This is a genomic window from Flavobacterium sp. UBA6135 (genome assembly GCF_002428305.1).
In the GTDB taxonomy this organism is placed as follows: Bacteria; Bacteroidota; Bacteroidia; order Flavobacteriales; family Flavobacteriaceae; genus Flavobacterium.
The window spans coordinates 229-57899 of sequence record NZ_DIVJ01000040.1; the positions used below are offsets into that span (position 1 = coordinate 229).

At 34.8% G+C, this 57671-nt stretch carries 57 protein-coding genes (1 of these 57 running past the window's edge); 28 read left to right on the forward strand and 29 right to left on the reverse strand.

Translation table 11 applies throughout. The features are described 5' to 3' along the window. Positions 1 to 219 (forward strand): OmpA family protein (locus B3L86_RS10300; protein ID WP_291118558.1); only part of this gene is annotated, 219 nt, incomplete at its 5' end. A gap of 354 nt (positions 220 to 573) precedes the next feature. On the opposite strand, the gene B3L86_RS10305 is transcribed toward B3L86_RS10300, so the two are convergent. Genes B3L86_RS10305 through B3L86_RS10315 form a run of 3 tightly spaced genes read right to left on the reverse strand, consistent with a single transcriptional unit; the run spans position 574 to position 5281 of the window. Continuing rightward, the gene (locus B3L86_RS10305; protein WP_291118561.1) at positions 574 to 1020 is read right to left on the reverse strand and encodes a DUF5004 domain-containing protein; all 447 of its coding nucleotides are present in this window, start codon (positions 1018 to 1020) and stop codon (positions 574 to 576) included. 10 nt (positions 1021 to 1030) lie between these two features. Then, on the reverse strand, positions 1031 to 2389 hold the full coding sequence (locus B3L86_RS10310) for a DUF5689 domain-containing protein (protein ID WP_291118564.1): 1359 nt from the start codon (positions 2387 to 2389) through the stop codon (positions 1031 to 1033). Positions 2390 to 2410: 21 nt separating this feature from the next. After that, positions 2411 to 5281: a carboxypeptidase-like regulatory domain-containing protein gene (locus B3L86_RS10315; RefSeq protein WP_291118567.1), complete on the reverse strand. Its 2871-nt coding sequence runs from the start codon at positions 5279 to 5281 to the stop codon at positions 2411 to 2413. Between the two features lie 137 nt (positions 5282 to 5418). Here B3L86_RS10315 and B3L86_RS10320 point away from each other — a divergent pair, with 137 nt between their 5' ends. From B3L86_RS10320 to B3L86_RS10335, 4 genes are all read left to right on the forward strand, one after another. Then, on the forward strand, positions 5419 to 6459 hold the full coding sequence (locus B3L86_RS10320; RefSeq protein WP_291118570.1) for an endonuclease/exonuclease/phosphatase family protein: 1041 nt from the start codon (positions 5419 to 5421) through the stop codon (positions 6457 to 6459). A gap of 62 nt (positions 6460 to 6521) precedes the next feature. Then, positions 6522 to 7058 carry a 3-hydroxyanthranilate 3,4-dioxygenase gene (locus tag B3L86_RS10325; protein WP_291118573.1) on the forward strand — a complete coding sequence of 179 codons (537 nt, stop codon included), beginning with the start codon at positions 6522 to 6524 and terminating at the stop codon, positions 7056 to 7058. Positions 7059 to 7335: 277 nt separating this feature from the next. Further along, positions 7336 to 8889: an aldehyde dehydrogenase family protein gene (locus B3L86_RS10330; protein WP_291118576.1), complete on the forward strand. Its 1554-nt coding sequence runs from the start codon at positions 7336 to 7338 to the stop codon at positions 8887 to 8889. 125 nt (positions 8890 to 9014) lie between these two features. Beyond that, positions 9015 to 9389 carry a carboxypeptidase-like regulatory domain-containing protein gene (locus B3L86_RS10335; RefSeq protein WP_291118578.1) on the forward strand — a complete coding sequence of 125 codons (375 nt, stop codon included), beginning with the start codon at positions 9015 to 9017 and terminating at the stop codon, positions 9387 to 9389. Positions 9390 to 9498: 109 nt separating this feature from the next. Here the strand turns inward: B3L86_RS10335 and B3L86_RS10340 are convergent, their stop codons facing one another. The 5 genes from B3L86_RS10340 to B3L86_RS10360 all read right to left on the reverse strand — a co-directional run bounded on the left by B3L86_RS10340 (position 9499) and on the right by B3L86_RS10360 (position 13531). Further along, positions 9499 to 10071 carry a PhnA domain-containing protein gene (locus tag B3L86_RS10340; RefSeq protein ID WP_291118581.1) on the reverse strand — a complete coding sequence of 191 codons (573 nt, stop codon included), beginning with the start codon at positions 10069 to 10071 and terminating at the stop codon, positions 9499 to 9501. A 4-nt stretch (positions 10072 to 10075) separates the two neighbouring features. Beyond that, a complete protein-coding gene (locus B3L86_RS10345) occupies positions 10076 to 10570 on the reverse strand; it encodes a DUF6646 family protein (RefSeq protein ID WP_291118584.1) in 495 nt (164 codons plus the stop codon). A 138-nt stretch (positions 10571 to 10708) separates the two neighbouring features. Then, the gene (locus tag B3L86_RS10350) at positions 10709 to 11440 is read right to left on the reverse strand and encodes a metallophosphoesterase family protein (protein ID WP_291118587.1); all 732 of its coding nucleotides are present in this window, start codon (positions 11438 to 11440) and stop codon (positions 10709 to 10711) included. Then, on the reverse strand, positions 11433 to 12584 hold the full coding sequence (locus tag B3L86_RS10355) for an ATP-binding protein (protein WP_291118589.1): 1152 nt from the start codon (positions 12582 to 12584) through the stop codon (positions 11433 to 11435). Before B3L86_RS10355 ends, B3L86_RS10350 begins: the two co-directional genes overlap by 8 nt. Before the next feature lie 80 nt (positions 12585 to 12664). Next, positions 12665 to 13531: an aldo/keto reductase gene (locus B3L86_RS10360; protein WP_291118592.1), complete on the reverse strand. Its 867-nt coding sequence runs from the start codon at positions 13529 to 13531 to the stop codon at positions 12665 to 12667. 99 nt (positions 13532 to 13630) lie between these two features. Between B3L86_RS10360 and B3L86_RS10365 the strand changes: the two genes are divergently transcribed. The 9 genes from B3L86_RS10365 to B3L86_RS10405 all read left to right on the forward strand — a co-directional run bounded on the left by B3L86_RS10365 (position 13631) and on the right by B3L86_RS10405 (position 23546). Then, positions 13631 to 14437 carry a DUF4382 domain-containing protein gene (locus tag B3L86_RS10365; RefSeq protein WP_291118595.1) on the forward strand — a complete coding sequence of 269 codons (807 nt, stop codon included), beginning with the start codon at positions 13631 to 13633 and terminating at the stop codon, positions 14435 to 14437. Positions 14438 to 14588: 151 nt separating this feature from the next. Further along, complete coding sequence (locus B3L86_RS10370; RefSeq protein WP_291118598.1) at positions 14589 to 15593, forward strand: AAA family ATPase; 1005 nt, start codon at positions 14589 to 14591, stop codon at positions 15591 to 15593. 85 nt (positions 15594 to 15678) lie between these two features. Then, a complete protein-coding gene (locus tag B3L86_RS10375) occupies positions 15679 to 16545 on the forward strand; it encodes a DUF58 domain-containing protein (RefSeq protein WP_291118601.1) in 867 nt (288 codons plus the stop codon). Positions 16546 to 16586: 41 nt separating this feature from the next. After that, entirely contained in the window at positions 16587 to 18200 is a 1614-nt protein-coding gene (locus tag B3L86_RS10380) for a hypothetical protein (protein WP_291118604.1), read from the forward strand. A gap of 2 nt (positions 18201 to 18202) precedes the next feature. Next, positions 18203 to 19204 carry a vWA domain-containing protein gene (locus B3L86_RS10385; RefSeq protein ID WP_291118607.1) on the forward strand — a complete coding sequence of 334 codons (1002 nt, stop codon included), beginning with the start codon at positions 18203 to 18205 and terminating at the stop codon, positions 19202 to 19204. A 7-nt stretch (positions 19205 to 19211) separates the two neighbouring features. Continuing rightward, a complete protein-coding gene (locus B3L86_RS10390) occupies positions 19212 to 20249 on the forward strand; it encodes a vWA domain-containing protein (protein WP_291118762.1) in 1038 nt (345 codons plus the stop codon). Then, complete coding sequence (locus tag B3L86_RS10395; RefSeq protein ID WP_291118610.1) at positions 20246 to 21004, forward strand: tetratricopeptide repeat protein; 759 nt, start codon at positions 20246 to 20248, stop codon at positions 21002 to 21004. The genes B3L86_RS10390 and B3L86_RS10395 overlap by 4 nt, the downstream gene beginning before the upstream one ends. Positions 21005 to 21026: 22 nt before the next feature. Beyond that, a complete protein-coding gene (locus tag B3L86_RS10400; protein WP_291118613.1) occupies positions 21027 to 22784 on the forward strand; it encodes a BatD family protein in 1758 nt (585 codons plus the stop codon). A 15-nt stretch (positions 22785 to 22799) separates the two neighbouring features. Continuing rightward, positions 22800 to 23546, forward strand: coding sequence for a tetratricopeptide repeat protein (locus B3L86_RS10405; RefSeq protein WP_291118615.1), 747 nt, complete (start codon positions 22800 to 22802; stop codon positions 23544 to 23546). Here the strand turns inward: B3L86_RS10405 and B3L86_RS10410 are convergent. After that, positions 23530 to 24048 (reverse strand): CvpA family protein, encoded by a 519-nt coding sequence (locus B3L86_RS10410; RefSeq protein ID WP_291118618.1) that lies wholly within the window; start codon positions 24046 to 24048, stop codon positions 23530 to 23532. The two genes, B3L86_RS10405 and B3L86_RS10410, sit on opposite strands and share 17 nt — an antisense overlap. Before the next feature lie 130 nt (positions 24049 to 24178). On the opposite strand from B3L86_RS10410, the gene B3L86_RS10415 reads away from it, so the two are divergent. The 3 genes from B3L86_RS10415 to B3L86_RS10425 all read left to right on the forward strand — a co-directional run bounded on the left by B3L86_RS10415 (position 24179) and on the right by B3L86_RS10425 (position 26139). Continuing rightward, the gene (locus tag B3L86_RS10415) at positions 24179 to 24535 is read left to right on the forward strand and encodes a hypothetical protein (protein WP_291118621.1); all 357 of its coding nucleotides are present in this window, start codon (positions 24179 to 24181) and stop codon (positions 24533 to 24535) included. Between the two features lie 114 nt (positions 24536 to 24649). Further along, positions 24650 to 25669: a phenylalanine--tRNA ligase subunit alpha gene (pheS, locus tag B3L86_RS10420; RefSeq protein WP_291118624.1), complete on the forward strand. Its 1020-nt coding sequence runs from the start codon at positions 24650 to 24652 to the stop codon at positions 25667 to 25669. Between the two features lie 62 nt (positions 25670 to 25731). Next, the gene (locus B3L86_RS10425; RefSeq protein WP_291118627.1) at positions 25732 to 26139 is read left to right on the forward strand and encodes a hypothetical protein; all 408 of its coding nucleotides are present in this window, start codon (positions 25732 to 25734) and stop codon (positions 26137 to 26139) included. 5 nt (positions 26140 to 26144) lie between these two features. On the opposite strand, the gene B3L86_RS10430 is transcribed toward B3L86_RS10425, so the two are convergent. From B3L86_RS10430 to B3L86_RS10455, 6 genes are read right to left on the reverse strand one after another with little or no spacing between them, the layout of a single operon-like run. After that, entirely contained in the window at positions 26145 to 26363 is a 219-nt protein-coding gene (locus tag B3L86_RS10430; protein ID WP_291118629.1) for a hypothetical protein, read from the reverse strand. Next, entirely contained in the window at positions 26364 to 27359 is a 996-nt protein-coding gene (locus B3L86_RS10435) for an NAD(P)H-dependent glycerol-3-phosphate dehydrogenase (RefSeq protein WP_291118632.1), read from the reverse strand. 26 nt (positions 27360 to 27385) lie between these two features. Further along, positions 27386 to 28186: an SDR family oxidoreductase gene (locus tag B3L86_RS10440; protein ID WP_291118635.1), complete on the reverse strand. Its 801-nt coding sequence runs from the start codon at positions 28184 to 28186 to the stop codon at positions 27386 to 27388. Further along, on the reverse strand, positions 28173 to 30557 hold the full coding sequence (locus B3L86_RS10445; RefSeq protein WP_291118638.1) for a M28 family peptidase: 2385 nt from the start codon (positions 30555 to 30557) through the stop codon (positions 28173 to 28175). Before B3L86_RS10445 ends, B3L86_RS10440 begins: the two co-directional genes overlap by 14 nt. 19 nt (positions 30558 to 30576) lie before the next feature. Further along, on the reverse strand, positions 30577 to 30924 hold the full coding sequence (locus B3L86_RS10450) for a hypothetical protein (RefSeq protein WP_291118641.1): 348 nt from the start codon (positions 30922 to 30924) through the stop codon (positions 30577 to 30579). 7 nt (positions 30925 to 30931) lie between these two features. Further along, positions 30932 to 32458, reverse strand: coding sequence for a bifunctional GNAT family N-acetyltransferase/carbon-nitrogen hydrolase family protein (locus tag B3L86_RS10455; protein ID WP_291118644.1), 1527 nt, complete (start codon positions 32456 to 32458; stop codon positions 30932 to 30934). Between the two features lie 194 nt (positions 32459 to 32652). Here B3L86_RS10455 and B3L86_RS10460 point away from each other — a divergent pair, with 194 nt between their 5' ends. From B3L86_RS10460 to B3L86_RS10475, 4 genes are all read left to right on the forward strand, one after another. After that, positions 32653 to 32982, forward strand: coding sequence for a single-stranded DNA-binding protein (locus B3L86_RS10460; RefSeq protein WP_188360961.1), 330 nt, complete (start codon positions 32653 to 32655; stop codon positions 32980 to 32982). 87 nt (positions 32983 to 33069) lie between these two features. Next, the gene (locus tag B3L86_RS10465) at positions 33070 to 33405 is read left to right on the forward strand and encodes a single-stranded DNA-binding protein (RefSeq protein ID WP_291118683.1); all 336 of its coding nucleotides are present in this window, start codon (positions 33070 to 33072) and stop codon (positions 33403 to 33405) included. Between the two features lie 18 nt (positions 33406 to 33423). Continuing rightward, a complete protein-coding gene (locus tag B3L86_RS10470) occupies positions 33424 to 33876 on the forward strand; it encodes an HRDC domain-containing protein (protein ID WP_188360962.1) in 453 nt (150 codons plus the stop codon). 72 nt (positions 33877 to 33948) lie between these two features. After that, entirely contained in the window at positions 33949 to 34425 is a 477-nt protein-coding gene (locus B3L86_RS10475; protein WP_291118688.1) for a CBS domain-containing protein, read from the forward strand. Here the strand turns inward: B3L86_RS10475 and B3L86_RS10480 are convergent. The 4 genes from B3L86_RS10480 to metG are packed head-to-tail and all read right to left on the reverse strand — an operon-like array spanning position 34419 to position 39551. After that, the gene (locus B3L86_RS10480) at positions 34419 to 35321 is read right to left on the reverse strand and encodes a histone deacetylase family protein (RefSeq protein ID WP_291118691.1); all 903 of its coding nucleotides are present in this window, start codon (positions 35319 to 35321) and stop codon (positions 34419 to 34421) included. The two genes, B3L86_RS10475 and B3L86_RS10480, sit on opposite strands and share 7 nt — an antisense overlap. Then, complete coding sequence (locus B3L86_RS10485) at positions 35321 to 36757, reverse strand: hypothetical protein (RefSeq protein WP_291118694.1); 1437 nt, start codon at positions 36755 to 36757, stop codon at positions 35321 to 35323. Before B3L86_RS10485 ends, B3L86_RS10480 begins: the two co-directional genes overlap by 1 nt. A 38-nt stretch (positions 36758 to 36795) precedes the next feature. Then, on the reverse strand, positions 36796 to 37491 hold the full coding sequence (locus B3L86_RS10490) for an HAD family hydrolase (RefSeq protein WP_291118697.1): 696 nt from the start codon (positions 37489 to 37491) through the stop codon (positions 36796 to 36798). Positions 37492 to 37493: 2 nt separating this feature from the next. Then, complete coding sequence (gene metG / locus B3L86_RS10495) at positions 37494 to 39551, reverse strand: methionine--tRNA ligase (protein WP_291118701.1); 2058 nt, start codon at positions 39549 to 39551, stop codon at positions 37494 to 37496. 288 nt (positions 39552 to 39839) lie between these two features. Here metG and B3L86_RS10500 point away from each other — a divergent pair, with 288 nt between their 5' ends. The 3 genes from B3L86_RS10500 (at position 39840) to B3L86_RS10510 (ending at position 41846) form a co-directional block, all read left to right on the forward strand. After that, positions 39840 to 40736: a S66 peptidase family protein gene (locus tag B3L86_RS10500; protein ID WP_414655132.1), complete on the forward strand. Its 897-nt coding sequence runs from the start codon at positions 39840 to 39842 to the stop codon at positions 40734 to 40736. Positions 40737 to 40762: 26 nt separating this feature from the next. Beyond that, positions 40763 to 41122: a YraN family protein gene (locus B3L86_RS10505; protein WP_291118708.1), complete on the forward strand. Its 360-nt coding sequence runs from the start codon at positions 40763 to 40765 to the stop codon at positions 41120 to 41122. A 64-nt stretch (positions 41123 to 41186) separates the two neighbouring features. Beyond that, positions 41187 to 41846 (forward strand): aspartate kinase, encoded by a 660-nt coding sequence (locus tag B3L86_RS10510; RefSeq protein ID WP_291118711.1) that lies wholly within the window; start codon positions 41187 to 41189, stop codon positions 41844 to 41846. Positions 41847 to 41931: 85 nt separating this feature from the next. Here the strand turns inward: B3L86_RS10510 and B3L86_RS10515 are convergent, their stop codons facing one another. From B3L86_RS10515 to B3L86_RS10525, 3 genes are all read right to left on the reverse strand, one after another. Continuing rightward, complete coding sequence (locus B3L86_RS10515) at positions 41932 to 43446, reverse strand: T9SS type A sorting domain-containing protein (protein WP_291118714.1); 1515 nt, start codon at positions 43444 to 43446, stop codon at positions 41932 to 41934. Positions 43447 to 43620: 174 nt separating this feature from the next. Then, a complete protein-coding gene (gene mfd, locus B3L86_RS10520) occupies positions 43621 to 46929 on the reverse strand; it encodes a transcription-repair coupling factor (protein WP_291118764.1) in 3309 nt (1102 codons plus the stop codon). Positions 46930 to 46975: 46 nt separating this feature from the next. After that, on the reverse strand, positions 46976 to 47572 hold the full coding sequence (locus tag B3L86_RS10525; RefSeq protein ID WP_291118716.1) for a hypothetical protein: 597 nt from the start codon (positions 47570 to 47572) through the stop codon (positions 46976 to 46978). 185 nt (positions 47573 to 47757) lie between these two features. Here B3L86_RS10525 and B3L86_RS10530 point away from each other — a divergent pair, with 185 nt between their 5' ends. Further along, positions 47758 to 48708, forward strand: coding sequence for an L-threonine 3-dehydrogenase (locus B3L86_RS10530; RefSeq protein WP_291118718.1), 951 nt, complete (start codon positions 47758 to 47760; stop codon positions 48706 to 48708). Positions 48709 to 48714: 6 nt separating this feature from the next. Here the strand turns inward: B3L86_RS10530 and B3L86_RS10535 are convergent, their stop codons facing one another. The 5 genes from B3L86_RS10535 to B3L86_RS10555 form a co-directional block, all read right to left on the reverse strand. Further along, positions 48715 to 49755 (reverse strand): endonuclease, encoded by a 1041-nt coding sequence (locus tag B3L86_RS10535; protein ID WP_291118721.1) that lies wholly within the window; start codon positions 49753 to 49755, stop codon positions 48715 to 48717. 213 nt (positions 49756 to 49968) lie between these two features. Next, positions 49969 to 50553, reverse strand: coding sequence for a hypothetical protein (locus B3L86_RS10540; RefSeq protein WP_291118724.1), 585 nt, complete (start codon positions 50551 to 50553; stop codon positions 49969 to 49971). Positions 50554 to 50571: 18 nt separating this feature from the next. Beyond that, on the reverse strand, positions 50572 to 51009 hold the full coding sequence (locus tag B3L86_RS10545) for a hypothetical protein (protein ID WP_291118727.1): 438 nt from the start codon (positions 51007 to 51009) through the stop codon (positions 50572 to 50574). A 69-nt stretch (positions 51010 to 51078) separates the two neighbouring features. Next, the gene (locus B3L86_RS10550) at positions 51079 to 51573 is read right to left on the reverse strand and encodes a nuclear transport factor 2 family protein (protein WP_291118729.1); all 495 of its coding nucleotides are present in this window, start codon (positions 51571 to 51573) and stop codon (positions 51079 to 51081) included. Positions 51574 to 51649: 76 nt separating this feature from the next. Then, positions 51650 to 52987: an ammonium transporter gene (locus tag B3L86_RS10555; protein ID WP_291118732.1), complete on the reverse strand. Its 1338-nt coding sequence runs from the start codon at positions 52985 to 52987 to the stop codon at positions 51650 to 51652. 315 nt (positions 52988 to 53302) lie between these two features. On the opposite strand from B3L86_RS10555, the gene B3L86_RS10560 reads away from it, so the two are divergent. Further along, the gene (locus tag B3L86_RS10560; RefSeq protein WP_291118735.1) at positions 53303 to 54046 is read left to right on the forward strand and encodes a hypothetical protein; all 744 of its coding nucleotides are present in this window, start codon (positions 53303 to 53305) and stop codon (positions 54044 to 54046) included. A 505-nt stretch (positions 54047 to 54551) separates the two neighbouring features. On the opposite strand, the gene uraH is transcribed toward B3L86_RS10560, so the two are convergent. Beyond that, the gene (gene uraH / locus B3L86_RS10565) at positions 54552 to 54959 is read right to left on the reverse strand and encodes a hydroxyisourate hydrolase (RefSeq protein ID WP_188360980.1); all 408 of its coding nucleotides are present in this window, start codon (positions 54957 to 54959) and stop codon (positions 54552 to 54554) included. A 279-nt stretch (positions 54960 to 55238) separates the two neighbouring features. Here uraH and B3L86_RS10570 point away from each other — a divergent pair, with 279 nt between their 5' ends. After that, positions 55239 to 56489, forward strand: coding sequence for a site-specific integrase (locus B3L86_RS10570; RefSeq protein ID WP_125019699.1), 1251 nt, complete (start codon positions 55239 to 55241; stop codon positions 56487 to 56489). A gap of 144 nt (positions 56490 to 56633) precedes the next feature. Next, positions 56634 to 57305 carry a hypothetical protein gene (locus B3L86_RS10575; protein ID WP_291118742.1) on the forward strand — a complete coding sequence of 224 codons (672 nt, stop codon included), beginning with the start codon at positions 56634 to 56636 and terminating at the stop codon, positions 57303 to 57305. 289 nt (positions 57306 to 57594) lie between these two features. On the opposite strand, the gene B3L86_RS10580 is transcribed toward B3L86_RS10575, so the two are convergent. Further along, positions 57595 to 57671, reverse strand: the end of a protein-coding gene (locus B3L86_RS10580) for a helix-turn-helix domain-containing protein (protein ID WP_125019697.1). 205 nt of this gene lie beyond the right edge of the window; 77 of the gene's 282 nt are visible here — the last part of the coding sequence; its start codon lies off the right edge, out of view; the stop codon is at positions 57595 to 57597.

The following is a 57671-nucleotide window of genomic DNA, read 5'->3' on the forward strand; positions in this document are numbered from 1 at the left end:
CATACTGACAACAGAGGAAGCGACAACTACAACATGAGTTTGTCGGAAAGAAGAGCTCAAGCAACTGCTCAATACATCATCTCTAAAGGTATTGCTAAAGACAGAATCTCCGCAAAAGGTTTAGGCGAATCTGAACCAAAGGTAGATTGTGGTGAGAATTGTACTGAAGAACAACACGCTGAAAACAGAAGAAGTGAATTCTTGATTGTAAAGAAATAAGTTTACACCAATTTAAATAATATTTTAAAACCCGGACTTTCGAAGGAGAGTTCGGGTTTTTTCTATGTAAAAAGGGTTGGTTTATAATATATTTTTCATGAAAAAAAAAGTATATAAAGCATTACAGAAGTATAATTTATTCCGCATAAACGCTTGTTCTTCTGTTTAGTAGTTTGAAATCTTTGAGGTTATATTGTAATTAAAATTAATTTGTAGAACAAAAGAGGAAATATAAGAGTATGAAATTTCATTATAATCAAAATCCTTAAACATATAATATAAATCAGATTAAAATTATTTTATAAGCATAAAAAAAGAGGCAATTAGCCTCTTCTTTGTAAATTTAAACTTAGGTTATTCGTCTTTCTTTAATTTGAGGAAAACCAATTCATTGGTGTCTTTATCAGTATAACTAATTTGAATTTCTGTATAAGTTAAAGTAACTATTGTTAAGTCAATAGTAGCATTTTGATTTTCTTCATTAAAATAACTTAAAATTATCAAATTGCTATTAACTTCATAAGTGCCTATTTGTTGTAAATTTTGACAAACTGCGTCGACCAATTGATATTCGTTCTTTTCATAAGAACCATTACTATTGAACAAATAATTGTTTTTTTCACAACCCTCACCATTAATATAGTTTTGATATACCAAAACATTCTGAGCGTTAATAGAACCTATTTGATTTAATACCCATTTACCCGATATATAATCTGGAGTAGTATAGGTAATTCCATCATCTGATTCACAGGAAAGTAGAGTAGAGATGGTAAAAAGTATTAAAAATATTTTTTTCATATAAATTAGATTATTGCCCTAAAAATTCTACGTTATCTACTTGATATGTTGTTGTTATCCCTGTACTTGAACCCTGATAGCGGAAAGAAATATAAACATTGTTACTGTTAATAGCGGATAAATTAATCAGCATAGGATAGAAATTTGTTGCATATGAATTATCTGTAATTGAGGCGATTGTAGTTGGTAATTCTGTCCAAGTAGCAGCATTTATTGCACCGGCAGTGCCTCCTCCATTATAATCTGTAGAATACCAAACGGTTAAACCAACTCCGTTATAAAAACCAACTTTAACACCAAACCTAAGGAAAGAACTAGTAAATTGACTCAAGTCAATTGCGGGTGTTATTAATCTACTGTCAACATTATTTTCGTTAATACCAAATGCCGACATTTGGGCATATTTATTATTACTGAACAGTCTAGCTTCCCATCTTTCTGTTCCATTCATTGAAACATTTGACCATCCAGGTAAAGTAACCCAAATATTATTACCCGTGCTTGGCAAACTTTCAAAATTTTCAGAAAAAAATGGTGGTGCTAATCTTGGCTGATTTAATTTTATATCACTCTCATAACGAGAAACGAATTGATAATCATTGTTGAATCTTGTTAAGATACCTCTAATTTTTCCACTTCCTGTCTGAACAGGTTTGCCTGCATAAGCTGCGAAGCTACTAGTTCTAAAAATCACGGTTTGTCCTGATTGGTCAACCAACAAATGGTTTGTAGCTCCACCCACAGTGTTTGATGCACCTTCAACGTAATATGTCTTATTTAGGGCAGCTTCCACAAATTGAACATTCTCCAGTTCAATTAACTTATTAATATTACTATCATTTAATAGATTAGAAATTGACAATGTTTGAACTAATTCGTCTTCATTAACCACCGTACAAGATTTAAAGAGTGAATTTTGAATTTGTGTTCTAGTTAATCGACCCACAGAAGGTTGACCAGAAGAATTAACAAATACGCCACCTATTCTCATTCCTCCAAAAGACATATCAGTGTAAAGATTTTTCATTTTTATAAAAACTTTTCTTCCTGGTTCAAAAGAAGCAAAAGCACTCTCTATGTCTACAGGAACACTGAAAGCTTTACTTCCATCAAGAGTTTGCATTGATATCGATTTAAAGAAATTACCTTGTCTATCACTTGAAACTACATAAGCTTCAATAATATCATCTTCATTATATTGTAAAATTGTTGTAGTCGCAGGTATCTCTGAAACTTCTTTGGTTTTTGCTAAAGAAGGATCAACACATCCAAAAGCAGGGGTTTGATAGTCATCATCATTCACACAGCTTGAAAATATTCCTGCTGAAATTGCTAGTAATAGCATTGATTTATAAATTGTTGTCTTCATAGTATATGTTTTTTTTTAAAATTAGAAATTGAAATAGAAGTTTAAAAAATAGGTTCTTCCAAAACCATAAAAATAACGAGGTGCAAATGCTGGTGTTCCGCTTGAAACATCTTGATTTAGTTCTCTATAGTTAGCGTTTCTTGATTGTTCAAAACCGCCAGTTTTGTAAGTAACATCAAAAATGTTGTTTATTGAAGCGAAGAAACCAACTGTGTTTCTACTTTTATTGCTCACTCTCCATGATTTTCCACCCACTAGGTTAACTAATGTAAAGCTATCGAATTTTTCTTGTTTTAGCAATTCTCTCGCTCTTTCTTCTGTTGCTTCAGGAAAATTAGAACCATTAACACTTGCAGGATCTCTAAAGAAACTATTTGTTCTTAAAAGAGGAGAGATATCAAGATAAGTATCTGCTAAGTAGTTAACATTTGCTCCTATCCACCAAAATTTAGGATCTCTGTATTCTAATCCAAACGAATAGGCCTGTTGAGGCATTCCAGGCTGTCTGTAATCCTTCATTTTAGCGGTGCCAACATTAACAAGTGTTGGTCTATTAACCGCTGCATTATTGTCGTTGTTTAATGTTACATCTGGATTATTTGAATATGTGTATTGACCATAAGCAGCAGCTGCAGTAGCTTTGATTGTAGAGGTAATTTGATACTCTATACCTAATTCTGCTCCAATATTTAATTTATCTAAACCAGTAACAATTTCAGCCACAAACGCATCTCCTCCATCGCTATCTAAATCTTCAAAAGCTCCTTCTGCAAAAAAGAAAGATGTTTCTGTTGCATTTTGAATTTTTGAATAATAACCTGTTAATCGAGCTTTTAATCTTGGGGCTCTAATTATGTAACTTGCATCTGCTGAAGACACTGTTTCACTGTCAAGTCCATCAATAGTTATGTTATTCAAACGAGCATTAGGAAACGCATTTCTGAGTGAGGGAGCTTTAGTCATGTAAAGAGCATTAAAATTCAATAAATGTCTCCCTGTAATTTTATAGGTTAAACCTCCTTTAAATCCAAAATTATCAAAAATTAATTTTTCTCCCTTTCCAAATGAGTTAGTAGGATAAATCCCGTTTCTAAATAAACCTTCTCTTTGATAACTGGCTCTGGAATAAGATTGAGCTATATAAAAATCAATTTTACTATAGGTAAATTTAAATTGAGTGAATGCATCAATATTATTTGCAAACAAATTGTAGTTATATCCAAATCGATCACCAACCCTTACAATTCTGTCAGGATTGTTTAAATCTGTTTGTTGAGCAGATCCTGATTGAAAGTTATCTATATCACTATAAAATGAACCACCCAATAAATCCGTTAAATTTTGAAAGTTTTCAGATTTTAATCTTCTGAATGTTAACCCAGAATTCATGACAATATTATCTGCTAATTGAGTGTTTAATAACGAGTTTGCCGTGAACAATTTATCGTCAATTCTATCTTCATACAGTACATATTTACTTTGAATTGGATTTCTTATTTCATTTCCGTTTGCATCAATTCCAACTAATTCTGTATTAGATCTATACATTTCATCCCAATCAATTTGTTGTGTCGTCAAAAAAGGAGCATTTGACGCACCAATTAAATCCGGAGTAGGAAGTCCTCCAAGACCTCCTGGTAAAAAAGCCGAATTAGGCACATTACCAATGTTTGAATCATAAAGAGAGGTAAAGTAACTTGGTAAATTTCTGTAATACGTTGGATCAGGATTTCTGGCATTTTGAAAATCAATTCTTGAATTTGAAATTTTACCAAACTGATACGAAACATTTGTGTTTAAGTTTGTTTTAGGGCTCATTTTCCAATAATGGCTTAACATTAAGATTGGCTCTTCAACATCTCTGTCTCTTGAATTTCTTTTTTTACCATCTTGCCATCCCCAAAAAGAGTTGTATTTTATTCCTGCAATATTTGTAATCTCATCAGTATTGGAAGAATTTCTACCTCTGCTATTTTGAGCATAAATAGAGGTTAGATTTAGACTATGGTTACTGTTAATTCTTTTTTCAATACTTGCAAACATTGAATTTGCAGCATAATCTGTCCCTTCAAAATAACCTTCCTCTGCCCACCTTCTTCCTGCTGATATTACATATGCCCAACCATTTTTATCCATTCCAGAAACATGAGTACCCATCATCCTCCAACTGTAATTGGTATTAGTCCCTGAAAATGAAACTCTAGAGCCTTTTCTATAAATCGATGCTCTTGTATTAATTTCTTGTGTTCCTAATGCACCCCCAAAAGAATAATCAGAAGGAGCAGATCCCATAGTAAACTCTTGATTTCTAGTTGCATCGTTCAAGCCTCCCCAGTTGCCCCATTGTGGTCTACCGTCAAGAATTTTGTTCATCACTATTCCATTAATCATAGTGATACCATATTCATTATCTAAACCTCTAACCCTAAACCGCGCTTGTCCCCAGTTAAAAGCTGCTGATTGTTGAAAAGGATCTCTTGAGGCTTGGAGTAAACCTGCGGTATTGTCTGATCCAGTTCCATCATCGCCCAAGTCATTCTCTGTAATTGTAATCAAACTCAATTGTTGTTCAATTGTAACATCTTCTTCGAGAACAATTATGCCTAAATCTAATACTTGATTGGATGTTAACTCAATAGGCAATAACTGTTGATTATAGCTGTCACTTTTAAATTGAATTAATTGACTACCTTCAGGAACACCTTCTAAGATAAAAGTACCTTCAGCATTAGTTAATTTCATTAACGTAGTGTTTTGAATAGTGACAATCACACTTTGTAATGGCTTTTGTGTTTTAGAATCAATCACAACACCCCTGACGCTTCCCGGGTTTTGTGACATTACTATTGACACTTGCATCACAAGTAAAATACTAAAAATAAGTTTTTTCATAAATAAATATAAAGTTAATTTTACTCTTGTTAAGTTAATTATTTCTTAACAGCCTGCAAATGTACATTATTTAATAATATTATTTACTTTTGGTGCGGAGTTTGTATTGAACTTTACCTAAATTTAAAATACATTTTATGAAAATTAAATATTCATTATTGCTTTTTGTTGCTTTTTATTCAAATTTCGTTGTTTTTGGACAAGATAAAAAATTCAAAATGCACACCATTGCATTTTACAATGTTGAAAATCTTTTTGACATAAAAGATGATGAAGGTGTTAATGATTCAGAATACACACCTGCTCAAGGTTGGACAGCTGAAAAATACCAACAAAAATTAATTAATTTAGAACGCGTAATATCTGACATTGGAACAAACGAACAACACTCCAATTCTCCTGTAGTTCTTGGTGTTTGTGAAGTTGAAAATAGAGGTGTCCTTGAAGACCTTGTTAAAAGACCAAAATTAGCTGCTAAAGATTATGGTATTATTCATTATGATTCTCCCGATGGTCGTGGAATTGATGTTGGTTTTTTATATCAAAAGAAGCATTTCACTCCAACATCCTCTTTAAACGTCCCACTTATTATTTATAACATTGATGGCAGTGGTAGAAGAGTTTATACTCGTGACCAATTACTTGTTACAGGATATTTAGATGGAGAAGAGATGCATTTCATTGTAAATCACTGGCCTTCTCGTTCGGGTGGTGAAAAAAGAAGCAGTCCTTATCGTGAAGCAGCAGGAGCTTTAAATAGAAAAATCATCGATTCATTGCAAAAAATAAATCCTGATGCTAAAATTATTACGATGGGTGATTTGAATGATGGTCCTTATAATAAGAGTGTGAAAAAAGAAATTGGTGCTGTTGCCAAAAAAGAACAATTAAAACCGGGCGGAGTATATAACCCGATGGAAGAAATGTCTAAAAAAGGGATTGGGTCACTAGCCTACAGAGATTCTTGGGACTTGTTTGATCAAATGTTGCTTACCGAACCTTTTTTACGTGACGATTATTCTTCATTTCGTTTTTGGAAAGCAGGCGTTTTTAACAAACCTTATTTAATTCAAACCACCGGACAATACAAAGGTTATCCACTCAGAAATTCGCCAAGTGAACCTGGATTTAGTGATCACTTTGCCGTTTATCTTTATCTTATAAAAGAAGTAAAATAATTCAAAAGCCGATTCAGTTCGGCTTTTTTTATTTCGTAAATTTACAGTTCAAAATTAAAAATATGCCAATTCAAAAACCCTTCAATCTCAACCAATGGATTGATGAAAACCGTCAGCTGCTCAAACCTCCTGTTGGAAACAAAAATATATATGTGGATTCCGGCGATTATATCGTTATGATTGTTGCCGGCCCAAACGCCCGAAAAGACTATCATTACAACGAAACCGAAGAATTGTTTTACCAACTCGAAGGAAACATCACCGTTTATGTTCAAGATAACGGAGAGAAAATAGCAATGCAACTAGGTCCGGGCGACATGTTTTTATTACCCGCCAAAACCCCTCATTCACCCGTGCGAGAAGAAAACTCCATCGGATTAGTGGTCGAAAGAAAACGTGCCGGACAGGACATTCCGGACGGATTACTCTGGTTTTGCGACCATTGCAATCATAAATTATACGAAGTTTATTTTGAATTAAAAGACATCGAAAAAGATTTCTTAGGTCATTTTCAACATTTCTACAATTCTAAAGAACTTAGAACCTGTAAAAATTGCGGTACCGTTATGGAAACCGATCCGAGATTCGTCGCCAAGTAAACCTGAAACCTGAAACCTGAAACTTGAAACTAAAATTTCGGCAGACATTTCCCGCTGTCCGTTACAAGTTTTTAAAGAAAAATTAAGTTTTACAAGCCACCCAAAGAGCTTCCTTTGGTCGCTTTTGTTTGGCAGTAAAACTAAAAATTTTTCTCAAAAAAGCTTTCCACTACCATCGGGGCTACAATTCACTGCTTCACAACAAAATCAGTTTTCCAAAAGAAAAAAAATCGGTATCTTCGCAAAAAATATCACAATACATACTAAAAAAGTTATAATGTCAACAATCGCACAACAATTCGGCATGACCGAAGCCCTTGAAATATTAGGTATACAACCCATCAACGAAGGAACTTCCACCGGAAGCACTAATTTTTCAAACGGAGAACTCATTGAAAGTTATTCACCCGTAGACGGTCAATTAATAGGAAAAGTAAAAACAACCACGGCAGCTGATTACGAAAAAGTAATGCAAGCCGCAACCACTGCTTTCAAAACATTCCGAGCTATGCCAGCTCCGCAAAGAGGAGAAATTGTGCGTCAATTCGGGAATAAATTAAGAGAATTAAAAGAACCGCTTGGAAAATTGGTTTCCTACGAAATGGGAAAATCACTCCAAGAAGGCTACGGAGAAGTTCAGGAAATGATTGATATCTGCGATTTTGCTGTTGGTTTATCACGTCAATTAAATGGGCAAACTATTCCATCCGAGCGACCAGGACACGTGATGCGTGAACAATGGCACTCGATTGGCGTTGTTGGAATCATTTCTGCGTTTAACTTTCCGGTTGCCGTTTGGGCATGGAATACTGCTTTGGCATGGATTTGTGGCGATGTTTGTGTTTGGAAAGCTTCAGAAAAAGCACCGTTATGCTCCATCGCTTGTCAAAATATAATTGCAGGAGTTTTAAAAGATAATAATTTGCCGGAAGGTATTTCATGCATCATTAACGGCGATTACAAAGTTGGCGAAATGATGACAACTGATGTTAGAATTCCTTTAATCTCAGCAACAGGTTCAACCCGAATGGGAAGAATCGTTGGTACAACCGTTGCACAACGTTTTGGAAAATCATTATTAGAATTAGGCGGAAACAATGCTATTATTATTACACCAACCGCAGATTTAAAAGTAGTGGTTCCTGGTGCTGTATTCGGTGCTGTAGGAACTGCAGGACAGCGTTGTACTTCAACCAGACGTTTAATTATTCACGAATCGGTTTATGATAAAGTGAGAGATGCCATTGTTGGAGCATACAAACAATTAACCATCGGAAATCCATTAGATCAAAAAAATCATATCGGGCCATTAATCGACAAAGATGCCGTAAACACTTATCTAGCGGCTATTGAAAAAGCAAAAGCTGAAGGTGGAAAAGTATTAGTTGACGGCGGCGTTTTATCCGGCGAAGGATATGAATCCGGATGTTATGTAAAACCAGCCATTATTGAAGCCGAAAACCATTTTGAAATTGTGCAACACGAAACTTTTGCTACGGTTTTATATTTAATGAAATATACCGGTGAAGTGGAAAATGCCATTGAAATTCAAAACGGTGTAGCACAAGGGCTATCTTCTGCCATCATGACCAACGATTTAAAAGAAGCAGAAAGATTCTTATCCTTTGCCGGATCAGATTGCGGAATTGCCAACGTAAATATCGGAACTTCCGGTGCAGAAATTGGCGGTGCTTTTGGAGGAGAAAAAGAAACCGGTGGTGGTCGAGAATCAGGTTCTGATGCTTGGAAAGTATATATGAGAAGACAAACCAACACAATAAATTATTCCGATCAGTTGCCTTTGGCTCAGGGAATTAAGTTTGACTTGTAGTTTAAGAGAATAGAATAAAGAAAATAGAGAAAAGATAAACCTTGTGAATTTTATTATTTGCAGGGTTTTTTTACGCAACACTTTTACCTTTTTTGCATCTAATAAAAAACCAAAAAAATAAACATATGAAAAAGATTTTTTTACTATTGGCTTGCACGCCATTTTTACTTGCAACCACTTGCGATGACGATGATCAAATCTTCTGTACGCAAGAAGCAAAAGCAGGTTTAAACATTACGGTTAAAGATGCTTTTACGAATGAAGTTTTGTCAACAGGAGTAGAAGTTATTGCTCAAGATGGAACCTATGCAGAAACACTTGAGCAATTTCCAAATAATGATATTGCTGTTTTTATTGGAGCTTGGGAAAGAGTGGGAACCTATACGGTAACCGTTTCCAAAGAAGGGTATCAAACGTATACCTCAGAACTCATTGTGGTTACGGCAGATGTTTGCCATGTTATTCCTCAATTGATAACGGTGAATTTACAACCTAATTAATTTTTTTTTGATTTAATTTAAAAAACCCTGCTAGATATGAAGTTTAGCAGGGTTTTAAATTTTGCATATTTTTCTAATTGACACATTTGCCAATTAATGAATTGCTACATTACTTCGTCTTCTTCACATACTGCGTTAAAATCACGATATGTTGCCCTTCAACACGACCTTCAATTTGTTCGGCATTGTCCCAAACCAATTTAATATTATGAACGGCAGCACCTCTTTTTGCAGTAAAATTGGCTCCTTTTACATCCAAATCTTTTATTAAAACGACAGAATCTCCATCTTTCAGTATATTTCCATTAGAATCTTTATGGATAATTTTTTCTTCATCATCATCACCTTCTCCAGTTGCTTTTGCCCATTCCAAAGCTTCTTCATCCAAATACATCATATCGAGTAAGTCGTGGTTCTTTAGTCGAGCTAACATTCGCCAAGAAACAATTTGAACAGGAAGGTGCTCGTTCCACATACTTTCGTTTAAACCTCTCCAATCTTCCGGGTTAGTAGTTTCAGGATTTTCGATTTGATTTTTTAAATGCTGTGAAATTAAAACACAGTTAGTTGAATTTTCATCGGTTTTAGGCGGAACGGTATATAGGACTAAATTTTCCTCTAATCCACTGAATTCACATTTTGAATTACTGCGTTCTCTTACTATTTTTTCGGTTGTACTCAATTAATTATAAATTAAAACTAGCTCCAATATTAAATTGAAATTGGTTATTTAATTTCTCAAAACCAACAGGATCATTTTTATACGATGCAATTGGGAAACCTATTTCTGAAAACAAACCAAAACCGTCAGAAAAAAAGTAACGAGCACCTAAATGACCGCCAAAATTACGCAGTCCTAAATTTAAGCCAGGATAAACATCAACATTAGCCGGTAATCCTATTACGTTTCCAATGTTGGCATTAAAGCGAGCTTTAAGATCATATTTATCTACAAATTTAGCACTGGAGCCTTCAGGTTCCTTAACACCCAAAAGATATCCCGTTTGTAAACCAATTGACATGTTTTCGCCAATTCCGTAGTCATAAAACAAAGCAATCCCGGTTCCGTTTTCCTGAATATTGGCTCCCACCTGAAATTTTTGGTCTCCTTTTCCGCTATAAGCTTGTGCATTAATTAGTAAACCACTCAATAATAATCCTAAAGTAAATAGTTTTTTCATATGTATGTAATTAATTTTTTTAGTTGATTAGAAATTTTTTCTGTAAATGGTATTTATTTATTCAAACTTATTGTAACCGGCGATTTCAGTTTTATGAATTTCTACAAATGTAAACAATTCTGTTTTAACAATAAACGCCTAATTTCTTCCTTTTTCATTGGGATACAGTTGTGGTAAAGGTTCGCTCTGCCAAAATTCTTTAGAATCGACATCAATAATGGTCAACGGACCAAAAAAAGCAGCTCCCGTATCAATATTCCAAACACAGGCTTTGTTGATTGGAACTGTTTGGTCTATCCGTGTGGTTGGGGTGTGACCAATGTAAATTTCATGATAAAGCTTGAATCGTTTTGGATAAAAGATACTTTCTGTAGATAAATCAGGATTCAATGATAGAGCGGTTTCCCACAAGGTTCTATCCCAATAAAACAATCTTGGGTAGTATTCATAAGCGATTCCATTTACATTGGTAAAACCGGCATGAATATACAAGCGGTTTTGTTCGTCTAAATAATAATCTTTTAAATGATTTTCTAAAAATTCAATATGTTCGTGTCGAGTAGCATCCGAAACTTTTTCATACGCATCAATGGTCGATTGACCGCCGTGTTTGAACCATTCTTGGTTGTAATCGTTTGTTTTTAAATAATTGAGAAGTAATTCATCATGATTCCCTCTGATGAAAACACAATTTTGTTTCTTTTCCAAAGCAATTAAATAATCCAAAACTTGCGGCGATTCACTCCAACCATCCACATAATCACCTAAGAAAATTAAAGTGTCTTTTTTTGTGGCTTGGCTTCTTTCGAGCACTTGATGTAAAGCTCGAAGACCTCCGTGAATGTCTCCGATTACGAATGTTTTAGTCATTGTTTTTATCATATTTCACCTTCCTTAAAATCCGCATGGTTTCTTTAAAATTTACATAAACCATTGGATTTTCTATTGTTTTTAATAGCGGTTTGGCATCAATTAATTTTTGTTTGGCTTCTTCAAATCCGTTTAAATAACAAATCATCAAAGTAGAGGGCAAATTTAGTAAATCTCGCTTTTCATTTTCGGATAAAGCGATTCCTTTTTGTAATTTTTGCAACAAAGACAAGTTGGAATTATAAATATGAAACATCATTTTTCGATTGTATTGCGGCGGTTCAAACAAAAACTCGTTTTCAATTTTATAATAACCGTTATCAAAAAAGGTCAACGTTTGCTTCTCCAACGGATAGTAACTCGTTTTGTCATTTAATCCTAGCGGAACATATTCAGTAATTGAAAAAGTGGTGTCATCATATTCAATCGAAACCTCATCAAAAGCAGAATAAAACAGCTTGACTTGTTCGTTAATTAATTCAATATCCACTCGCGAATAAAAGGTTTTGTTACGAACTTTTTTCTTATTTCCGGCCCAACAAACTACAAAAAGTTCTTTAAAAACATGGTATTTTGTTGCCATGTCTTTGTGACGATTGTTCATAAAATCCAACACCCCTTCTAATGTATAAGAAATACTGTTTCTCGAATTATTTTCAATACCAATAACTGTTTCGGTATTCATTTTAGAAAATGGAATTTTCTCTTCGGTTGGAATCGAATTACTTCCTCTTCGCACAAAAACCGTTCGAGCCGGAATGGTGTAAATTCCTTTTTTAAAGGAAGAAACTTTGCTATTTGGTTTTATTGTGACCAAACCCACCACTTTATCTTTTGGTAAGTTGGGAAACGGCACATTTTCATATTGAATTTTCGGCGGATTTTCTAAAAAAGCATTCACTAAATTCTGAATCCGGCTGTCATCAAAAAAATCATTACCGGTAATTTCATTATCTTGATCTTCAACCCCAACCACGATATAGGAGTTATTAGTAGGATTGGAATTGGATAATGCACAAATGTGTTTCAAAAACTTCGCTTTTCCTTCCTTGGTATGCAAATTCAACTGACGCTTTTTGTCATAAAAACTACTCTCATCATTGTGAGCTAGGAGGTTTTTGATAAGAAGGCGTTTGTTGATCATTTTTTTTAAGTGATTAGTAATTAGTAAATAGTGATTAGTAAGAGCGAGCTAATTACTAATCACTATTTACAATCACTTATTTAAGGCACTTTATTGCCCATGCTTTCCGTCCAAATTTCAAACCAATCTTCTTTGTCTAAAACCAGCTCGGCTGCTTTTTGTAATTGTTGAATTCGGGCTACATTAACTGTTCCGGCAACGGGTGTCACTTTGGAAGGATGTTGCATGATCCAAGCCAACAAAATAATATCAGACCCTAAATGATATTTTTCTACCAGTTTGGCCAAAAGCATTTTTAACCTCCTGGTCTGTTCAGTGTCTTCTCTAAAAACAGTCCCTAATGGGTTCCAAGCCATCGGACGAATGTTGTGTATTTGCATGTGGTCTAAACTTCCGTCGAGCATCGGTTCAAAACAGGAAACCGAAAATTGAATTTGGTTATATGAAACTTTTGTCTTTTGCTGAATCAAATCAGTTTGTGAAGGGGTGAAATTCGACAATCCAAAATCCAAAATCTTACCGTCTTTTTTCAATTTTTCAATCGCTTCCGCAATTTCATCGGCTTGCATTAACGGACTTGGGCGATGTAAAAGATACACATCCAAATAATCGGTTTGCAAATTTTTCAATGAATTTTCGGCTGACCAGATGATGTATTCTTTAGAATAATCATAGTGTTTTATTCTATTTTGCCTATTTTCTGAAACATATTGAATACCACATTTTGAAATCAATTGAATTTTTGAACGAGTTATTTTACTTTCTTTAAAACCTTTTCCAAAATCGGATTCTGTAGTATAGCCTCCATAAATGTCGGCGAGATCAAAAGAAGTGATTTTATTTTCATGGCAAACGTGAATCAAATTTGCCATTTCCTGAGTAGTCAATTTTTTATCCCAGATACCCCAGTTCATGGTTCCTGCGATGATTTTAGAGATCGTAGTCATTTTTTTTAAGTTTTTTTTAAGTTTTTTTTATGATTAAAAAGGCAAGACAACTTGTTTTATGCCGTTATGAATATACTAATAAATAATTAAATTATACCCATGAAAAATCTTAAAAAAAACCTACTTCAAATTGCTGCAATCTTTCTTTTGAGTTTTGTTGCAATAAGTTGTTCAGATTCTGATGATAACGTAAACGGTACTTCCCGCGTTATTGTCAAAATGACAGATGCTCCCGGTGATTATGATGCCGTTTTTGTAGACGTACTTGATGTAAGAGTTAAAAATTCTTCCAATTCTGACGAGTCCGGATGGGAAAGTATTGGTAATATCAATCCCGGAATTTATAACTTATTAGAATTAACAGGCGGTGTTACTGTTTTGTTAGCAGATAATGAAATTCCTTCCGGTTTTGTTGGTCAAATCCGACTTATTTTGGGGGAAAACAACACCGTTGTAAAAGATGGAATAACGTATCCTCTTAATACGCCAAGTGCTCAACAATCTGGTTTGAAATTGCAAATCAATCAAACACTTCAACCCAATGTAACGTACAACTTTTTGATCGATTTTGATGTTAACCAATCCATAGTTGTAGAAGCAGGTAATTCAGGTAATTTTAATTTACATCCGGTTCTTCGGGTAACAACAGAAGCTGCTTCGGGTTCTATAACCGGTGTTGCCATTGCAGGAGAGTTTCAGGTTTTGGCCTCAGTTACTGTTGGAGGAGAAGTTGTTTCAGCCTTCACCAATGAAAATGGAGTATTTTTTCTACACGGAATTCCTGGTGGAACTTATGCTCTTACAATTACTCCGGAAATAGATTCAAATCTTCCTCCGGTAATTATAGAAAATGTGATTGTTACTAATGGAGAAACAACAGATGTTGGGGTTATTTCTTTAGAATAAGTTAAAGTATCTTACAATTGTATTAAAAGACAGCCAAAACATAGGCTGTCTTTTTATTTTTAACCAATTCTTAACACCATTACAGTAAAAAAAAATTCAATTTGCACTGTTAAAATTAAATACTAAATTCGATAGCTAAAAAATAATGAACATGGAAGAAAATACCGCGACTTTAGATATTCGTGCCATTAATGAAAAAATTGAAAGAGAAAGTGCGTTTATCGATTTGCTGACTTATGAAATGAACAAAGTTATTGTGGGTCAAAAACACATGGTTGAACGTTTGTTGATTGGTCTTTTAGGACAAGGGCACATTTTGTTGGAAGGGGTTCCCGGTTTAGCAAAAACACTTGCCATTAATACCTTATCTCAAGCCGTTCAAGGTTCATTTAGCAGAATTCAGTTTACCCCTGATTTATTACCTGCCGATGTGGTAGGAACCATGATTTACAACATCAAGCAAAATGAATTTTCCATTAAAAAAGGGCCCATTTTTGCCAATTTCGTTTTAGCCGATGAGATTAACCGTGCTCCAGCAAAAGTGCAATCGGCTTTGTTAGAAGCCATGCAGGAAAAGCAAGTTACCATTGGTGATACAACATTCAAATTAGACAAACCCTTTTTGGTTTTAGCCACTCAAAATCCAATTGAACAAGAAGGAACGTATCCGTTACCGGAAGCTCAAGTGGATCGTTTTATGCTGAAAACGGTTATTGAATACCCAAAAATGGAAGACGAGCGAATGGTAATTCGTCAAAATCTAAAAGGAAGTTATGAAAAGGTAAATGCAGTAATTTCCATCGATCAAATTTTACGTGCCCAAGAAGCGGTTCGTGAGGTTTATATGGATGAAAAAATTGAAAAGTATATTTTAGATATCATCTTTGCAACACGTTTTCCTGAAAAATATAAACTAGAAAGTTTAAAACCATTAATCAGTTTTGGATCGTCTCCTCGTGGAAGTATTAATTTGGCAACTGCCGCAAAATGTTACGCCTTTATCAAACGTCGTGGTTATGTAATCCCGGAAGACGTTCGTGCTGTAGTTCATGATGTGTTACGTCACAGAATTGGAATTACCTATGAAGCCGAAGCCGAAAACATCACTTCAGTTGAAATCATCAACAAAATTGTAAACGAGATTGAGGTACCTTAATTTTTAGTTGACAGTTATCAGTTATCAGTTTGCAGTATTCGGCTAAACTGATAACCAACAACCGACAACCGACAACTGAAGAAAAATGGAAACAAAAGACTTACTCAAAAAAGTACGAAAAATAGAAATCAAAACCCGAAGATTGAGTGATCACATCTTTTCGGGCGAGTACCACACATCGTTTAAAGGTCGTGGAATGACTTTCTCTGAAGTGCGTCAATACCAGTTTGGTGATGACGTTCGTGCGATAGATTGGAATGTCACCGCTCGTTATAACGAACCGTATATTAAAGTTTTTGAAGAAGAACGCGAACTCACCATGATGTTGATGGTGGATATTTCAGGCTCTGAAAGTTTTGGCACAAAAAATCAGTTGAAAAGTGAAATTGTAACAGAGATTGCAGCTACCATGGCATTTTCGGCAACACAAAACAACGATAAAATTGGTTTGATTTTGTTTTCGGATGAAATTGAATTATACATTCCACCAAAAAAAGGAAAATCACACGTGTTGCGAATCATTCGTGAATTGATTGAGTTTAAACCAAAAAGCAATAAGACAAATATTTCACAAGCTTTAAAATTTTTATCGAGTGTGATGAAAAAGAAAGCCATTGTGTTTTTTATATCCGATTTCATAACCGATGATAATTATGAACACACCTTAAAAATTGCCGGAAAAAAGCATGATATTACAGGAATTCGGGTATATGATATTCGTGAAGAAAAAATGCCAAATGTGGGAATGGTGAACATGTTAGATGCTGAAACAGGCGAAACACTTTTGGTGAATACCAATTCAAAATCGGTTCGAATATCTTATGAAAAATACTATCGAGAAAAGGTAGATTTCTTTAAAGACACCTTTTCAAAATGTGGTTCAGGAACGGTAAATACACGAGTTGACGAAAGTTATGTAACCAAATTGTTAGGCTATTTTAAATCCAGATAATACTACTGATGCAACACAGGCTAACCTTTGTGAAACAAAAAATGAAAATTAAATTATATATAGTCTTTTTACTCTTTTCAACCTTTGTTTTTGCTCAACAAAAAAGAGTAACCACTTCGGTTGATAGTACCAAAGTTAAAATTGGTGCACAAATCAATCTTACTTTAAAAACAACGGTTGACACTTTGTCTAAAGTAATTTTTCCGGAAGGAAATTTGTTCGGAGCTTTAGAGGTTTTGGAAAGTTATCCAACTGATACTATTAGAGAAGATTTTAACTATCATTTAGTAAAAAAATATGGGTTAACACAATGGGATAGCGGTTCTTATATGTTGCCAAGACTGCAAATAACCATCAACGACAAAGCCCATTTTTCTGATAGTTTGTTGTTGGAATTTGCACCCGTTGCTGTAGACACCTTGAAACAGCACATGTATGACATCAAAGATATTGCTCAGGCTGAAGGATTTTTAGGCAATTGGTGGCTGTATGTTCTTGGTATTTTGTTAGTTGTTGGTTTGCTATATCTGGGTTATATCTACCTAAAGAAAAATCAAAAACCAAAAGAAGAAGCAATTGTTTATGCAACGCCCATTGAAAAAGCAACAGCTCATTTAAAAAAATTAGAACAGCAACATCTAATTGAAAGAGGCGAAGTGAAAGCTTATTATTCAGAGCTAACCGATATTGCCAGAACCTACATTGAAGAAACGATTGATATTCCGGCCATGGAAAGCACCACGGCAGAATTAATTGATTCATTTAAAAAAGCCATCATCAGAAAAAAACTTTCTTTGACCGAAGAGACTATTGCAAATTTGGAAAAAGTTTTGAAACAAGCCGATTTAGTAAAATTTGCCAAATCAAAACCGTTAGAATTTGAAATTGCTGAAGACCGAACCAAAATTGAAAAAACAATATTTAAAATTCATCAATCCATTCCTGATCTTGTTGAAGAAGAAGAAGATTTGGACGATTCAAAAAAAATACAAGAACGATTGGCCAAGAAAAAAAGAAAACAGCAAATTGTTTTAGCTTCATTTATTTCTGTGTTTTTATTGTTTGCTGTTTTTATCTTTTTTGTAGCTACCAAAGGAATTGATTTTGTAAAAGACAGCATTATTGGCAATCCTACTAAAGAGTTATTGAATGGCGAATGGGTAACGAGTGAATATGGTGATCCGCCGATTCGTATTGAAACACCAAAAGTTTTAACCCGAATGGACGATGCAGAATCCTATACCAAAGGACAATCTCCTTTTAAAGAAGCCATTCTTTTTGGGTATGGAAATTTTACCGACGATTTTTATATCAATGTCATGACCACAAAACTAAAAGACAGTCTTGAAATTGATTTGGAAAAAATTGTGGAAGGTAATTTGATGCTTTGGGAAAAAAGCGGAGCACAAAATATTTTGGTAAAAACCGAAACCCATTCTTCCGGAGAAGGAGTAAACGGTATTAGAGCCTTTGGTACATTGGTTTTTTTGGATAAATTAACGAAAAGAAGTACCAAACTGTATTATGAAATGCTATTGTTTAAACAAAATAAAGGATTGCAACAAATCATTGTTTCTAAATTGGAAGAAGACGAATTAGGAGGGGAAATTATCGATAGAATCATTCAATCTGTTGAATTGGGCAAACTAGAATAATTATGGAAAACATCACTTTTTTACATCCACAGTTTTTTTGGTTATTTACCTTGCTTCCCGTTGCAATTGGATGGTATTTTCTGAAAAGAAACAAACTGGAAGCCACTTTAAAAATAAGTTCTGTAAAAGGTTTTAAGGCTCAGCCTTCCTTTTTGGCAAAATTCAAACCTATGTTGTTTGTGTTTCGATTGTTGGCGTTGAGTTTTATCATTGTTGCCATGGCAAGACCAAGAACGGTTGATGTGAGTAATAAAACCAAAACCACTCGTGGTATAGATATCGTAATGGCCATTGACGTTTCAGGGAGTATGTTGGCTAGAGATTTAAAACCAAACCGATTGGAGTCCTTAAAAAAAGTGGCCGCTGAGTTTGTGGAAGCCAGAACAAACGATCGTTTTGGAATTGTGGTTTATGCCGCAGAAAGTTATACCAAAACTCCCGTTACCAGTGATAAATCCATCATTTTAGACGCCATTAAAGGCATCAAATACGACAATGTAATTCAAGACGGAACAGGAATTGGCATGGGATTGGCAACAGCTGTAAATCGTTTGAAAGACAGTCAAGCCAAAAGTAGAGTAATCATTTTGTTAACAGACGGTGTAAATAATGCCGGATTCATTGAACCGGAAACAGCCGCCGATATTGCAAAAGAATATGGTATAAAGGTATATACTATTGGCATTGGTACAAACGGAAATGCAGAATCGCCTTATGCATATGCTCCAAATGGTGGTTTTTTATATCGTTTAATGCCCGTTGAAATTGATGAACAATTGATGAAAAGTATTGCTCAAAAAACAGATGGTGTTTATTTTAGAGCAACTAGTAATAGTAAGCTTCAAGAGATTTATGACGAGATTAATAAATTAGAAACAACAGAAATTGAAGAACAAAAATTCTATAATTACGACGAAAAATACAAACCCTTAATATGGATTTCGGGTTTACTTTTGTTACTTGAAATTTTGTTAAAACAAACCTTATTTAGAGGATTATTATAAAAGTATGATTCAGTTTGAAGATAAAATATATTTCTATTTCTTGGCAATTATTCCGGTAGTGTTGCTGCTTTTTCTATGGAATTTATATTGGAAAAGAAAAAAACAAAAGGAATATGGTGATTTACATTTAGTAAAAAAACTTAGTCCTGAGAAATCCGTTTTTAAGCCTATTTTAAAAATGAGCTTTATTTTATTGGCATTAGCCAGTTTGATTATTGGATTGGTAAATCCAAAAATGGGTTCAAAACTTGAAACGGTTAAACGAGAGGGAATTGATATTGTTTTTGCTATTGACGTATCTAAAAGTATGCTTGCAGAAGATGTGGCTCCTAACCGATTGGATAAGACAAAACAAATTGTAACGCAAATAATCAATCAATTAGGAAGTGACAGAATTGGAATAGTGGCCTATGCCGGAAGTGCTTTTCCGGTCTTGCCTATTACAACAGACTATGGGGTAGCAAAAATGTTTTTGCAAAGCATGAACACGGATATGGTTTCGTCACAAGGAACTTCTTTAGACCAAGCTATTGAACTTTCTACCGGTTTTTTTGAAGAAGGAAGTGCTACAAACAAGCTAATCATTTTAATTTCTGATGGTGAAGATCATTCGGAAGGAATTGAATCGGCTATTGAATTGGCTACAAAAAACAACACCAAGATTCTAACCATTGGCGTGGGAACAGAAAAAGGCGGGCCCATTCCAATAAAACGAAACGGCGTTGTTCAGAGTTTTAAACGTGACAGAAATGACGAGGTGGTCATCACAAAATTTAATGAAGCTACTCTAAAGCAAATTGCAAAAGCTACAAAAGGAGATTATATTAGCGGCGATCAAACCAAAAAAGTTTTGGAATTTGTAAAAAATGCTCTCGATAATATTGAAAAAACAGAATTTGAAACCACACAATTTGCCGATTTTAAATCGCAGTTCCAATGGTTTTTAGGCATTGCTTTTGTATTATTGTTTTTAGATATTTTTCTGTTAGAACGGAAAACAGGATGGATAAGTAAGTTGAATTTATTTAATGAAAAAGAATCATGAAAAAGCAATTAATTTTACTATTTTTCTTTGTTGCAAGCATTCTTTCTGCTCAAGAAGAAAAGAAAGAAAAAGACAAAGTGTTGCCCAAAGCAAACAAAGAATTTCAGAATCAAAAATTTAAAGAAGCAGAGGCCAAATACCGAATTTCAAATTCAAAAGATTTGTCAGGTTCAAAAGCGGCTTATAATTTAGGCAATGCCATTTATAGACAAGACCAAAGTAGTGAAGCTAAGTTTGCTTATTCACAAGCTCTTGAAAAAGCTACAACCAAAGAAGAAAAACACAAGGCATTTCACAATATTGGAAATGTTTTTATGAAAGAAAAACAATATGGTAAAGCCGTTGAAGCTTATAAAAATGCGTTGCGAAATAATCCTTCAGACGAACAAACCCGCTATAATTATGCTTTGGCCAAAGAGTATTTGAAAAACAATCCGGAAGATCCTGATGATGGTGGCGACAAAGACAAGGAAAAAAGCGAAGACAAAAAGGACGAAAATAAAGAAAAACAAGACCAAAATAATCAAGAGAAAAAAGACCAAGATAAGAAGGATCAAGATAATAAGGGAGAAGACAAAAAAGACAATCCCGATAAAAATCAACATGGACAGCCAAAGCCACAACCTTCAGGAATTTCTAAAGAGCGATTAGAAAATCTTTTGGATGCGGTGAATAAAGAAGAAAAAAAGGTTCAGGATAAAGTAAACAAAGAAAAAATCAAAACCGCTCCGGTTCAAACGGAAAAGGATTGGTAATTTGTAAGACAATTTAAGAAAAATGAAAAAGTATATTTTTATACTATTCCTATCTATGCAAAGCTTAATGGCTCAAGTTCAATTTGAAGCCAAAGTAAGCAAAACCACTTTGGGATTAAACGAACGACTTCGTATTGATTTTGTCATGAATGTGGATGGCGATAATTTTAATCCGCCTTCATTTGATGGATTTCGAGTAGTAGGTGGTCCGAGTCAACAAGTAAGTCAAAGTTGGGTGAACGGAAAAAGCAGTTTTAATAAAGTCTATACCTATTTTCTGTTGCCAACCCAACGAGGTGCTGTTACAATTAGACAAGCTTCTATTGAATACCAAGGACAAACCTATAAAACGACTCCGCTTTCTGTTAATGTCACTGCCGCCGTTGAACAACCAAAAGACCCAAATGACACCTCTATTTCTATCAATGATGCATTGCATTTAGTGGCGGAGGTGAATAAAACGAATCCGTATCTCAACGAACCCATCACGGTAGTTTATAAATTGTATTTCAGTTATAACATCGGAATTACAAATTGGAGGGAATTGGACAAACCAAAATACAATGATTTTTGGAGTCAAAATATTGATATTAAGCAATTATCTGCTGAAGAAGGTACTTACAACGGCGAAAAATTCAGGTATGTTGTTTTGCGAAAAACCGTTTTATATCCTCAAAAGTCCGGAAAATTAGAAATTGAACCGTTGTCGTTAGATATTGATGTTGAATTACCAACCAACCGTAGAGACATTTTTGGTCGAGTATTAATGACCCGAGACAATAAAAGAGTTTCTGCCGGAAGTAAAGTGATTACAGTTAAGCCACTTCCTGAAAACGGGAAACCGGATGATTTTACAGGAGCAGTTGGTAAGTTTGATTTTCAAGTTGTTCCTTCAAGAACTACTTTAAAACATGGCGAAAGCACCGATTTAGACATTACTGTTACAGGAACAGGAAATTTAAAGTTATTTAATCTTCCAAAGCCTGTTGTGCCATCCTCATTGGAAATGTATGAGCCGGTTCATTCCGAAAACGTATCCACGCCATTGTCAGGAATGACCGGAAAAATTTCAGACAAGTACACCATTATACCGCAGTATAAAGGAAATTATACTATCAAACCCATTCGTTTCTCCTATTTTGATTATGCGGCAGGGGCTTATAAAACCTTAACATCACAAGAAATTGTTATTAGTGTTCTTGACGGACCTTCCGCAGGAGATAAACAAGATATTGTTCAGGAAAATGCGGTGGTTAAGAATCAAATTTCAAATTCAGATCAATTTAAATACATTCATTTAAAAACAAAACTTTCACCAATCAACAAAAAGGCATTTTTTGGTTCTACACTTTTTTATGTTTTGTTGGGATTGCCTTTTTTACTGATCCCACTCATTATTTTATTTAAGAAAAAGAAAGAAGCAATTGATGGTGATGTGGTTGGAAACAAGCTGAAATTGAACACTAAATTAGCTAAGAAATTTTTATCTGAAGCCAAAAAACAAATTGGAACAAAAGAACCTTTTTATGTTGCTTTAGAACGCTCTTTGCACAACTTTTTGAAAGCCAAACTAAAAATTGAAACTTCAGAAATGAGTAAAGATAAAATTAGAGCGACCTTGACAGAAAAGAAAGCACAGCCTGAAACGATAGATTTATTTATTCAACTCACCGAAAACTGTGAATTTGCCCGATATGCACCTTCAACAACGGTAGCCATGCAACAAGATTATGACAAAGCAGTTGAAGTAATTTCAGAATTAGAAAAACAAATAGTTTAATTTCAAAATAGGATGATGAAACGAGTTTTATATATTACGCTATTTTTTTTAACCCAATTAATTGGGGCTCAAAGTGTTTTTGACAAAGGAAACGAACACTACAGAAACGGAAATTATAACGAAGCAATTGCTGCTTATGAAAGTATCATTAAAGGCAAAAAAGAATCGTGTGATTTGTATTTTAATCTGGCGAATGCTTATTATAAATTAGACAAAGTGGGTCCCGCAATTTATTATTATGAAAAAGCATTACAAATTAGTCCGAATGATAAAGACATTCAGAATAATTTAAAATTTGCCAAAAGCAAAACCATTGATGATATCAAAGAAATTCCAAAAGTGGGTTTTGAAAAATTCATACAAAACCTAACTTCGTCGTTTCATTCTGATACTTGGGCAAAAATTGCCGTTGGATTTTCTGTGTTGTTTTTGTTGTTTTTTATTGGATATTATTTTTCGGAAACAACACTTTCAAAACGAATTTACTTCATCGGATTGTTTATTGTTCCGTTTTTATTACTTCTTTCTGTTTTAGCAGCTTGGTTTGAAAAAAGCCAGGATCAAAAAGAACGACCGGCAATTGTTTTCGCTGAAAAAACAACTGTTTTAAATGAACCTCGAAACAATGCTACAGAAGCTTTTATTTTGCATGAAGGCACCAAAGTTTTTGTTTTGGAATCGTTAGACCAATGGAAAAAAATTCAACTTACCGACGAATCTGAAGGTTGGATTTTAAGCGAAGCAATTAAGGAGTTGAAGTAGTTTCTTCATAGAGTTCTTTCACGTCTTCAATCCATTCGTTAACCATTGGCATCATAAAAGCTGTGGTGTCTAAAATGGGTCTGTAAAAAATAGAATTGTCTTGTTTTTCCTCTGAAATCAATTGGTTGTCTACATTTATTTTTTGAACTAAATTCAAAACAATCCCAAGTAGCAATGCTGTTTTTATTACACTGAATACACCTCCGGCTAATTTATTGATCCAACCTAAAAAAGCAAAGCTGGCTATTTGTGTGAAAATTTTTGCCAATAAGTGAACGCCAATCACCACCAAAATCAATGTGATAACAAAAGAAGTAATTTGAACCGTTTGCGGATTCCAACTTACAAAACCTTCCAAAAAACCTTTCACCAAATAGGAAAATTTAATAGCAATAAATACACCTAAAATAAAGGAGATGATTGAAGCAATTTCTACAAACAAACCGTTTTTAATACCTTGATACAATCCAATAATCAATAAAATTCCAATCGCAATATCCATTTCAATAAAATAAGTTCACTAAAATAGTAATTTCAATTTAATAAGAAGCAACTTCTTATCTTTGCAAAAAAAACAGCGTAGTTGATTGAAGAAATAATTCTTCCATCTTCCCGCTTTCATCTTCCCGCTTATGTCAAGAGATATTCAATTAAAAGAACGTTGGGAAAACGTTGTCACCATACTATCCAATCAATTTGCCGAAGGCGAACAGCTTGATTTGGATGCCATTATTTATTTAATTGGTGTTCAAGAATTGGGCAAAGTGAAACAAACTTTCAAAAAAGACGAGAAAATAGAACTCATGCACATTGCCATTTGCCGTTTGCTCGAGCCGTATGGTTATTATGAATTTGAGTTTTTTGATAACGACGGTTGGCCCCATTACAAGGTAAAAGAAGAATTGCCGCCACTTAAAGCCGGAGAACAAAGTGTTTTGATGAAAGATGCGATTGTGACTTATTTTTTGGAGAGAGAATTGATAAAGTGATTGGTAATTAGAACGAGTAATTAGTTGCTGGATACCACTATTTTAGGCTAATCACTAATTACTTTTTCACTAATCACTAAAAAAAACTAAATTTGCACCTTTACAGCACGAACGATGATAGATAAGATAAAAGAATACATTGGCGAAGCAGCCGCTTTTCAAACCGATAACAAAGAAACACTTGAGCAATTCCGAATTAAATTTTTAGGAAGCAAAGGTTTGTTGAAAGATTTGTTTGCCGAATTTAAAAATGTTCCCAACGAACAGAAAAAAGAATTTGGTCAGGTAATCAATACGTTGAAAAACACGGCAGAAGAAAAGGTAAAATCCATTCAGGAAATGCTGGAAAGCAAAGAAGAATCGGTTGGACTTTTTGGCGATTTAACGCGTCCGGGGCAACCTTTTCCGATTGGTTCCCGTCATCCTATTTCGTTGGTGAAAAATCAAGTTATTGATATTTTTTCAACCATCGGATTCAACGTTTCTGAAGGTCCGGAAATTGAAGACGATTGGCATAATTTTACCGCATTAAACCTTCCGGAATACCATCCGGCGAGAGATATGCAGGATACTTTTTTTATTCAAACCAATCCCGATGTTTTGTTGCGAACGCACACTTCTTCCGTTCAGGTGCGATACATGGAAAACAACAAACCGCCAATCAGAACGATTTCACCGGGACGAGTTTTCCGTAACGAAGCTGTTTCTTCCCGTTCACACTGTATTTTCCATCAAGTGGAAGGTTTGTATATTGATAAAGATGTTTCGTTTGCCGACTTAAAGCAAACACTTTTATATTTCACTAAAGAAATGTTCGGAAAGTCAAAGATTCGTTTGCGACCTTCTTATTTTCCTTTTACGGAGCCAAGTGCTGAGGTTGATATTTATTGGGGTTTAAAAACCGAAACCGATTACCGAATTACCAAAGGAACAGGTTGGTTGGAAATTATGGGTTGCGGAATGGTTGACCCGAATGTTTTGAAAAACTGCGGCATCAATCCGGATGAATTCAATGGTTTTGCTTTTGGTATGGGAATTGAGCGTATTGCGATGTTGTTATACCAAATTGGCGACATTAGAATGTTTTATGAAAACGATGTTCGTTTCTTGGAACAATTTAAAACGAGTATATAAATTCACGATTAAACCTGTCAGGTTTAATCCAAACTTTGTGCCTTAGTGGCAAAAAATAAAAAATGAAAGCGGATATCACCATTCCAAAAGTAGAAAACGTCTTTTTAGCCGCCATTCAAGAATGGAGTGACGACTTTATGGAAAACATTTGGAATGTCTATCTGATTAACGACAGCGACTTCAAATTAGACAGCGTCATGGTGGTTTCAAAAGCTTTTGGAACAATTGATGGTGAAATGAAAAAAACGTCGTTATTACGCCATGCTTTCATTGAGATTGAATCGGTTTCGGCCGTAAAAATTGAAATGATTGAACCGAAAGTGTTGGCTTTGAACAACGAATTTATGGTTACGTTTTTTATCGGAAATACTTTATACGATAAAAAATTTACCTTCAGAACCAATACCATCAACGAACGAGCCACGGAAGAAGTACCGGTTTTGTTTAAGAATGGCGTGGTGGTCAAGTAACGTGTTTATTCTTTTTTCTCAAGTTTTACTTTGTCTTTCCAACTGTAGTATCCAATAAAAAAAGTTCCAATTAGAATATATCCCACATACCTTAAGTAATAAGCAAAACTTGAAATTTGATCATAAAACGAATTTTCTCGTAAATCAAATAGTGTCATAATTACACACATGACAGAACCCCAAATCAGTCCTGTTTTTAGTTGATATTTCCAACGTGAATTCATCTAATCCAACTTATCTGTTAATTTTTTAAACACTTTTTTTGGTTCTTTTCCTTCATACAAAATTTCATAAACCGCATCAATAATTGGTGTTTTAGCTCCATACTCTTGGTTTAGTTTATAAGCACTTTTAACGGCATAATAGCCTTCGGCAACCATACTCATTTCCATCATGGCACTTTTCACGGTGTAACCTTTTCCAATCATGTTTCCAAACATTCGGTTTCTTGAAAACACGGAATAGCCGGTTACCAATAAATCGCCCAAATAAGCAGAATCATTGATGTTTCGTTTCATTTTATGCACTTTTCGGATGAATTTTTTCATTTCGCGAATGGCATTACTCATCAATAACGCTTGAAAATTATCGCCATAACCTAAACCGTGAGCCATTCCAGCTGCAATGGCATAAATGTTTTTCAACATCGCGGCATATTCGGTTCCGATGATATCATCAGAAATTTTGGTTTTGATGTAATTGCTGTTTAAATTTTTGGCTACAATTTTTGCCTTTGAAGCATCAGCACAAGCAATCGTTAAATAGGAAAGACGTTCCAATGCTACTTCTTCAGCGTGACACGGACCGGTAATCACGCCAATGTTATCATATGGAATGTCGTATTGCTTATGAAAATGTTCGCCTACAATCAAAAACGTTTCGGGAACAATTCCTTTGATGGCAGAAAAAATCACTTTATCGTTTAAAGATTCAGTCAATTTTTCCAATTCTGTATTTAAAAATGCAGATGGAATGGCAAATATTAAAATATCGGCATAACTGACCGCTTCATTAATATCTGTGGTAAGTTTTAATTTTTTAGTATCAAATTCAACCGAACTAAGGTAGTTCGGATTGTGCTTTTCGGTTTTTATATGGTCGATGGCGTTTTGATTTCGCATGTACCAACAAATTTCAGCTTGGTTAACGCACAACATTTTGGCAATTGCTGTCGCCCAGCTTCCGCCACCGATAACAGCAAATTTTGGAGATTCGTTCATTCGTTAGTTTGTTTGGAAAGGTAAATTTAACCTAAATTTTTAAAATCATACTTTAAAACCTGAATCAATTTGTCTGAATCAACTCTTTTTCCAATAGAGGTTTGATTTTCATTAAATTGAGGTAAAGGCAGATTGAGCTCTTTAGCTTTATTGGTATAATATTCTTTTCTGGAAGGATGAAAAGGGGCTACTGCATTAAATACGACATTCCAAATGTCTTTTTCAATCACTTTTTCAATGATTTCGATGCAATCGGATTGATGAATTAAGTTAATAGGAGCTTCCGGATTTTCAATATTATCTTTTCCTGATAAAAATTTTACCGGATGACGATCTTTACCAATTAATCCTCCAAAACGGAGAATTGTAGTTTGGAAGTTTTTATTGTTTAAAAGCAAATTTTCTGAAATGAGTAATTGTCTTCCGCTTTCAGTTTCCGGTTTTGGATGAGTTGCTTCAGTTACAACTTGATTTTCATCTGCATAAACCGAAGTAGAACTTACAAAAATCACTTTTTTAACCGAAGATTTTTCGATGAACGGAATAAAGTTTTCTATTTTTTCAACAAAACTTTCTCCTGAATTTCCTCGTAATCCCGGTGGGATAGTAATAATTAAAATTTCAGAATTTTCTAAGAAAGCAGCTGTTTCCTTTGGAGTTTCCTTCGCTTTAAGCGAAATTAAAAAAGGGGAAATACCTTCCTTTTGAAGCAATTCCAATTTTGATTCCGTTGTTGTTGAACCTTTCACGGAATAGTCATTTTGAAGTAATTGCTTCGCCAAAGGCATACCCAACCAGCCACAACCTAAAATACTAATTTGTTTCAAGACTATCTTTTTGAGTGATTAAAGTATCGGTTGTTGTTTCAATAGTTTCTACAATTTCAACTTGTTTTGGAGCCGATTTTTTAATTTTCTTTTTCACCACAATCGCATCATTCAACACAAACGGCATCGGAATGAAAGCATCCGGTCTTTTTGGAATGCTAAACATTGGATTTTCCAACAAATCAAATGACGAAAGCATTACCTCCATATCCAATTCCATATCTTTTTGAATTTGAAATTGCAACGTCAATGGTTTGTTGTTGATGGGATAATAATTTATCAAATTTGATTTTTTTCGTTTGTACAAACTTCCTTCTTGGTTTATGTTTTTAATTCCATTGGCTTTTAAATTATGAAATTTTAAATTTTCATGAGCAAAAACATCTATTCGGTTTACGTTTCGATTGGCTTTAATTTCCATTGTTATAGCTCTGTAATTGCCAATTGTTGTATCTCTTAAGAAAGTAAAAATTGGTTTCGCAATATTTTTATTTGGAGCTTCCGCCATATAACTGAAGCCCGAATTGTATTTACTTCCAACAGAGTTGGTGTTTAATTCGGTAGCTTCTTTTGGATTTTCACCTAAATAATTTTTTGTCCAAGAATCTAAAACTTTGTCATAGGTTGTCCAATAATTTTTGTTTTCATCGGCATCAACAACATAAAGTAAACTGTTTGGTTTTCCTTTTCCTTTTTCAAAATCACTATCTAAATGAGCTTTTATAAAAAATCCAAAGGCAATCACAAAACACAACCAGCCCCAACCTTGTTTTTTGGAAAATGCACCAAAAACAGGAACTAATAATGAAAATAAGAGCACCACAAAAACAGCACTTCCTGAAAGCATTTTTAAACCTAAACCAATTGGAAATAATTGAATGAAGGGAGCTAAAATCGCCATGGCAGGAATGCTCAACAGAATGTTTGTTAGTGCATTTGATTTTGATTTTACTATTGAAATGGCTAAAATCAATAAACCAAAATAAACGGGAATGATAAAGAATGAGGCACCTTCTAAAAATAGAACCAGTATTAAATTAAGTAAAAGCCATAAAAATAAAGGAGCAATAAATAAACTTAAAGCATTTTTTTTGGTAGCGAATTTTGAGTAGAACCAAAAACAAATCGCTAAACTTAGAAAGACGAAAGTCATGATATAACTATGACCATTATAGGTAAAACCATGAAGTATGTCTCTGTATTGCGGATACAAACCTCCGATTGATTTCCAACCTAAAAAAGTAACAACTCCCGCAATGACCAGCGAACCCAATAAAGGTACAAATCCTTTAACAATCTCGCGAGAGTCTAAAACATGTTTGCCTAATCCAATTGTTACTACGCCAATAAAAATAAGAAAAGCAACAAGTAATAAAGGAATATTCCAACCAAATGGATAATGAATAAATCCGAAAGGTACACTGAAATAGACATGGTCTTCATCAGAATTTAAATTACTTAAATCAACATTTGAAAAATGTGATAGCAGCGGCATTAAATAGGTAGATTGGTGTTCTAAACATTCCGGTGTAAAATTTTCAAAATTATCTTGAACGGTGTGGTAATCAAAATGGTCATCAATGTAGGCGAAATTAAATCCCGGGATGTCTGCTTTCTCTCTAAATGCTGTCAAATCCGTATCATTAGGAAGTATTTTATAAATGCTGTACATTAAAGAATTAGACACCGGAAATTTTGTTTTGGCTTCAGAAAATCCTTTGATTAGATTTGAATTGCCGCCATTTATTTCTGCCAACATCATGGAAGGCCCTTTGGTTCCGCGAGCTTCAAAGTTTAACACTAAGCCAACCTCTTTTGCCCAAGGATGTTCGGAAACAAAAGCATAAGCACCGTTTAATCCCAATTCTTCGGCATCTGAAAAAACAATAATTATATCATTTTTGTGTGGTGTTTTGTTGTGAAGAAACACGCGAATTCCTTCAAGAATTGTGGCCAACCCGTTAGCATCATCACTTGCACCATACGATTTTGAATGAGGAGCACTATCATAATGAGTTAATAAAACTATGGCTTTTGACGATTCAGCCCCTTTTATTCTTGCAATTAAATTTTTAGTTTCAACCAAATTATTCCATTTACTTAAAACAGCACTTTCTTGAATTTGGGTTTCAAGCCCCAATTTTTTTAATTCAAGATCAAGATATTCCAACACGTTTTTATGATAGGGACTGCCTACATAATGGGGTTCTTTTGAAATAATTTCAATATGTTTTAATGCTCGCTCTGTTGAAAATTCTGTAAGCGGTTCACTTGCTTTGGAATAATCTTGCGGCATCATTCTGTAGAAAATGAAGGCAAGTATTCCAATAATTAAAAGTGCCGAAAGCAATGAAGTGGAATTTTTTTTCATTGGTTAAGTTGGTTTTTGGTTAGTTGTCTTTTTTGACCAACATATAATAATCATTTTCTAATGCAAGATATCCTTGGTCATATAAAAAATGATAGGTATTGCCGGTTTTTGTGTGTAAAATTGAAGTGAAATAGTCAAAATCAAAACCCTTGCTCAAGAGTTTTGATTTGGTGGTTTTACTTTTTCCTTCCACATTTAACTCACACAAAATACGGTAATTTTTGCGTAACTTGTTGTTGATGTTTCGCATTAAATTCGTACTGTCTTTGTTCATCTTGTTGTTGTAGGCATTTCTACAACCATCGCTGCAAAACTTTTTGTCTTCGCGACCAATGATTTTTTCGTCACATTCTAAACAGTTTTTCATAAGCTCGTTATTTCAACTTCTTAATACTATATAAATCGTGTCTTCTGTCTTTTAAGATACGCACGGTTCCAAATTCATGCAATTGTTTTAATAAATCCAAATCAACATCAACAATCAACGTCATTTCTGTATTTGGGGTGGCTTCAGCTTTGACACCATTACTTGGAAAAGCAAAATCAGAAGGTGTAAAAACCGCCGATTGAGCATATTGAATATCCATGTTATTTACTTTGGGTAAGTTTCCAACACAACCGGCAATGGCTACATAACATTCATTTTCAATGGCTCGCGATTGAGCACAATGTTTCACTCGCGTATAGCCATTTTGAGTGTCGGTTAAAAACGGAACGAAAAGAATATTCATGCCTTCATCGGCCATTAATCGAGATAATTCGGGAAATTCTACATCATAACAAATCATGATGCCAATTTTCCCACAGTCGGTATCAAATGTTTTTATTTGTGAACCGCCTTTCATCCCCCAATGTAAAGTTTCATTTGGCGTGATGTGAATTTTAGTGTACATTTCATTGGTTCCGTCTCGTTTACATAAAAAACCAACATTATACAAAATACCATTTTCCATATAAGGCATACTTCCGGTTATGATATTGATGTTATAGGATATGGCATATTCTTGAAATTTTTTACGAATGGGTTCGGAATGTTTTGCTAATTCACGAATAGCATCGGCTTCAGAGAGGTGGTTGTAATCAGCCATCAAAGGAGCGGTAAACAATTCAGGGAAAAGAGCAAAATCACTTCCGTAACCGGAAACTACATCAATAAAAAATTCGGCTTGTTCAAAGAGTTGTTCTAAGTTGTTCAACGGACGCATTTGCCATTGGATTAAACCCAATCGAATCACACTTTTTTTAAGATTAATTAAGTTGGGACTTTCATCATAATAAATGTTGTTCCATTCCATCAAAACCGCATATTCGTTGGAGCTTTTATCGCCAACCAAATAATTTTTCATGATTTTCTTAACGTGAAAATCATTACTGATTTGAAACGATAAAACAGGATCATATAGTTCCTTTTGTTTTACTTTTTCAATATATTGTTTTGGAGAAAATTCCTCCATGTAATCAATGTAATTTGGAATTCTTCCGGCAAATATGATTGATTTTAAATTCAATTGTTCGCACAATTCTTTTCTCGCATCATATAATCTTCTTCCTAATCGTAGACCGCGATATTTGGGATGAATAAAAACATCAATACCATACAAAACTTCACCCAACGGATTATGTGTGTCAAAACTATAATTTCCTGTAATTTGAGCATAGGTGTGATTGGCAATTACTTTTTTATAATCAATTATCAGTGATAAAGCAGAACCAACCACTTTATCATCGACCAAAACCACGAGTTGTCCTTCCGGAAAAATGGAGAGTAATTTTTCAATATGATGTTCTTTCCAATAGGAATTTTCTAATTCGCTATAAGCTTCCATCATTGAGTTTTTCAACTCTTTGTAATCTTCAATCTGTAAATTTCGTAGTTCAATTTTATTAATTGTCTCTTGCATATTTCTCTGTTTTTGTGCAAGATACAAAAATTAATTTCCGTTTGCAAACGCTTACAAACATTTACAACCGAAAGTAAGTGTTTTTAAACCGAATAAAATTTGCAAAACGTCACAACTTTGTCCTGTCGAAATCAAACAACAGAAATTGTAAATCGACATTAACACATTTATAAACCAATTAAATTTTAAACGCCATGAATGCATTACAAAACAGAGTACAATTAATCGGACACGTAGGTAAAGACCCAATCATCAAAGAATTTGAAAGTGGGAAAAAATTAGCCAACTTAACATTAGCTACCAATGATGTTTATGTTAGTAAAAAAGGAGATCAAGTAGAACAAACCCAATGGCACAATATTGTAGCTTGGGGAAAAACTGCAGAAACAATTGAAAAGTTTGTTGAAAAAGGAAAAAAAATCGGAATTACCGGTAAACTTACATCAAGATCTTATGATGATAAAGAAGGCAACAAACGATATGTGACAGAAGTAGTTATAAATGAATTGCTTTTGATGAAATAAGCCTTTCAAAATTCGATAGCAATTACAATATCAAAAATCAATAGAATCTGAAACGAGTTCAGATTAAAACTTTAAAAATTATACGCCATGAACACAATGAAAAACAGAGTACAGTTAATCGGTCATGTTGGAAATGACCCGGAAGTAAAATCCTTTGAAGGAGGAAAAGTTGCCAATTTATCTATTGCAACTCACGAATATTATACCAACAAAAAAGGTGAAAAAGTAGAAGAAACACATTGGCATAAAATTGTTGCTTTTGGCAAAACAGCAGAAACCATCGAAAAGTTTGTTGTCAAAGGAAAAGAAATTGCCATTGAAGGAAAATTATCCTCCAGAAACTACGATGATAAAGACGGAAACAAACGCTACATCACAGAGGTTGTTGTAAGTGATTTGATGTTATTAGGAAAACCAAATTAACCACAAAAACCAAAAATTATGAATGTAAAACATTTCAGAGTTCGAGTGAGTGGGGAACACTTGCAGAACGATCAAAACGCCATCAATCAATTTTTGAATGAGGTAACGGTACAAAAAACAGCTACAAACTTTATAGCTGGCATGATAGATTATTGGTCAGTATTGGTTTTTTATGAACCAAAAATTTTAAAACCAAGAGAATCCAAAGAAAGTGAAAAAGTGTCTGTTTTGAATTATGATGAATTAAGTCAAGAAGAAAAAAACACGTTAAGTTCATTGAAAAGTTGGAGAACAGAAAAATCGTCAAAACTGGGATTACCACAATATATGATTTGCCATAATTCAGAATTGATGACGATTGCTAAAATTCGACCCCATTCAATTGATGAGTTGAAAAGAATCAAAGGTTTTGGAGAAAATAAAATCTCCAGATACGGAAATGACATCATCTCTTTGTTACAAGCCAGTTAAATTTTTAAAAACATCTGCTCCGGCAGATGTTTTTTTTGTATATTTAAAGTCCTAATATTAAAACTCTTAGCTATGGGTATCAAAAGTTATCAAGGAGAAATGATTGGAAAAACAGCTCCGGAACAAGAAAAAATTTGTGTTGAAAACTATATGAACAGGGCGGTTGTGAGTTTTTCTGCTTCTCAAAACATTCTGGAAGTGATGGATGCAATTGTAAAAAATGGTATTTCAGGCGGTCCAATTGTCTCAGAAAATAACGAAGTTATTGGAATCATTTCTGAGGGAGATTGTATCAAACAAATTTCAGAAAGTAAGTATTATAATCTTCCAATGGATGATATGAGTGTGCAACGTTTTATGACTCCAAACGTAATTTGTGTTACTCCCGATGAAAATTTACTTGACGTAGCCAATAAATTTTTATCTACAAAAAAACGAAATTTCCCTGTGGTTCATCAAGGTAAATTAATTGGTTTGATTAGTCAAAAAAATGTATTGAAAGCGGTTTTACAATGGTCGGGTTCCAATTGGCATATTGCCAATCAATAATAAAACTCTTTTGCTATTCTGAATGTGTTTGCATGAGCTTCAACGATTGTTTTGAGTTCAGGCGAATAACCACCTCCCATGCTTACTTGAACCGGAATTTCATGCTTTTTACACAATTCAAAAACAAGGGTATCTCTTCTTTTGCAACCTTCAATAGAGCAGGAAAGCTTTCCTAGTTTGTCGGTTTTTAAAATATCAACACCCGCCAAGTAAAATATAAAATCAGGTTTTTGTTGATTGATAATTTTAGGTAATTCCTCTGTGAGTATTTCTAAATATTCTTCATCAGTAGTTCCGTCTTCCAAAGCAATATCCAAATCTGACACTTCTTTTTTAAACGGATAGTTGGATTTTCCATGCATGGAAAAAGTAAAAACTGATGGGTTGTTTTGAAAAATTTCTGCTGTTCCATTTCCTTGATGAACATCTAAATCAACTATTAAAATGCTTTTTGCCAATTGCTGTTCTAACAGATATTGAGCCGCAATGGCTTGATCATTTAACAAACAAAAAGCCTCACCACGATTAGTATATGCATGATGTGTTCCTCCGGCAATGTTAAAAGATATTCCGGCCTCAAAAGCTTTTTTTGCTCCTATGATGGTGCCTTCGGCAATTCGCAATTCTCGTTCAACCAATACGGCAGACAAGGGGAAACCAATTTTTCGAACGGCTCTTGGTTCTAAGCTCAATTGCAACAAATCTGAGACATATTCTTTTGAATGCACTGCCAAAACTGATTTCAAATCGCAGCGTTCTGGTTCAAAAAAATCAGATGAAACGGCAGTTCCTTCATGCATTAATTGTTGGGGTAACAATTCATATTTCATCATCGGAAAGCGATGACCTTCCGGTAATGGATGTTTGTAAATGGCATGAAAAGCAATAGGAAACATTAATCTTCAAATTTTCTAAAAATGAATTCATTTGTTTTCCAATCTTTATATCCTAAAACAAAATGACTTCCTCTTTTAAAAAAAACAATTGTTGAAGACTCCTTATTTTTATCCATAAAATTCATTAGTTTGTCCATTCCTGTAGCTTGAACAGCACGCGTAATAGGATTTAAATTTTGATCAAATAAGGCGTCAAATGAAACACTTTTGTATTTGTATCCATTTTTATTGTTATAAAAGTAAGATTCATAACCTCCTTCGCCATTTAGAATCAAAATTCCATTTATGGCTAAATCAGCCAATAATCCCCAACCGGGACTCTTTTCCTTACTGCTGATGCCACCCATGGTAATCAAATAATTGGAGTGGTGTTTGTAAACCGAAATTGCAGGATTGGTTTTGTGTAGTCGTTTAAGAAATGATTTTGTATTTTTAATTTTTACGGGTTGATCAGTCTCTGAATTTTCATATCTGAACTCTGAATTTTTAAAATTAATGGATTCTTTCAGGTTTACTTTATATTCTTTTAAAATTTCACCTTTTAAATTTTTAATGGAAAAAGCAAATTCATTTGAATTAGAAACTTGTTCAAAAATGAGTCCATCCATAAAATAACTATTGTTTTTATAGCTTTCATTTAATGGGGAAACAGGAATTTTATAATCGGTTACACTTGCACTTTTTGAATCAAACTCAAGAACATGTGTAAAATTACTGTTGTAATTCAGTAGCAAATAATACTTGTCATGATGGAAAAAAAGTTTTCGCTTAACATAAGAATCCATCAAGGTAAAAGGATAATTATTTTCAAAAGACATTATTGGAAAAGGTGAAAAATCATCGTCTTTTTTATTAAAAAAAACCGCTTTTAAGGATAGCGATTTATTGTCATTATCTGTAAATTGAATTTTTGACAGATCAAATTTTCTTGTTTCAGGAGCATCCAAATTTTTAAATGTAAAGCTTACGATTTCATTTTTAGTCTCTTCAAAAGTTAAAACATGAAACGATTGTTCAGCGTTAAAACAAGTTATTATATTTTCATTGTTTATTTTAAAATCAAATGGGTCTTTTCGGAATATTTTATTTTCAAAATCAACAACAATCCTAATAATGGATTGAAAATTATCTTTTGTTGTAAACAAGGTTATTTCTTCCTCTTCAAAACTATGTCCAACAATATATTCTTCTTTTTTTAATTCAATTTTTGCCGATATGGAATCTGTTTTTCTGAATCCTACACTAAATTTATATGTAACAATTTCATTTGGATAGTGAAGAAGCATATACGATTCATGGTTTCTTTCATCAACAAAAGGATAAATAGAAACAATGGAATCCTTGTTTTGTTGAATTGAAAACGAATTCAGAACTTTTTGCGAAAAAGTGACACAAGAGATTCCAAAAACAAATAAAAAAGTCAATATGGTTTTCATGAAAGGAAACTTTAAAATTAAAGTAACTTTATCTTTATTCAATTTGTTAGTAACGGAATGATTTGCGTAATATTTTCAAATGATTTAAAATTGGGATGATTGATCTCAAAGTCAATTTTTTCATATTCCCATGTGGTGTGATATGGAATATGAATGGCGTGACCACCAATATTTAAAACCGGCAAAACATCTGATTTTAAGGAGTTGCCAATCATAACAAAATTATTGGGTTCGATATCTAAACGGCCCAACATTTTTTTATAATCCACATCTGTTTTATCACTCATGACTTCAATATGGTGAAAATAATGTCCGATTCCTGAATCATGAAGTTTTCGGTGTTGGTCTTTTAAATCACCTTTTGTGGCCACGATTAATTTGTGTTTTCCGTTTAGTTGTTGCAAAACACTTTCAACTTCCGGCAATAATTCTACCGGTTTTTGCAATAATTCTCTTCCAATCTGTATGACTTTTGCAATGTTTTGACCCGAAATCGATTGGTTCGTCAATTCCAAAGCCGAATCAATCATGGACAAGGTAAACGCTTTGATTCCAAAACCATATAAAGGTAAATTCTTAACTTGGTGGTTTAAAATTAAACCTAATATTTCCTGTTTTGAAGCAAAATCCTGAAACAACTCACAAAAGCGTTCTTGGGCTTCGTCAAAATAAGGTTCGTTGTGCCATAAGGTGTCGTCGGCGTCGAAAGCGATTATTGTTGGTTTGTTATCCATAATTACGATATCAACGCTCCATTATCCACCCCATCCGCATCCGGATTTACAAAAATCAAATTCCCTTCGGCATTATTGGTCATTAAAATCATCCCTTGACTTTCAACACCACGTAAGGCTCTTGGTGCTAAATTCACTAATACCGTAACTCGTTTTCCAATGACTTCCTCCGGTGAAAAATGTTCTGCGATTCCCGAAACAATTGTTCGGACATCAATTCCTGTATCCACTTTTAAAACCAATAATTTATTGGCTTTAGGCATTTTTTCGGCTTCTAAAATCGTTCCAACGCGTATATCTAGTTTTGAAAAATCTTCAAATGTGGTAGTTTCCTTTTGAGGCTCAACAGTTCTGTTTTCCATTTTGTTTGCGGTTTTTGTGGCTTCTAATTTGTCTATTTGTTTTTGTATTTCGGCATCGTCAATTTGAGCAAATAAAATTTCAGCTTGACCGATTTGATGACCTGGTTTTAACAATTCCGATGTTTGGGAAACTTTCTCCCAACTAATTGATTCAGTTTGTAAAATGCTAACCAACTTATTTGAAGTAAATGGTAAAAAAGGCTCAGACAAAATCCCCAAAGCAGTCGCAATTTGCAATGCCACATACATTTGTGTTTTTACCCGTTCCGGATCTGTTTTCACCATTTTCCATGGTTCTTCGTCGGCTAAATATTTATTTCCTAATCGAGCCACATTCATCAATTCGCCTTGTGCTTCTCTAAATCGGTATCTTTCAATTGAACTTGCAATCACCGCCGGATAAGCTTTTAATTCTGCTAAAGTCTGTTCATCAACTTCCGAAAATTCATTCGGTTGAGGCACAATCCCATCATAATATTTATTCGTCAAAACCACCACACGATTTATGAAATTCCCATAGACCGCTGCCAATTCATTATTATTTCTCGCTTGAAAATCCTTCCAAGTAAAATCATTGTCTTTCGTTTCCGGAGCATTTGCTGTCAAAGCATAACGCAACACATCTTGTTTATCCGGAAAATCAACCAAATATTCGTGTAGCCAAACCGCCCAATTTTTAGACGTTGATAATTTATTTCCTTCCAAATTCAAAAATTCATTCGCCGGAACATTATCAGGCAAAATAAAACTGCCTTCGGCTTTCAACATTGCCGGGAAAATAATGCAATGAAAAACGATGTTATCTTTTCCAATAAAATGAACCAATTTTGTGTCTGCATCTTTCCAATACGGTTCCCAATCTTTTCCTTCTCTGGCAGCCCATTCTTTAGTAGAAGAAATATAACCTATCGGAGCATCAAACCAAACATATAATTTCTTGCCTTCGGCACCTTCCACAGGAACATCTATTCCCCAATCCAAATCACGAGTGACGGCTCTCGGCTTCAAACCATCATCTAACCACGATTTCACCTGACCCAAAACGTTGGTTTTCCAATCATTTTTATGACCAACTAAAATCCATTCCTTCAAAAAATCATCATATCTATCCAAAGGTAAAAACCAATGCTTAGTCGATTTCAAAATTGGAGTTTCGCCCGTAATTGTAGATTTCGGATTAATCAAATCAGTTGCATTCAACGTAGATCCACATTTTTCACATTGGTCGCCATATGCTTCCTCGTTGCCACATTTCGGACAAGTGCCCACCACAAAACGATCGGCTAAAAACTGATCGGCTTTCGCATCATACAATTGTTCATTCGTTTCTTCAATAAAATCACCGTTCTCATACAATTTTCTAAAAAAAGCAGAAGCCGTTTCGTGGTGAATTTTAGATGAAGTCCGCGAATAATTATCAAACGAAATCCCAAAATCCACAAACGATTTCCGAATAATTCCGTCATATTTATCTATCACTTCCTGAGGCGTAATTCCTTCTTTTTTGGCTTTCATCGAAATCGCCACGCCATGTTCATCGCTACCGCAAATAAACGCCACATCTTTCCCCTGCAAACGCAAGTAACGAGCATAAATATCAGACGGAACATAAACGCCCGCCAAATGCCCAATGTGAATCGGTCCGTTCGTGTAAGGCAATGCCGCCGTAATCGTATATCTTTTTGGATTATCTATCATAAAATTTTGTTTATCGCCAAGTCGCAAAGCTGCAAAAAGGCAACCGTTAAAGTTTTCTGATGCAAAAATAAGTTTTTTATCGCACAGACAAGAGGCATTGGCTTTAGAGATTGCATTTTATTTTTTTCAAGAAGCGATTCTGAGAGCGATTCAATTTCATAAAAACGTTGTTTCAAACAAGAAATAGTTGTTTATTTGTTAGATGAAAATCAGTGAATCATGAAAAAAATACTAACCCTTACACTGCTCTCACTATTTTTCAACGCAAATGCACAAATGGAAAAAAAAATGATTGTTCCTCCTTATTTACAAAAAGGCGACACGGTTGCCATTGTAGCCACTGCCCGAAAACATTTGAACGACGATTTGAAAAACATTCAAGAGTTTCTTGAAAATTGGGGTTTAAAAACTGTGATTGGCTCCTCAATTGGTTTAGACAACAATCAATTGGCAGGAACGGATGAAGAGCGGGCAAAAGATTTTCAAACCCAAATAGACAATCCGAATGTGAAAGCTATTTGGTGTGTTCGAGGCGGATATGGAACGGTTCGAATAGTTGATTTACTCGATTTTTCTAAGTTCAAGCAAAATCCAAAATGGATTATTGGGTTTAGTGATGTAACGGTTTTGCATTCTCATTTAAATAATTTGGGTTTTCAATCCATTCATGGAATGATGCCTGTGAATATTCCGAGAGCTACACCCGAAGCCAAAGAAAGTTTGCGAAAGGCCTTGTTTGGAGAACCACTTTCATACGCCATTCCTTATGATTCGATGAATAAAATCGGAACAACAAGAGGCGAATTGGTGGGTGGAAATTTATCTATTTTATACAGTTTGTTTGGGTCAAATTCTGCTGTTGATTGTTCAGATAAAATTTTATTTCTTGAAGATTTAGATGAATACTTGTATCATGTTGACCGAATGATGATGAATTTAAAACGAAATGGTTGTCTTGAAAGTTTGAAAGGAATTGTTGTGGGTAGCATGACAAAAATGAAAGACAACGACATTCCATGGGGAAAAAATGCCTTGGAAATCATTGAAGATATTACAAAAAAATATAACATTCCGATGGTGTATAATTTTCCTGCCGGACACATTCCTGATAATAGGGCGTTGGTATTTGGGAGGCAAGTTTTGTTGGAGGTTTCTGAGAGTGGAACGGTTTTGAAATTTGAATAATGAATGTTGAATTCTGAAGTTATATTATGGCAGAACACAATGAACTCGGTAAATTTGGAGAAAAGGAGGCAGCAGCGTTTTTAGAAGAAAACGGGTATGAAATTCTGGAAACCAATTGGACTTTTCAAAAAGCTGAGGTTGATATTATAGCACAAAAAGAAAATATTTTGGCTATTGTTGAAGTAAAAACCCGTTCTTCGATAGATTTTGGATTGCCACAAGATTTTGTTAAACCCAAAAAGATTCAGCTTTTGGTAAAAGCAGTTAATGAATATGTCATTCAAAACGATATGGACGTTGAAGTGCGGTTTGATATTATCGCCATTCACAAAGAATCCGATGAGTTTAAAATAGAACACTTGGAAGATGCTTTTTTCTACTTTTAAGCTGTTATATTTGTAACAAATTGTATTTTAGTAGTATATTTGTCTGGAAATAAATCACACAACTATGAAAACGATTTCTTCTGTTGTAGAACACTACATCAAAACCAAACCCTTTTTATTGAGTGCATTGTCACAAGGAATCATCAATTTGACTTCTTTGGCAAGAAACATGATGCCTGAATTGGAGCAAGAATTGGGCAAAGATGTGAAACAAGGAGCTATTGTGATGGCTTTAAAACGCTTGTCTGAAGATTTGGATTTTAGATTGAATCACAGGATTTTAAAAGTGTTGAAAAACCTTGGAGAAATTACGGTTCGTTCTTCTTTAACCGATTATACGTTTGCCGTTTCTGACACCATTTTAGATAAACAAGCCGATTTAATTTCAGAAATTAATTCCTATCAAGATATTTTTTATACCTCGTCAAGAGGTGTAAATGAAACCAATATTGTAGTAAGTGATGTAGTAAGCCATTTGGTTTTGAAACATTTTGCCAACGAGCGTTTGTTTCAAAAACAAGATAAATTGGCTTCAATTACCGTAAAACTTCCAAAAGATAATGTCTCGGTTCCGGGAGTTTATTATTATATTTTTCAACGCTTGGCTTGGGAAGGAATCAGCATCAACGAAGTAATTTCTACCTCAAACGAGTTTACTGTTTTGGTAAGCGAAGAAGAAGTTGATTTGGCATTTAAAGTGATTAAAGATTTGAAGAGTTTGTAACGACTTGATAAGTTTTAATGATATGGAACATTTTATTTTTTCCCTACTCGTTTGAGATTAAGTTACTTTGATTGGCTTTTTAAACTTACTCTTTTATAATATATTTTGTGATAAAATTTTTCTTTGTAGCGATTTTTATAACATAAATTCCTGAACTTAAATTGCTTAAGTCCACAACATTTAAGTCTTCTACAAAAATATTATTTAAGTTCACTATTTTGCCGTTTGTTAAAAAGATTTCTACCGTCTCTATTTTATCTATAGATTTAATATATAATTTTTCTTTTACAGGATTTGGATACAATTCAAAAGAACCATATTCAGCAGGTGGAATTTCTAAACTTTGGCTACTTAAGAAGAAACGGGCAAACAAAGCTTCATACTTTTGTTGTGAACAATGAGCAAAGGCGGTATTTGCTGAAAGTAGTATTTTATTATCAATTATTTTAGAAGCAGTATTAAAACCTGTCCAATCAAAGAAAAATTGATTAACAACACCATTCTCACCAAAATCAGTAGCAATTATTCCTAGGTTGTTAAATTTTGCTATATAAGAGCTTTCATATCCGCCTGTTACAACTATGCTTTCATCAGTAAGAACATGTAGAGAGTTTGCTGTAGATTCACTATATATAGGAAGATGTACTCTGCCATTTGTAGCAAAATTGGTATTAAGAGTGCCATTTTCATTTAATTGAATTAAAATCAGTCCGTGAGTTCCAAATGATGTAAGTTGACCATTTCCAGCGATAATAATTTTTCCGTCAGGTGTAGTTTTTATATCTTGAGTTCTTGCGTTAAAATGAAAATCTTCAAAGTATATACCATTTGTAGCAAATGAAGTGTCATATACTCCACTTTGTGTTAGACGGAAAACAATAATTTTTCCGTTGTTTTGAGAGACTTGTCTGCGACAAGCAAGTAAAACTCTATTTTGATTATCAATGTGTATACCTCCAAATGTTGTTGATGCACCGCTTTGATGTGGAATAATAACCGAACCATTATCTCCAAAACTGTTATCTATCGTTCCGTTTACGTTGATTTGAGTAACTAGCACTTCCCATTGTGCCGATGCATTCATTTTTCTGCCCCCTATCAGTATTTTTCCATTTTGAGCAATAATAGCCTTAAAAGCTTGAAAATTTAATGATAAAAAACCACCACTACCAAATGAAACATCAGGATTGCCATCAGCATTTATTTTCAACAAATGATTAGTTGAAACTATAAAAAAAGTTTCATTATTTAATGGTACAATTGATTGAAAAAAATAATTAAAAAACAAAACATAACCTACATTATTAAATGTTGAATCTAGCGAACCATCATTATTTAATCGCATGACAAAACCAAATTGATTTTGTGTTGATGAGCAACCATTTTGGGCTATTCCAACAGCTAAAATTTTGTTATTAGGTAATATATGAAAATCACGAACAGACAATCCGTGTAATATATTGTTTATTGTAAGCGTGTGGCCACTGATACCATTTGTGCCAAAGGTAGTATCTAGAGATCCCGGAGATTGAGAATAAACAAAAGAAGTCGATAAAAGTAAGATTAAGAGTCTGAAAAACATATTATTATTTTTATTCACAAAAATTAAAATGTACTAAACATAATGTGGAAAACAAGAGATTGTTTTTATTAAGTAAGTTTATCTGCCTTTAAAGGATTGATTAGAATGCAAAGATATTAAATTTTGAAGAAAACATGCCAGACTTGAATGCTTATTGTGTTGGTATATAGCAAAATAGATAGTTAAAATCATCTAACCTCCTACCATCTCCATCAATTCCAACGCCTTTTTAACCGATTTCACATTTTCAAAAGTCAATAACAAACGCAAACCGTTTTTGGTTTCTTTCTCTTTCATTTTGCAGAGATTTCCGTTTTGTTGTACAAATTGCAATACTTTGTGAAATCGAGACGATTGGTAAAAATCACTTTGTTGATCGCCGACAAAATAACCAATCATTTTACTTTGTTTCAACACGAGTTTCTCAATTCCAATTTGAGTGGCTTTCCATTTTATTCGGATGCTGTTCAATAAAGCAACGGCTTCTTTTGGTAAAGGGCCAAATCTGTCAATGAGTCTTTGTTCATAGGCCAAAAGTGACTCTTCGGTTTTTAAGTTGCTTAGTTCATTATATAAAATCAACCGTTCAGAAATGGTATTGATGTAATTATCCGGAAACAACATTTCAAAATCAGAGTCAATTTGGATGTCTTTTACATATTCTTTGGCATCACTATCCTCATCCGTTTGATATAATTCCTTGAATTCATTTTCTTTCAATTCTTCAATGGCTTCATTCATGATTTTTTGATAAGTATCAAAACCAATTTCATTGATAAAACCGCTTTGTTCGCCACCAAGCAAATCTCCGGCTCCTCTGATTTCAAGATCTTTCATGGCAATATTGAAACCACTTCCCAATTCACTGAATTGTTCTAGGGCTTGAATGCGTTTTCTCGCATCGTCAGTCATGGCAGAATAAGGCGGCGTGATAAAATAACAGAATGCTTTTTTGTTACTCCTACCCACACGCCCTCGCATTTGATGCAAATCAGACAATCCGAAATTGTTGGCATTATTGATGAAAATGGTATTGGCATTTGGCACGTCCAAACCACTTTCAATAATTGTTGTGGCCACTAAAACATCAAATTCACCATTCATAAAAGCCAACATCAATTCTTCTAATTTTTTGCCGTCCATCTGACCATGACCAATGCCAACTCTTGCATCAGGGACAAGTCGCTGAATCATTCCGGCAATTTCTTTGATGTTTTCAATTCGGTTATTGATAAAGAAAACCTGACCGTTTCTTTGAATTTCATAGGAAATGGCATCCCGAATTACTTCTTCACTAAAACCAATAACTTGACTTTCTATCGGATATCGATTGGGAGGAGGCGTAGTAATAACCGATAAATCACGAGCTGCCATTAATGAAAATTGTAACGTTCGCGGGATGGGTGTTGCGGTTAACGTTAAGGTATCAACAGTTTCAGAGATGGTTTTCAGTTTGTCTTTTACATTAACTCCAAATTTTTGTTCTTCGTCAATAATCAATAAACCCAAATTTTTAAACTTCACATCTTTACTCACCAATTGATGCGTTCCAATGATGATATCTACTTTTCCGTCTGCTAAACCTTTCAGGGTTTCTGACTTTTGTTTTGCGGTTCGGAATCGGTTGAGATAATTGATGGTAACCGGCATGTCTTTCAAACGTTCCGTAAACGTTCTGTGGTGTTGGTAAGCCAGAATGGTAGTTGGCACCAAAATAGCCACTTGTTTTCCATTATCCACCGCTTTAAATGCCGCTCTGATTGCAACTTCTGTTTTGCCAAAACCAACATCACCACACACCAAACGATCCATGGGTCTATCGCTTTCCATATCGTTTTTCACATCTTGGGTGGCAGTTATTTGATCGGGGGTGTCTTCATAAATAAAAGAACTTTCCAATTCTTTTTGCAAATAACTGTCCGGAGCATATTGAAATCCTTTTTCCAATCTGCGTTTGGCATAGAGTTGAATCAAATTGAAAGCAATGTGTTTTACACGAGCTTTTGTCTTTTGTTTTAAAACTTTCCAAGCGTTGGAACCCAGTTTGTATATTTTTGGGGGTGTTCCGTCTTTTCCGTTGTATTTCGAAATTTTATGCAGTGAGTGAATGCTTACATACACAATATCATTATCGGCATAAACCAATTTAATGGCTTCTTGCGTTTTGCCTTCCACTTGAATTTTTTGTAAACCACCAAACTTTCCAATTCCGTGGTCAATATGTGTTACATAATCACCAACAGAAAGTGTGGTTAGTTCTTTTAGTGTAATGGTTTGCTTTTTGGAATACCCGTTTTTAATGCTGAATTTGTGGTAACGCTCAAAAATTTGATGGTCTGTATAAATTGCAATTAGTGCTTCTTCATCAATAAATCCTTGGTATAACGGAAAGACAATGGTTTTGTATTGCTTTCTTACATCTTCATGATTTTCTTCATCTAAACTTTCAAAGATGTCGTGAAAACGATTGGCTTGGCCTTCATTGGAACAAAACAAATAATTTTTAAAACCATTAAAATGATTTTCATTCAAATTATTCAATAACAAATCAAATTGCTTGTTGAACGAAGGTTGCGGTTGCATGTGAAATTCAATTTCTTTAGTGGGATTAAAAAAAGAAGAATTTCCAATTTCCACAATAGAAAAGTCATTTGCTTTTTTGCTGAAGAAATGTTGGTTTATGAATAATTCATCGGGTTTGGCATGGTTGACATCTTTGGATAATTTTTGAAATGCTTCGGTAGCTTTGTCAAAAAGTTTGTCCAATTGTGACAAAATATTTTCAGTGTTCTGAATAAAGAGCACCGTTTTAGGGTGGATGTAATCTAAAAAACTTTCTCTGTTTTCTTGTAAAAATTTGTTTTCTACATTGGGAATAATGGCAATTTTATTTTGCTTTTCTAAGGAAAGTTGGGTTTCCACATCAAAGGTTCGAATGCTGTCCACTTCATTTCCAAAAAACTCCAAGCGATAGGGATTGTCATTAGAAAAAGAAAAAACATCAACAATACCACCACGAACTGAAAATTCGCCGGGTTCTGATACAAAATCAACCCGTTTGAAATGGTATTCAAACAACACTTCGTTTATAAAATCGATTGTGGTTTTATCGCCAACACTAACTTTTAACGTGTTTTTATCCAGTTCTTTTCGGGTAACTACTTTTTCAAAAATAGCTTCGGGGTAACTTACGATAATGGACGGTTTTTTTCTTGAATTGATTCTGTTTAAAACTTCGGCACGCAACAACACATTGGCATTGTCGGTTTCTTCAATTTGATAGGGTCGTCTGTACGAACTTGGATAGAATAAAACATCTTGATCATTGACCAAATGTTCTAAATCATTCAGATAGTAAGCCGCTTCTTCTTTATCTTGAAACAGCAATAAAAAAGGCAGTTGCTGTTTTTCAAATACGGACTGAAGTACTAACGAAAATGAAGAACCCACCAAGCCTTTGATTTGTAGTTTGGCTTGTGGCTGTTCTAATGCGGTAGCTATCCAATTTACTTTGGATGATTTGGTATATAGCGAAAGAATATCCGATTTATTCAATGATTTCTATGTTTTTAGGAACATTTTTAACGGCTCTTGAAGTGTCTAACATGCGAAGTAAATCGGCTTCACCTTGTTCTATTGGGACTTCACTTCTTCTGACAAGTTCTTCTAATTGTAACTCTATAGAAGCCAATTGTTTGTTGATTTCATTGATAAAATAAATGACTTTTTCATCGGGAATGTCATCCAGAGTCAAATATAATTCCAACGATCGAAATTGTGTAGACAACACTAAAAACCTACTTTTAAATTCCGGAATAAAAAGTGCAGCCGGTATGGTTTCAACCAATTCTTCCGCTTTTTTTGATAAGTCTTTTGATTTGTTTTGAAAGGCACCAATAGAACTTGTTGGTTTTTGATTTAGTTCCGTAAAAAACAAACGCCATTCCGACCAATCTCCAATTAATGCTTGAGCTTTAGGTTGCAATTCGATTGTTCTAAAACGCCATGAATTATTGATTTTATTGAAGATAACTTCTTTCTTTTGTCTTTCTTTTTCTTGTGCAATCAATCGCTTTTCGTTGTCATCTTTACAAGAAACGAATAGGGTAATTAGAAGCAGAAACAATGCTAATCTTTTAATCATTTGAAATGAATTAGTTTTCAAAAATACAAAGGTAAACAGAAACTTTACGCAATGTTGTGAAGACTTCCATAAATTATTATAAATAGATGGGATAAATCAGCAGCAAAATATCACAAACTCTTTGAGAGAAATTAATTTTTCCACTTACGAAAACGTTATATTTGTAGTCAAATTTTACCACTATTATGAATACAAAAATCCTTATTATTGGAGCTTGCGGTCAAATAGGCACAGAGCTCACACTGCAACTACGAAAACTTTATGGTGTTGAAAATGTTATTGCATCTGACATTCGCAAGTTGAATAATGACGTAGTGAATGATGGGATTTTTGAAGTATTAAATGCCTTAGATTTTAATCAGATTGAACATATTATTGAAAAATATCAAATAGAAGAAGTGTATTTAATGGCTGCTTTATTGTCGGCTACCGCAGAAAAAAACCCTGCTTTTGCATGGGATTTGAATATGAATTCACTTTTTCACGTGCTGAATATTGCTAAAGCCGGAAAGATTAAAAAGATATTTTGGCCTTCGAGCATTGCGGTTTTTGGTCCCACAACACCACGAGAAAACACACCGCAGTTTACAGTCATGGAACCCACTACGGTGTACGGAATTTCTAAACAAGCCGGTGAGCGTTGGTGTGAGTATTACCACAACATTTTTGGTGTAGATGTTCGAAGCGTTCGTTATCCTGGATTAATCAGTTGGTCAACTCCTCCAGGTGGTGGCACAACAGATTATGCGGTTGATATTTATCACAAAGCTTTAAGTGACGGTAGTTTTGAATGTTTTCTTTCTGAAGAAACCAAACTGCCAATGATGTATATGGAAGATGCGATTAGAGCTACTATTGAAATTATGCAAGCACCAAAAGAGCAAATAAAAATACGGTCTTCTTATAATTTGGCCGGAATTAGCTTTACACCTAAAGAAATTGCGGCTGAAATCAAGAAACACATTCCTGATTTTACCATTTCGTATGCTCCTGATTTCCGTCAAAAGATTGCTGACAGTTGGCCGGCATCAATTGATGATAGTACAGCCAGAACGGATTGGAATTGGAAGCACAACTATGACATGGAAACCATGACGGTTGAAATGCTAGAGAATCTAAAGCACCAAATCGGGTAGTGGCTTTTATCGTTTAATTACTTTTACTACTTTTTGCAATTGGTTTTGCTCTAAACGGATGATGTACATCCCACTAGGCAAAGCTGATAAATCAATTTGATTGGTTGTTTGTCCGGATTTTACTTGTTGTCCAACAGTTGAATTTACTTCATACTTAATGTCCATTCCGGTTGAATTGCTAACATACACTTGGTCAGCAGTTATTGTTGGATAAGCCGTTACGGTGTCCCAAGTAGATTGTGTGATATTTAAAAGATTCCAATTATCTTGTGCCGGTGGTCCCGACCAGATCAACGTGGCAATGTAGGGATTGTCAATAAACGGATTTCTATTTCCTTGCCATTGTTCTAAAATGTTGTTACGGTTCATTTCATATACAGAAACCGGGTCTTCGGCATTCCATTGCAAAAAGATATCCGGCATGTCGCCCAAAGGACTTAATGCTGTGGAACCTGCACCTACATTTGTTGGTAAGCATTGGCTTTGGTATCGCAAATACATGTACATCATCATTCGAGCGACATCGCCTTTCCATTCGTCGCCAGGATAAAAATCAGGGCCTACTATTCCTGCATTTCCGGAGCCTTGAGCGAATTTTCTATTACTTCTTGCTGAGTTCATTTGTGAATCACAGGCTCTCAAACTATGCACATCGGAACCTGCAAATTCATAACCAAGATTTGGTTGACCCAATGAGCGTGGAAAAACATGTTCCCTGTTCCACAAACCAATACAACTTGTGGTGGTACAATTGTCATTAACAGAACGGGTTCTATCATTAAAAGTAGCTTGGTCGTTGTCATTATAACCATAAACCAATAAAACCTTTGTGTTGTCTGTTGGGACGAGGTCGGTCATTTTTATGGCAATCCATGTTTCAGGAGTGTACACTAAAAAAGTTTGATGGGTGAAAGTAATCAAGTTTGAAAGTTGGTTTTTTATGTTCTCCGGGGTGTCATTGAAATTAACAGAAGCGTAATATTCGGGGACTTGCCCAAAACTTAAGGCAACAAAAAAATAGAAAAACAATAGTATTGTTTTTTTCATGATGTGGTATTTAGTAAATGGGCACACTTTCACTTTCGCGTAAGTGTGGTATTTGTTTTTGGAACTACAAAAGTACAATGCCCTATTTTAAATCAGGCAAAACAGTTGTTAAAATTCAGGCATGTAAACACATAACTATCTTTAAATCAATATAATAAAAAAAACCGCTTTACAAGATAAAGCGGTTTTTCTTATAGAAAAGTAGATTTAGGACTACTCTTGAACGATTGGGGCTCTTAGCGATTCTAAAACGGTAACTACTTCACCAATCAATGTTGGATCGGTTACACCATTTAATCCGGCGGCTGCTCCAACATAGCCGATGAATTTATCGTAGTTGGCATTGGTAGATTTTACTCCCATTCGTGGGTTGGTTGCCGGGTTGTGGGCATCTACCATATTCAAACCACTGTAGGTATTTGTAGCACCTCCACCAGTATTAGCAGAAAAGAAATCGGTTAAATTCTTGCTTAATACGGCAACATTTGTAGTGTTTCCTGAAAGTACTTCACCTACCACCGGGGCAAAATGGGCACCTAAATTTCCGTTAGCTCCACTAACGATATCGGCAACAATTAGGGTGATGGTACTATCAACTACTGAACGGTAGCTCAATCTACCTTGTTCAATCATTGCTGATGGGTTGTTAGGGTCGGCTACTTTGGAGAAACCTCCCAGTTTTTCATACAAACTCAATTCGGCCGGAGTGCTCTTATCGTCATCGCTGTTGCAAGAAACGGATAGCGACCCCAGTCCTAAAAACAAGGCGAATACAGCCATTTTAGAATACTTAGTCATAACATATAAATTTAAAGATTAATTAAAAATTCGTTGAATGCCTCGTGAGAATTTATAGCTGAAACTATTTGTATTCATTGCCGGGCACACTTTTTTTGACGCAATTTCATCAGAGATTACAAAACGTTCTGCGTTGTAGTTGCCTTTGGCTTGCAGTTGGTTAAAGACCCCTTCAGCATCAACAATACGGTTGTCGTGATAAAAAACAACTACACCATTTTCAAGGTTAAAACGGTCGTTTTTAACTCCGGGAATGGATTTTAGATTGCGTCTGATTTCTTTCATCTTCAAAGAATCCAGAGGTTCTTTGAAGTCGATTCTGCTAATTTGATAAGTTGCATTGTCCAGTTCAACCGGTTTAGCCGTTGCAATGTGAACTACTAAAACAATGAAAAGTAAGAGGAATACACCCAAGGTGCATGCTAAAGCAATTTTTAGTGATTTATGTAACTTCATAACCAAGTGTTTTTAGTTTGTTTCACTTAGTTACGAGATAACAATCGGTATGGTTTTAAAAAAGTAGAATTATTTTTGAAGTTGTTGAATAAGTAGGGATTCCAAAGAATCTTTAGCTTTAATTACTACGTTGCTGTTTTCGTTTGGTATGGTCATGGAAAGTACGTAGTGTCTAATTTTCCATTGGTTGTTTTCGTTGGTCAAAATACCGCTACCTCTACAAATTTTCATTTGGGTATTCAGTAATTCGTCAAACCAAGCTGTTTTACCATCGGCAGCAATAAATACATTGCGTTCTAAGGCTTTAAAGCTCCAAGCTTTTCCGCGGTCAAAATAGGGTTTGGAATAGGCCATAAAATCGGTTTTGTTCCAATTTTCGGTGGCGTCAGTTCCGATGAAAATAGCATCTTCGGAGAGTGCGTTAAAATAGTTGTCAAAGTTTGCTTCAGCTGCGGCTTTGTGCCATTGGTCAAGTATCTCATTGACTTCTGCTTTTGCGGTTTCTGTTGGTTTTGGTGTATTACATCCGAAACAAAACAACACTATAAAAAGGTACTTTTTCAAGGGTTATAAGATTAAATGGTTTGTAAAACTGGATTAGTAACTTATCAAAGGTACACACTTTTTTTCTGATTTGTGCTTAGAGTTTTTCATCGTGTTGTGACAAATCCAGTCCGATTAGTTCTGATTCTTCTGAAACCCGAAGTGGAATAATGCTGTTGGTTATTTTGTATAATAAAATGGCTCCAAAGAAAGTGAAAGCGGCCACTAAAACCAAGGCTATCATATGATGTAAAAACACGGACCAACCGCCATACAGTAAACTGGCATTTTCTCCTTGAGCGAAAATGGCTGTTAGAACCATTCCCATAATTCCGCCCACTCCGTGGCAAGCAAAGACGTCAAGGGTATCATCAATAGCTTTTAGCTTTTTCCAGTAGAGCATTTTGTTGGAGGCAATTGCTGCGATGAATCCAAAAAATATACTTTGTGGAATGGTGATGAATCCTGCTGCCGGGGTTATGGCTACGAGTCCAACAACAGCTCCGATGCAGGCACCTAAAGCAGAAACTTTTCTTCCGTGAAGGCGGTCAAAGAAAATCCAAGTCAGCATGGCGGCGGCTGAGGCAACAGTTGTTGTTGCAAAGGCTAAAGCGGCGGTGCTGTTTGCGGCTAAAGCGGAACCGGCATTGAACCCGAACCAACCAAACCACAGCATGCCGGTACCTAGTAACACAAAAGGGATGTTGGTTGGAATGTGCTCGCTATTTTTGCGTTTGCCCAGTACTAATACACCGGCTAGTGCGGCAAATCCGGCACTCATGTGTACGACGGTTCCTCCGGCAAAATCTTTTACGCCAAAGTAGCTTCCCAGTAAACCATTGGGGTGCCAGACCATGTGACAAAGAGGGGTGTAGATTAACAAGGTGAACAAACAAATAAACAGTAGGTAGGAAATGAATCTTACGCGTTCAGCGAAAGAACCCGTAATAATTGCTGGTGTGATTACGGCGAACTTCATTTGAAATAAGGCAAAGAGAATGAAAGGGATAGTGGACGCCATTTGACTATGAGGCAACACGCCTACTTGGTCAAAGAAGGCGAAATCGAGAGGGTTTCCAATGATTCCGTAATGTGTGCCGTTTAGGGTAAAGCCAATTGAGGAGCCAAATGCCAGGCTAAAACCTACTACTACCCAAAGCAATGTAACTACACCAAGGCAAATAAAGCTTTGAAGCATGGTGGAAATAACGTTCTTTTTACCTACCATTCCACCATAGAAAAATGATAATCCGGGGGTCATGAGTAGTACTAAACAGGAGGAGGTTAACAACCAAGCGACATCTGCTGTGACGATTGTATCTGCCGCATTGAAACCTGTTGCTTCTAAGGCTTCGGTAGGTTTCCAGAATAAACCACTGATGGCAACCAAGCTAATTAGGATAAATGAAATTATCCATCGTTTTTCTATTTTCATATTTACCCCTATTTTTTATAGGGTAAAAATAGTAAAATCATTAAATATTTACTTAATACCCCTATGTAAAAATATGTATCTTGATAATTTTTGTCATTAATATAATTAAAGGTTACTTTTATTAAGATATTTAAAAAAGCACTGTCTGAATTTAGGTAACTATTGCTAAAACCTAAGTATGTTCCTTGTGTAGGCTTTATCATCCATTACTATGATATGCTATAAATATGTAGTATAAATGCATTAAATATACTTCAAATACGCTTTAATATCTAGTTTTCCCTATCTTTGCTATTCACTTGAATCGCATATGTTATGGCTAGACAAACCGGAATAATCAAATTAAAAGGAACTATTGATGGGTTAAATTTTTATCAAACGAAGTTTGGTTCATTGGTTCGAAAAGCAGGAGGCGGATATAACAGTAAGGCTATCAAAACGAAACCAAGTATGATTCGTGTTCGAGAGAATGCCAGTGAATTTGGGCGGGTGTCACGAGTTAAGCTTTTGTTTCGGATGGGGTTGGAGCCTTTTTTACGGTCATGTAAAGACCCAACACGACATGGTCGTATGATAAGAGTGTTGCAGGAAATAAAAACGTTAGATGCCGTTTCGGAACGCGGTAAGCGTGATGTTGCTTTGGGTTTGGCTACTCCGATGGGGAAGAAATTGTGGCGGGAGTTTGATTTGACAGAGCGTTCGCCGGAAGATTTATTGCCGGGGACGTATCAGGTTGCTGCCGGGTCTACCGGTTTGACGGTAAGTGATTTGGACTTGAGCCGGTTGGTTTTTCCTAAAGGGGCTACGTTGGTGGAGTTGCGGTATGGGGTTTTAGATGTAGATTTTACTGCTTTGACTTTTCAACTTCATATGGCTGCTCCCTTGTTTTTGGATAAGGATTTTGCAGACAGCTCTGTTACGGTGGCATTGGATGGTAGTATTGTAATGACGGGGACTTTGTTTCCGGTGGTGGGTGTTCGGTTTTATCAGGTTGTTGGTGGTGAAAAGTATTTGTTTAAGGAGGCGATTTGGCAGGGGGTGCGGTTTATGGGGGAGTAGGTTGCGGGTTACGGGTTGGGAGTTGCGGGTTGCGGGTTGCGAGTTGCGGGTTTTTTAGAGTGACGGACAATGAAAAGGGATAGGAGACTATTTATTTTCCGCAATTCTCGATGTAGTCCTTTACAAAACCTTGTATTTCTTTTCGGTTGTATTTTTTGGCTTTGAGGGAGGGAGAGCATCGAATAATCAAGATGTTGTGTACTGCCTTATTTTGTTTACCCTGTTTAATGGCAGGTAGGTCCAGTCTGTCTAGGTAGAAGCAAAATCAGGGCGTGTGAGCTTAACCGGTTTTCAGATTGAAACGGGGATTGCTACGAAGTCATAGCCTACTAAGAGCAACGTAGCACTGGGCAGACTTAATGGAGCCGGGGAGTATCATGGCATTAAGTAGGCTTCGAAGAGCATCGTGTTAGACTTCGAGCGGCAGGAGAATAAGAAACTAAATAAAATCTACAGGAGAAGAAATCACATAAGTATACTCTTCTCCTGTTGATTAATTAATTTTTTAATTTCCTCGATAGGTTGAATATCCAAATGCAGATAGCGTTATAGGAACATGATAATGACTATTGTCAGTTATTTGAAAGACAACTTCTATAAATGGATAGAAACTTTCTGTATTATTTTCTTTAAAATAATCACTGGTGAAATAGGTTAGTTTGTAAATACCGTTATTGTTTTTTTCTTGACTCAAAAAATCTGAGATTCTACCATTTTTATCTGTTATTTTCTCATCAACAAAGGTCCATTTTTTGTTTTTTTCATTCATTTTTTCGAGTTGAATAGTGACCCCCGAAGCCGGCAAACCTTTTGAAACATCTAAAATATGACTGGATAATTGATAGGTTTTTGTTTGAGAAAAGGAAGTCATTGAAATTAAAATAAATAGAAACGTCAGGATTAAATTTTTCATAGTTTATGTTTTTTAAAATAAATTTTCAGTAAATATACATCAAAGATTAAGAACAGGCAAAACGGTTGTAAATAAAGGCTTTACAGCCGTTTTGTGTTTTTTTGGTAATGCGGTAAAAAGCAGAAAAAAGCAACGATTGGCAAAAGTAAGGTTACTAAAACGTTACTTTTAAACATTTGAAACGAAGTTTTTAAACTGTTATTTTTCAGTCCTTTGCATTGTATTTCATATTGTTTCGTGGCTCACATAAGTTTAATTTTATCATTAAGAATTGTGAGTATGGAAACGACAAAAAAATCAACGTTTAAGGTACTGTTCTACCTTAAAAAGAACGCCCCAAAGAAAAACGGAAAGGTTGCAGTTATGTGCAGGATTACCGTAAATGGCAAACAGTCTGCATTTAGTACCAAGTTGGATATTACCGCATCGAATTGGGATTTGAAGTATGGCAGGGTTTTAGGAAAAAGCAGGGAAGCCCAAGACGTAAACGGTAAACTTGACAAAATCCGTTTGGGTATCGAGGAATGTTATTCCAAAATCCTGAAAAACGAGGGAGCTGTAAACAGTGTGAAACTTAAAAATGCCTTTCTCGGTATGGAAAGCGGAGAGCTTACTTTTTTCAAATTCTATGAACAGTTCCTTTTAGACTATGAGAAAAAAGTCGATAGCGGACTTCGGGTAAACGGAACTCGCACCAAATACAAAACACTTTTAAAGCATCTTCGGAATTTTGCACTTACAAAATACGGTTATTCCGATATATCATTTAACGACCTTACTTCTGATTTTGTACAGGACTTTGATTACTACCTGCGTGACGACCAGAGTTTAGAGCATAACACCATTTGGCTGTATATGATTGGTTTTACTACCCTCTGTCGGTTGGCAATGAGCAGAAAGCACCTTGCTTTCAATCCGTTCAGCGAGTACAAGAATACCAAAAAGGACAAAGACCGTGGCTATCTGTTACGGAACGAGTTAGAACAGCTTGTAACATTCAATTGTGATACCAAAAAAGATGAATTGGTAAAAGACCTGTTTGTTTTCAGTTGCTTTACAGGGCTTTCCTATTCGGATATGAAAGGACTTAAAAACAGTAATATCCAAGAGTTCTTTGACGGCAATCAATGGATTATTATACGGAGAAAGAAAACATCTACATCGTCCAATGTGATGCTGTTGGATATTCCAAAAATGATTATCGAGAAATATGCAGGACTGTCAAAGGACGGCAAGGTTTTTCTTGTACCCTCAAACACCGTCTGCAATGATAGTTTGAAACGAATATCCCAACTGATTGAATGCCTTAAAGAAAAGAAAGTAACTTTTCATTTGGCACGTCATACGTTTGCCACCCTATTTTTGAGCGAGGGTGTTCCGTTGGAAAGTTTGAGCAAGATGTTAGGACATAAAAACATTGCCACAACACAGATTTATGCCAAGATACTTAACGAGAAAGTCGGAAAGGATATGCAAAAGGTGTCACATAAATTTAAGGGTATGGAACGCTCTTTTGTTTCGCAACTCTGAAACCTACTAAAGCAATTAAAGAAAGTCAATGTTGTAAGCATTGGCTTTTTTGTATTTTAGCTGTTGGATAAAACAAATGTTTTAAACCATTAAGGATGATGGATAAACTTCGTCAACCTATCATGTAATCTTAGTAAACCTCAAATGGAAAAACAATCTTTAAATAATAATGTTTCGGAAGCTGATTTAACCCAAGTATTTGCATCGTTGGAAGAATTAAATAAAAAGCTAAATCAGACTGCTATTGATATTTTCACAAATGAAACACAACGAAAATTACTTTCCAAACCAAGTCATTTCACATTTTCAATTGTACATCGAGCAATTGAATTAAATAGAGGTTTTAAAACACTCTCAGACTCAAATAATTGGATAACTGCAATAAATTTATTAAGACTTCAAGCCGATAATTGCATGAGATTATTTGCTTTAAGTTTAGTTCAGGATAGATTAGACTTTTATGAACGAATTCAAAATGGAGAACATATCAGAAATATAAAAGATGCTGAAGGCAACAAAATGACAGATTTATATTTATTTCAGAAATTAGACAATCTTTATCCTGGATTTAGATTGTTGTATGAGAATACAAGTGGTTTTATCCACTTCTCAAATGAGCATATAAAATTTAATACTGATAGAATTGATGATGGTAACGAATTTATGATGCGTATAAGATTAGCCGAAACAACAGAATTTTCGATTAGTAAAAAAGTAGATTATGCTTTCAATATGTTCATTGTAAGTGAAGAGTTATTCAAACTTTTAAACGGATATAAATTAAGTATGATAGAATTGATGAAACAATTTGATTAAAAAAGACCACATATCGGTGCTTGTTGATTAACAGGCACGCAGTGTAAATGCAATAACGGCTGAACTTTTTGCAGAAAATTCAACTCGTTTTGCTATCTTAATTTTACCAACAAAAAATACTTGCACATTTTTCTGTTACTGACGTTTATACAAACACGATAATCGTGATAAAAAAGTACAAGCATTTTACAAAATCGTTCATACAACAACACAGCCCACCGCTTTAAGCAATGGGCTGTTTCTTTAACTGACCTGATACGGCTACAATTTTAAAACATTCTTTAATCGGCTAACGCTGATAGTTGTCTTCCAACACTTTCACAATATCGCTTTCACGGAAAAGTATTTTCCGTTCGAGTTTGATAA

Excerpts from the sequence above, each read along its gene's own strand:
- B3L86_RS10570 (WP_125019699.1), top strand. The coding sequence starts at position 55,239 with ATGGAAACGACAAAAAAATCAACGTTTAAGGTACTGTTCTACCTTAAA.
- B3L86_RS10465 (WP_291118683.1), top strand. The coding sequence starts at position 33,070 with ATGAACACAATGAAAAACAGAGTACAGTTAATCGGTCATGTTGGAAAT.
- B3L86_RS10510 (WP_291118711.1), top strand. The coding sequence starts at position 41,187 with ATGAAAACGATTTCTTCTGTTGTAGAACACTACATCAAAACCAAACCC.
- B3L86_RS10450 (WP_291118641.1), bottom strand. The coding sequence starts at position 30,924 with ATGAAAAACTGTTTAGAATGTGACGAAAAAATCATTGGTCGCGAAGAC.
- B3L86_RS10350 (WP_291118587.1), bottom strand. The coding sequence starts at position 11,440 with ATGACTAAAACATTCGTAATCGGAGACATTCACGGAGGTCTTCGAGCT.
- B3L86_RS10490 (WP_291118697.1), bottom strand. The coding sequence starts at position 37,491 with ATGGATAACAAACCAACAATAATCGCTTTCGACGCCGACGACACCTTA.
- B3L86_RS10460 (WP_188360961.1), top strand. The coding sequence starts at position 32,653 with ATGAATGCATTACAAAACAGAGTACAATTAATCGGACACGTAGGTAAA.
- B3L86_RS10525 (WP_291118716.1), bottom strand. The coding sequence starts at position 47,572 with ATGATTAAAAGATTAGCATTGTTTCTGCTTCTAATTACCCTATTCGTT.
- B3L86_RS10405 (WP_291118615.1), top strand. The coding sequence starts at position 22,800 with ATGAAACGAGTTTTATATATTACGCTATTTTTTTTAACCCAATTAATT.
- B3L86_RS10360 (WP_291118592.1), bottom strand. The coding sequence starts at position 13,531 with ATGACTACGATCTCTAAAATCATCGCAGGAACCATGAACTGGGGTATC.
- B3L86_RS10545 (WP_291118727.1), bottom strand. The coding sequence starts at position 51,009 with ATGAAGTTACATAAATCACTAAAAATTGCTTTAGCATGCACCTTGGGT.
- B3L86_RS10555 (WP_291118732.1), bottom strand. The coding sequence starts at position 52,987 with ATGAAAATAGAAAAACGATGGATAATTTCATTTATCCTAATTAGCTTG.
- B3L86_RS10400 (WP_291118613.1), top strand. The coding sequence starts at position 21,027 with ATGAAAAAGTATATTTTTATACTATTCCTATCTATGCAAAGCTTAATG.
- B3L86_RS10395 (WP_291118610.1), top strand. The coding sequence starts at position 20,246 with ATGAAAAAGCAATTAATTTTACTATTTTTCTTTGTTGCAAGCATTCTT.
- B3L86_RS10375 (WP_291118601.1), top strand. The coding sequence starts at position 15,679 with ATGGAAACAAAAGACTTACTCAAAAAAGTACGAAAAATAGAAATCAAA.
- B3L86_RS10480 (WP_291118691.1), bottom strand. The coding sequence starts at position 35,321 with ATGTTTCCTATTGCTTTTCATGCCATTTACAAACATCCATTACCGGAA.
- B3L86_RS10505 (WP_291118708.1), top strand. The coding sequence starts at position 40,763 with ATGGCAGAACACAATGAACTCGGTAAATTTGGAGAAAAGGAGGCAGCA.
- B3L86_RS10345 (WP_291118584.1), bottom strand. The coding sequence starts at position 10,570 with ATGAAAAAACTATTTACTTTAGGATTATTATTGAGTGGTTTACTAATT.
- metG (WP_291118701.1), bottom strand. The coding sequence starts at position 39,551 with ATGATAGATAATCCAAAAAGATATACGATTACGGCGGCATTGCCTTAC.
- B3L86_RS10370 (WP_291118598.1), top strand. The coding sequence starts at position 14,589 with ATGGAAGAAAATACCGCGACTTTAGATATTCGTGCCATTAATGAAAAA.
- B3L86_RS10470 (WP_188360962.1), top strand. The coding sequence starts at position 33,424 with ATGAATGTAAAACATTTCAGAGTTCGAGTGAGTGGGGAACACTTGCAG.
- uraH (WP_188360980.1), bottom strand. The coding sequence starts at position 54,959 with ATGAAAAATTTAATCCTGACGTTTCTATTTATTTTAATTTCAATGACT.
- B3L86_RS10315 (WP_291118567.1), bottom strand. The coding sequence starts at position 5,281 with ATGAAAAAACTTATTTTTAGTATTTTACTTGTGATGCAAGTGTCAATA.
- B3L86_RS10530 (WP_291118718.1), top strand. The coding sequence starts at position 47,758 with ATGAATACAAAAATCCTTATTATTGGAGCTTGCGGTCAAATAGGCACA.
- B3L86_RS10310 (WP_291118564.1), bottom strand. The coding sequence starts at position 2,389 with ATGAAGACAACAATTTATAAATCAATGCTATTACTAGCAATTTCAGCA.
- B3L86_RS10500 (WP_414655132.1), top strand. The coding sequence starts at position 39,840 with ATGATTGTTCCTCCTTATTTACAAAAAGGCGACACGGTTGCCATTGTA.
- B3L86_RS10330 (WP_291118576.1), top strand. The coding sequence starts at position 7,336 with ATGTCAACAATCGCACAACAATTCGGCATGACCGAAGCCCTTGAAATA.
- B3L86_RS10485 (WP_291118694.1), bottom strand. The coding sequence starts at position 36,757 with ATGAAAACCATATTGACTTTTTTATTTGTTTTTGGAATCTCTTGTGTC.
- B3L86_RS10535 (WP_291118721.1), bottom strand. The coding sequence starts at position 49,755 with ATGAAAAAAACAATACTATTGTTTTTCTATTTTTTTGTTGCCTTAAGT.
- B3L86_RS10475 (WP_291118688.1), top strand. The coding sequence starts at position 33,949 with ATGGGTATCAAAAGTTATCAAGGAGAAATGATTGGAAAAACAGCTCCG.
- B3L86_RS10435 (WP_291118632.1), bottom strand. The coding sequence starts at position 27,359 with ATGAACGAATCTCCAAAATTTGCTGTTATCGGTGGCGGAAGCTGGGCG.
- B3L86_RS10325 (WP_291118573.1), top strand. The coding sequence starts at position 6,522 with ATGCCAATTCAAAAACCCTTCAATCTCAACCAATGGATTGATGAAAAC.
- B3L86_RS10320 (WP_291118570.1), top strand. The coding sequence starts at position 5,419 with ATGAAAATTAAATATTCATTATTGCTTTTTGTTGCTTTTTATTCAAAT.
- B3L86_RS10425 (WP_291118627.1), top strand. The coding sequence starts at position 25,732 with ATGAAAGCGGATATCACCATTCCAAAAGTAGAAAACGTCTTTTTAGCC.
- B3L86_RS10380 (WP_291118604.1), top strand. The coding sequence starts at position 16,587 with ATGAAAATTAAATTATATATAGTCTTTTTACTCTTTTCAACCTTTGTT.
- B3L86_RS10540 (WP_291118724.1), bottom strand. The coding sequence starts at position 50,553 with ATGACTAAGTATTCTAAAATGGCTGTATTCGCCTTGTTTTTAGGACTG.
- B3L86_RS10430 (WP_291118629.1), bottom strand. The coding sequence starts at position 26,363 with ATGAATTCACGTTGGAAATATCAACTAAAAACAGGACTGATTTGGGGT.
- B3L86_RS10305 (WP_291118561.1), bottom strand. The coding sequence starts at position 1,020 with ATGAAAAAAATATTTTTAATACTTTTTACCATCTCTACTCTACTTTCC.
- B3L86_RS10335 (WP_291118578.1), top strand. The coding sequence starts at position 9,015 with ATGAAAAAGATTTTTTTACTATTGGCTTGCACGCCATTTTTACTTGCA.
- B3L86_RS10415 (WP_291118621.1), top strand. The coding sequence starts at position 24,179 with ATGTCAAGAGATATTCAATTAAAAGAACGTTGGGAAAACGTTGTCACC.
- pheS (WP_291118624.1), top strand. The coding sequence starts at position 24,650 with ATGATAGATAAGATAAAAGAATACATTGGCGAAGCAGCCGCTTTTCAA.
- B3L86_RS10560 (WP_291118735.1), top strand. The coding sequence starts at position 53,303 with ATGGCTAGACAAACCGGAATAATCAAATTAAAAGGAACTATTGATGGG.
- B3L86_RS10410 (WP_291118618.1), bottom strand. The coding sequence starts at position 24,048 with ATGGATATTGCGATTGGAATTTTATTGATTATTGGATTGTATCAAGGT.
- B3L86_RS10385 (WP_291118607.1), top strand. The coding sequence starts at position 18,203 with ATGGAAAACATCACTTTTTTACATCCACAGTTTTTTTGGTTATTTACC.
- B3L86_RS10575 (WP_291118742.1), top strand. The coding sequence starts at position 56,634 with ATGGAAAAACAATCTTTAAATAATAATGTTTCGGAAGCTGATTTAACC.
- B3L86_RS10455 (WP_291118644.1), bottom strand. The coding sequence starts at position 32,458 with ATGCAAGAGACAATTAATAAAATTGAACTACGAAATTTACAGATTGAA.
- B3L86_RS10365 (WP_291118595.1), top strand. The coding sequence starts at position 13,631 with ATGAAAAATCTTAAAAAAAACCTACTTCAAATTGCTGCAATCTTTCTT.
- B3L86_RS10445 (WP_291118638.1), bottom strand. The coding sequence starts at position 30,557 with ATGAAAAAAAATTCCACTTCATTGCTTTCGGCACTTTTAATTATTGGA.
- B3L86_RS10355 (WP_291118589.1), bottom strand. The coding sequence starts at position 12,584 with ATGATCAACAAACGCCTTCTTATCAAAAACCTCCTAGCTCACAATGAT.